Raw genomic sequence first — 57671 nt, forward strand, 5'->3', positions numbered from 1 at the left:
TGTTAATGATGGCTTGGCATACGCTATTGTCACCATCGAACAAGTTGCCCACTGCATTGCTGTTGTTAATCTCGGCCGGACCGCTATTGCTGCCGTTTAAAGGCTTATTAAACCGCAATCTGAAAAGCTGCACCTGGATGTGTTATTTGAGCCTACCGTATTTCGCGCATGGCGCCGCTGAAGCCTATGTCAATCAAATAGAACGGCCTTATGCGCTGCTGGAAGTGTTGTTCAGCCTGCTGCTGTGCTTCGGCGCCGGCCTGTATGTCTACAAAGCGGAAAAAGCCTGAGCACCAGCGGCATGCAAGTCCCGTTACAATTCGAGTTTCAGAACGATCAGACCTTTGCCAGTTTTTTTCCCGGCAATAACGCCGAAATCGTCACGCAGTTGCAGGCCCTGGCAGAGAACGGTCAGGAACAGCAAATTTTTATCTGGGGCGATGCCGGCAGCGGGAAAAGCCACTTGTTGCAGGCCTGTTGCCAGCAAGCCAAACTGGCGGGTAAAGACCCGTTCTATCTGGCTTTTGACATCGACCATTTGCCGGCACCGACCTTGTTGGACGGCCTGGAAGATCTGGAATTGGTCTGTTTCGACAATATGCAAGCGCTGGCCGGCCACCTCGACTGGGAACACGCGCTGTTTGCTTTTTATAATACGCATCGGCAGAACAATCATAAATTGCTGCTGGCTGCCGATTGCCCGCCAAAGTTTTTGGGCTTTGACTTACCCGACCTGAAAACCCGGATGGCTTGGGGGCTGACCTTAAAAATCCAGCCTTTGCGCGATGATCAGTTAATCGAAGCGCTGACTTATAAAGCCCATTTTTTGGGCTTCGACATTCCGCCGGCAGTGGGGCGATTTTTGTTGAATCATTATGTTCACGATTTAGCAGCGCTATGGCTGCTCCTGGAAAAAATCGACCGCGCTACCTTGGCCGCGCAACGCAAATTAACCATTCCGTTTTTAAAGCAGATTCTGGCTGAGGAAACATGAGCACCAAGGTATTGATCGTGGGTGCCGGCGCTATCGGCGGCTTTTACGGTGGCCTGTTGGCTAAGGCTGGCGCGGAAGTCTCAGTGGTGTGCCGCTCCGATTATGATGTCATCAGACAGCATGGGTATCGTATCGAAAGCCATGCTCTGGGCACTTGGCAATTCATGCCTAGCCAGGTATTGCGCGATGCCACCAACTACGATGGTCAAGCCGATTACCTGATTTTATGCAGCAAGGTAACCCCGGACATTGATCGAGTTGCGCTGATTCGCGATGCAGTCGCTCGGCAAACTACCATTGTGCTGATCCAAAACGGTGTCGAGATTGAACAGGAGCTGCAACAAGCTTTCCCGGACAATCTGTTAATCAGCGGCTTGGCATTTATTTGCTGTAACCGGCTGGCTCCCGGCGAGATTAGCCACTTGGCTTACGGCAAGTTGATTTTGGGTAATCTGTCAGATAGCCACGAACCTAAAACATCGCATTTGCGCGATTTGTTCCTACAAGCCGGCATCGAATGCCTGATTAGCGACGATATTGTCGCCAGTCGTTGGCAAAAGTGTGTCTGGAATGCGCCTTTCAATCCGCTGTCAGTACTGTCCGGCGGATTGGCAACTCAGGCGATCTTGCAGAATCAGGAAAATTTTGTGCGCCGCGTTATGCAGGAAGTCTGCAGTATTGCCGCGGCTTGCGACCATCCGCTCCCAGCCGATATTATCGAAAATCACATTGCTCTGACCCGTGATATGCCACCCTATAAAACCAGCATGCTACTGGATTTCGAGCGAGGACAGACCATGGAAACCGAAGCCATTCTCGGCAACGCGGTGCGCGCCGCCCAGCGGCAAGGTTTAGACTGTCCTTGCCTGCAATCGCTTTATGTATTGATGCAGCTCCGGGAGCTGCAAATCCGTTCTAATAGCCTTCTTAGCTAATTCACGCAATTGACATTCTGCTTTTTGTTATTTTTCGGTTAGAATGTGAAGATTTTCATTGACCCTGTCTTTGAAGAAGCCGTGTGAATTTCGCCTCAGACCTTGCAAAGCGAAGACCGGCCGCATACTTCGCTAGACTAGCAGCTATGTGATCCACAACCAACCGTGGCAATGGTGCTGGGGTTTAAAAGTTTTTATGTCCATTTTTAGAGTATAACCATGACTGATCTATCGCTTTACAGAAACATCGGCATCTTCGCTCACGTCGATGCCGGTAAAACCACGACCACCGAGCGGATTTTGAAGCTGACCGGAAAAATCCACAAAATCGGTGAAGTTCACGAAGGCGAATCAACCATGGACTTCATGGCTCAGGAAGCCGAGCGCGGTATCACCATTCAGTCAGCGGCCACTACCTGTTCTTGGGCGGGCAGCACCAAGCAATTTGAACCACACCGCTTCAACATCATCGACACCCCGGGCCACGTTGACTTTACTATCGAAGTTTATCGTTCGTTGAAAGTATTGGACGGCGGCATCGGCGTATTCTGCGGTTCCGGCGGCGTTGAACCGCAATCCGAAACCAACTGGCGCTATGCGAACGACTCCAAAGTTTCTCGTATCATTTACGTCAACAAGCTGGACAGATTGGGCGCGGATTTCTACCGCGTCGTCAAGCAAGTCGAAGACGTACTGGGTGCAAAACCGGTCGTCATGACCCTGCCTATCGGCGAAGAAGACAATTTCGTCGGCGTGGTCGACCTGTTGACCCGCAAAGCCTGGGTCTGGGATAACTCTGGCGATCCAATGAAATACGAAATCAAAGACGTACCTGCCGACATGGTGGAACAAGTCGAAGAATGGCGCGCGAAACTGATCGATTCAGTCGCGGACCAAGACGACGAGATCATGGAAAAATATCTGGAAGGCGAAGAGCCCACCATCGAAGAAATCAAACGCTGCATCCGCAAAGGCACCATCGCGATGGATTTCTTCCCGACCTATTGCGGCTCTTCGTTCAAAAACAAAGGCGTGCAATTGGTACTGGACGGCGTTATCGAATACCTGCCGAATCCTACCGAAGTCAACCCACAACCCGAAACCGACATCGAAGGCGTCCCAACCGGCGAACACGCGATTGTGGATCCAGAACGTCCGTTCCGCGCGCTGGTTTTCAAAATCATGGACGACCGTTTCGGCGCCCTGAACTTCGTCCGTGTTTATTCCGGCAAACTGAAAAAAGGCGACTCGGTATTGAACACCTACACCGGCAAAACCGAACGTGTGGGCCGGATGGTGGAAATGCACGCCAACGACCGTAACGAGATCGAAACCGCACAAGCCGGCGACATCGTAGCCTTGATCGGTTTGAAAAACGTGCAAACCGGTCACACCCTGTGCGATCCCGACAAACCGGCCACATTGGAGCCGATGGTATTCCCGGATCCCGTTATCTCCATTGCGATTGCACCGAAAGACAAAGGCAGTAACGAAAAAATGGGTATTGCTCTGGGCAAAATGGTGCAAGAAGACCCCTCCTTCCGCGTTGAAACCGACCAAGAATCCGGCGAAACCATCATCAAAGGTATGGGTGAGCTGCATCTTGACATTAAAGTCGACATCTTGCGCCGTACCCACGGTGTAGACGTCAACGTGGGTAAACCACAGGTGGCTTACCGCGAAACCATTACCCAACGCATCGAAGACAGCTACACCCACAAAAAACAATCGGGCGGTTCCGGTCAATACGCGAAAATCGATTACGTCATCGAGCCGGGCGAAGCAGGCAGCGGTTTCGTATTCGAATCACAAGTGACCGGCGGTAACGTACCTCGCGAATACTGGCCTGCTGTCGAAAAAGGCTTTAAAGCCAGTATCGACAAAGGTGTGTTGGCAGGCTTCCCTTGCTTGGACTTCAAAGTCATTCTGACCGACGGTGCTTTCCACGCGGTTGACTCCTCATCCATCGCTTTCGAAATCGCAGCCCGTGCCGCTTACCGTCAATCGATCCCAAAAGGTAGTCCGCAATTGCTGGAGCCGATCATGAAAGTGGACGTATTCACACCGGATGCGCATGTCGGTGACGTAATCGGTGACTTGAACCGTCGCCGCGGCATGATCAAATCGCAAGACGCAGGCGTTACCGGCGTGCGTATCAAAGCTGACGTACCTTTGAGCGATATGTTCGGTTACATTGGCGATTTGCGCACCATGACTTCCGGTCGCGGCCAGTTCTCCATGGAGTTCTCGCATTACACCGCTTGCCCACGCAATGTCGCGGAAGAGGTGATCAAGGAAGTTAAGGAACGTAACAAAGACAAATAAGCATGATACGGGCTGATCTTGTCGGCCCTTATTCTGCTTAATATTGCCGATCAGCCACCTGCCGCGTTAAGCGGCAGGTGCATTTTTAACCATAAAGCTTCCGCCATGCACGGCAGCTTGTTCATTTACCTAACCTTGGAAGAACAATATGGCTTTTGTAATCACCGAAAACTGCATCAAATGCAAATTTACCGACTGCGTTGACGTATGCCCCGTCGATTGCTTTCATGAAGGTCCTAATTTTCTGGTTATCGATCCCGACGAATGTATCGATTGCACCCTCTGTGAACCCGAGTGCCCAGCCAACGCCATCCACGCGGAAGACGAACTGCCCGAGGGCCAAGAACACTTCGCAGCGCTGAACGCGGAACTGGCCAAACAATGGCCTATCATTACGGAAGTGAAAGACTCTCTACCAGACGCCGACGAATGGAACGGCAAACCCGGTAAATTTGCGTTATTGGAAAAGTAAGAACTGCCATTGATTAATGAAATACCGAGCCCATGCCCTTCCGGCATGGGCTCAACCCAGCGTTAAAGCACTCGCTAGTCACTAGCACTTAATCCCGCAAGTTAGCGATAGTATTTCGTGGTTACGCACTACGACCCTCGTGTTTTCGCCATTGAAAAGATGTAGTCATTGGATTGCACTTTGCTCGCGTTAGGTTGTTCGCTGCAACCTCTCTGACTTGCTCTCCCGCCAGACCGCCCAGAACCACCCGTGCTTCTGCCGGCTCGCTGCGCGTCACTCTAACTCCACCCGCATTTCCGCGGAACACTGTATTTTTAGGGCTGCTCTTAACATCCCGCCAAGATTACATTATTAGCAGTTAATAATTCACCTCGACACTAGCTACGGCGTCACTTACAGTGGCGGTACTTTTACCACCATTTATGCCCCCTTCCGATCCCATTCTCCATCTGACTGCTTGGTACTTCTCCCGTTAGTTTTATTGGTTTAATGTTGTTTCCCGTCATTCAGGTGCCGAGATCACCGCCATTGACCTCGCTAAATGCGGACCCGAATAACTGCGGGGGTGGTATCGATTGTCAGAGCATTTTCATCCGACCCAAAACCCAGCATGGCGAGAAATCAAGCAAAGCATCCGCAAAACCCCTAAGATCAAAGTATCCACGCTAACTGTTCTAATTCCGTCATGAAAAACCACCACCGATTACTGCTGAGTTTAGTGCTGGGCGCGTGCGCCGGACTGGTCTGCCACGGCTTTGCCAACAGCGAGGCATTGCAAATCTTTAACCGTTACTTGATGGAACCCATCGGCCAAATCTTCCTGCGCTTGATTTTCATGATCGTGGTACCGATGGTGATGAGCGGTTTGATGTTGGGTGTGTATCAACTCAGCAATCATCACGGATTGGCGCGGGTGGCCCAGCGCACTTTGTTTTTTACCCTATTGGCCAGTTCGGCATCGGTGGCGGTGGGGATTTCGCTGGTCAATCTGGCGCAACCGGGCATGGGGCTGGATATTTCGCAGATGTTGGGCGATAGCAGCGGCGTGAATAAAATCCAGCAAAACGTCGCCCAAGCCAAGCCGGTGGTTCAATCTTTGTTGGAGATCATTCCCAAAAATCCGTTCGCCAGTGCCACTCAAGCACTGGAAGGCGAGATGTTGTCGTTGATGTTCTTTTCCTTGGCCTTCGGCGCGGCGCTGGCGGCGACCAATGGTGACAAGCCGTCGCGTTGGGTTGGCTTATTGGAAGAAACCTATGCCGCCTGCTTGTTGGTCGTCGATACCGCGATGAAACTGGCGCCGATTGCCGTGTTTGCGCTGGTGTTTCAATCGACTTTCAAATTCGGGCATCACATATTGTTTTCCTTGGGGTTTTACGTGCTGGTGGTGGTAACCGGTCTGCTGCTACAGCAAGTGGTGGTGTACAGCATGCTACTGCGCTTTTTTACTCTGATCCAGCCGCTGAGTTTTTTTCGGCAATGCCGGGATGTCTATCTCTACGCATTTGCCACAGCGTCGTCGAATGCCACATTGCCGCGCTCGCTGGAACTGGCGGAACACGATTTAAAACTGCGGCCGGAAGTGGCGCGCTTTGTGTTGACGATAGGCTCTACCGCCAACCAGAACGGCACGGCCTTGTTCGAAGGCATTACCGTGCTGTTCCTGGCGCAGGTTTATGGTGTCGATTTATCGCTGGCGCAGCAGGTGCAAGTGGTATTGATGTCTATATTGGCCGGCATTGGCACGGCCGGCGTGCCCGGCGGCTCGCTGCCGCTGATCATGATATTGACCCAGCAGGTCGGCATTCCGGCCGAGGGCATGGGCTTGATTTTGGGCGTGGACCGCTTTCTGGATATGTGCCGTACCACCTTGAACGTGAGCGGCGATTTGGTGATTGCAGCCTTGGTCGACCAACCCGAACCGCAGCGAAACTAACAAACCAACTGTGTCATATCGCCCATAGGATTGGCCATATGCCTTAGTTTTTAGCCCCAATTTAACGACCCCGGCTACCGGAACACCTCATATTGCCGGCATTCCGCCGCCATGGCATGTAGCTTGCTGAAAATTGAATTCTCGCATGAATTCGATTTGGCATGACACAACCACACAACGCCGTCACCAGTCAGGAATTGGCCGATTTTTTTAACGCCAGCCACCCGCAACTGCAAAAATATCTGTATTGGCAGGTCCGCTCGCGGGAAGTGGCAGAGGAGCTGGCGCAGGAAACCTATCTGCGGTTTTTGAAACAAGAGCCCCGGCAAATTCTGGATTTGAATGCGTTCATGTTTACCATTGCCGCCAATCTGGCGCGAGACCATCTGCGCGGTATCAAACGCCAGCAACATCGCGAGATGGTGCCGCTGGATACCGACATAGCCGACTCGAAACCGCACACGGAAGATATCGTTGCCAGACAATATCTGGGAGAACAATTGCAACAAGCCATCGCCAGCTTACCGGACAGAACCAGGGAAATTTTTCTGTTATACCGCGCCGACGAACTGAGCTACAAACAGATCGCCGCGCGACTGGATATTTCCGAACGCACCGTCGAATATCATCTGCGCCAAGCGCTGCTGCTGTGCCGAAGTTTTTTGACCAATACTTGAGCGCTGTTTAAATAGCACTCGGCGCAGCCGCCCCACATTCAAGTATCCCATGCTGAAAATCTACCCGGTCGAACCGGCTCGGGCTTTGCTTTACAATCGCGTTCAACCGAGCTTTTAGCCGCTGACTACCCGGAGTCCCGCCATTAACCCGATCGCATCATCCTCCGCCTCCGACCGCATCTTTACCGAAGCCAATGCCTGGTTTTTTCGGCTGCGCGCGGACGATGTCGGCACCGCCGAGCGAGAACAGTTTGCCGCATGGCTAGCCGCCAGCCCCTTGCATGCCGAGGCCTGGGACACGGTGCAAGCGTTGTTCGCGGATTTGGAAGCCCCCGCCAAGGCCGTTCGCCGGCAAGCCGAAGCGCCCTTAGCCGCCAACTCGGCAACCACCACCAAACGTCCTCGACGCCGGCGAACCGCTAGCATAGCGGCGGCCGTGGCGGCTTGTGTGGGCTTGATCGCCGTACTCCTGCAACCGGCACTCGTGCAAAACCTGCAAAGCGATTATCACACCGCCACCGGCGAACAGCGCCTAGTGACGTTGACCGACGGCTCCCGGCTGCTGTTGAATACCGACAGTGCGGTGGACATCGAAATGACCGCCGCTCAACGCCGGGTTACGCTGCTGCGCGGCGAAGCGTTTTTCGAAGTAACGCGCGCGCCGCAACGGCCGTTTTGGGTGGTGGCCGGCGACGCCCGTGCCCGAGTCACCGGCACCGCGTTCAGCGTCGGCCGCCGTTCGGAAGATGTTGCCGTCACCGTCGCCGAGGGCCGGGTGGAAACCAGCACCGAAAGTCACCCCGAACAGATCACACCCTTGACGCCCGGTGAGTCGGCGCATTATCGAGGCGCCCGGCTCTCCGCCAAGCAAACGGCCGACGTACCGCGCGAATTGGCCTGGCGCCAAGGGCAAATGGTCTTTGTGCAAGCGCCGCTGGCCGAGGTGGTGGCGCAAATCAATCGTTATCGCCCTGGCCGTTTGATCATCACAGACCGGCAGTTGGAGAATCGGCCGATCACGGCGGTGTTTAATATCGGCAAGTTGGACGATGCGGTATCCGCACTGGAGCAAACCTTTGGCATACGGGCCCGGCGTATTGCCGATTATTGGGTGTTGCTGGGATAAAGTTAGAGTGTGTCCGGCCAAAGTCTGGCCGTATGAATAATGGCAAGCACATGAATGTCCTTATCCTGGACACGGTAAACAACAATGAACGGAAAATGCGTAATGATCAGTTCTCGGGTGCCGTCGATACGGCCCGGACGGCCCATGAAAGGATTTGCGAGTAAGCTATTCAGCGTATCGTGAATTTTGGTAATAATTCGTGTTGCAGCATTGCGGTTGTCTTGAGCCACAAAGTCGTATATCTCGCTCAAACCGGTCTTGGCTCGCCGGGTATAGCGGAGTCTCATTTCATTGATGGCAACGAATGTTGTTCAAAAAACGCGGCCATTTCCGCGTCGTCAACGAATTCTCCACGGTCCGCTTGAGCAAGCCCTTCCTTGATTTTATCCAGCATGCCATTTTCCCACGCAATGAAATTGCCGATGGCTTGATTCGCTAGCTCCGTTTCATCTCGATGAGTTTGCTTGGCAAGCGCGCTCAATTGGGCTTTTAGTTCGGGACTTACTTGTAAGGTAACAGGCATGGCGGCTTCTTCCGTTGTTCGAAAAACATCGTGAATACCAGTTTAATGACTCGCGTTTCTTAACACAATAAACACAGCATGGCGTAGAGGTGAAATATTTTTAATTTTGCCTAGGGATATGCGCTAAGCCATCGTCCTTGATGGTTAATGGGCCGAATTGCCCAGCAACCCTGACGACGATTTATCTTGCGGAGATGCAAATGCCTGATCAACGACCTATCGCCACCCGCTTGCCACGGCGCAAATTCAAGACACCTGCGCGACTGCCCGGCGGCCTGTTGCTGCTTTCGCTGGCGGCATCCTCTGCCGCGCAAGCTGCGGAACCGGCCTTGACAGCCCTGGCCGAGCAAGCGGCCGACTACCGGATTCGCTCGCAGACTCTGGACAAGGCCTTGGTGGAGTTTTCGCTGAAATCCGGCATTCAAGTGGTGGCCGACGGCAAATTGACCGCCGGCGCTATTTCTCCTGGCGTATCCGGCCAATATGCGCCGGAGCAGGCTTTACGAAAATTGCTGGCGGGCACCGGCGTGGCGGTGCAATCCAGCCGCAACGGCACGGTGACTTTGGAAAAAGCCGCCGCACCCGAGCCGCAATCTGGCGCCAATACTTTGCCGACGGTGACGGTGGCCGGTAAGGCTGCGTATGACCTCACGGACCCTTATAGCCGCGACTACAATCGGCCCATCGCCAGTACCGCGACCAAAACCGATACCCCCATCATGGAAACGCCGATGTCGATCCAAGTGATTCCGCGCGCGGTGCTGGACGATCAACAAGCAATTTCGGTCGGCGATGCCTTAAAAAACGTCAGCGGCGTGCAATCGGGGGGCTATAGTTTTTACGACAACGCCACGATCCGAGGCTTCGATGCCGGGCAAAGCACCTATCGTAACGGGCTGCGCCAACCTTATATCACCAACCTGGAAACCGCCAATCTGGATCGGGTGGAGGTCCTGAAAGGGCCGGCATCGATCTTATTCGGCCGCATCGAACCCGGCGGTTTGGTCAACCTGGCGACCAAGCGTCCGCTCGACACCCCTTATTATTCCGTACAACAACAATTCGGCTCTTACGACCTCTTCCGCACCACGGTCGATGCGACGGGACCGCTCTTGGCGGACAAATCGCTGTTATATCGGATGAATATCGCATACAAAGACAACGATACCTTTCGGGATTTCGCGCATCAGGAGCATGTGTTTGTCGCGCCTTCGCTAACCTGGCGTCCCAACGACCGTTTCGAAACCAATCTCGACATCGAATATCAGCACGATACCTGGGTGGAAGACGGTAGCGATAGCGGCATTCCGGCTATCGGCAACCGTCCGGCCAATCTCCCGATTAATCGCTATCTGGGCGATGCAGTGTTCAATCGCCAAAACCCGAATACTCAGGATAAGGTGTTGTTGGGTTTCGATTGGTCGTATCAGTTCACCCAAGACTGGAAGCTGAAAAACCGCTTCCAATACATCGACGCTCAGTATCATCAATCGATACTGTGGGCGGATAGCTTGGCTGATGACAATCAAACGCTTTCTCGCGGCCTGTGGCATACACCCATCCACCGGATGACCTACAGCACCAATCTGGATTTGACCGGCAAGTTCGATACCGGATTTGCCCACCACGATGTATTGGCCGGCTTCGATTTAAATCGCTTTAACAGTCAGGACGGCGGCGGATTTTCGGGCTATGCCGATACTTATTCGGACCTGGACATCAATATCAACAACCCGGTGTACGGTGTCGATCTGTCGGCGCTGGCCGGCGCGAAGAACTTTTACTATAAATCCCAAGATAACTGGTACGGCGTCTATTTTCAGGATCAGATCACCTTGTGGGACAAGCTGCATATTCTGGGCGGCGGCCGCCACGACTGGGCGGAAAATGGTAGCGGCGAATCGTCGAATTCGCATGCCGCAATCTCGATGAAAAATACCCGTAGCGAATTTTTCAGCCCGCGGGTCGGAATCCTGTATCAACCCTGGCAATGGCTGGCGCTTTACGGCAATTACGTCGAATCTATCGGCAGCAATAACGGCGGGCTCTCCGCCTCCGGCCAACCGTTCGGACCGCAAACCGCGACACAATTCGAAGGTGGCATCAAAACCGAGTTTTTCGATGGCCGGCTGAGTTCGACGTTGGCTTATTACCATATAACCAAGCAAAATTCGCTGGCCACTGACCCGAATAATCCCCTATACAGTGTCGCCGTCGGCGAAGCCCGCAGCCGCGGCGTGGAACTCGACATAACCGGCAGGGTGACCGATAACCTGAGTCTGATCGGCACTTATGCCTATACCGATACCAAAGTCACCAAGGACAGCGGCACGGTCTACGATGCCGATTTCAATCCCATAGGCACCAATGCCGGCAATACCGGCCACCAACTTGCTTCGGTACCGCGTCATTCCGGAAGCCTGTGGGCAAAATACGATATCGACAGTGGATTTTTGCGAGGTTTGAACTTTGGCACGGGCGTTTATGTTCGCGGTCAGCGGCAAGGTGACAACGCCAATAGCTTTCAATTGCCCGGTTATGCGCGTTGGGATGCCAGCATTAGTTACAGTTTCAAACACGGTGGCACCAAAATCACCCCGCAACTCAATGTCTACAACTTACTCGACAAAACCTATTACGACCATTCCAGCAATCGTCTCAATATTCGCCCCGGCGAACCGTTGACGTTTCTGGGTTCGGTGCGGGTAGAGTTTTGATGCCACACGCCATAGCGGCTCGGGGCTTCCAAACCCCGATCCGAAGATTTTTTAGGCTAGCCCGGTGGGAATTTCGCTGTCTGATACGTCTTATCCGATGATGGTCGGCACTTTGCCGGCTTGAAATGGAGATCCTGGAGCCGCTATGAAAATCCGCCCCTTTTGGGTAGTTGTGCATCGTTACGCCGGGCTGGCGATGACGGTGTTTTTGATCATCGTTGGTTTGACCGGCAGTCTATTGGCGTTTTACAGCGAATTGGAACAGCTGATCAGTCCGCAGTTATTCGCTCCGGCATCCGCTTCGCCGCGCTTGAGTCCGCCGTTGCTGAAAGCCAAGGCCGAACAGTTGGTGCCGCAAGCTAGCGTCGTGGCAATATGGCTGGAGCACGATGCCGCGAATGTTGACCTGGAGCCCCTTAACAATCCTGCTAACGGTAAACCTTATGAACTCGGCTTCACCCAGTTGATCCTTAATCCCTATACCGGCGAAGAACTGGGCCGCCGCACTTGGGGAGCGATTTCCGAAGGCTGGATCAACCTGATGCCCTTCGTCTACAAGTTGCATTATGCCCTGGCGCTGGATGAAATCGGCGGCTGGATTTTAGGCATTACCGCGCTGGTGTGGACGCTGGATTGTTTTGTGGGTTTTTATCTGACGCTGCCGGTTGCAAAACGACACACCTCGCCGGCTGCCCACGGAAAGCCGCGTTCGTTTTGGCAACGCTGGGCGCCGGCCTGGAAAATCAAAGCGCGCGGTTCCCGCTTCCGCATAAACTTTGATTTGCATCGGGCCGGTGGTTTGTGGGTGTGGGCCATGCTGTTGGTGTTCGCCTGGTCCAGCGTTTATATGAATCTGGCAGATACTGTTTACGCGCCGGTCACCCGGGCGGTATTCACCGATTATCACGAACCCTGGATCGATTTTCCTGATCTGGACAAACCCTTGGAGCAGCCAGCAATTGCCTGGTCTGACGCTTACCGGATAGCCGTCGAGCAGATGGGCCAAGCGGCGCGTGAGCAAGGATTTGTGATTCAGTCACCGTCAGGCTTTCGCTACAACCCCGCCAAAGGGTTTTATGTTTATCAGGTGCGCACTAGCCTGGATATACAGGACAAGCACGGCACTACCCGTTTGGTAATCGACGCAGCCACCGGTGCTGAAAAATTGCTGTTACTGCCCCGCGGCCAGTATGCCGGCAACACAGTGACTAACTGGTTGGGGGCCTTGCACATGGCTAACGTGTTCGGAATGCCTTACCGGATTTTTGTGTGCGTATTGGGTTTGACGATAGTGATGCTATCGGTGACGGGCGTAGTGATCTGGCTGAAAAAGCGCCGGGCCAGACTACAAAAAGCGGTGTTGCAGGATTAAGTTTAAGAGACCGATGCCAGCGAGTAAATTATGGTTCTCGCTGACGCCCGCCATCGCATAAGCCTCACCATCGATTAACTGATGCTTGATGTCGGACTCAAGCGCTGAAAATCTTGGAAACGGAGCGTGAGCGAAGTGAAGATTTTTAGTCCCCGATAGCCGTAGCGCCTTGCAGGTTTTCGCAGCGAAGCGGAGAAAACCTGCAAGGCATCGCGACACGGCGTTAAGTCATGCGAGAACCTAAGTTTCGACCCCTTGTTGGGTCGGAACGAGGTGACGCGGACGGATCGGGGCGCCGCAGGCATAAACGGTCGCGTAATTTTTGCCGATTTTTTCCAGCAGGGTGCCCGAAAAAATCTTTCGGCAAAAATAGCGACTCGCCGGTTCGCCCTGAAGATATTCTTCCGGGCTAATTCTGCGTTGGGTTTGCGGTAATGCCATGGCTGAACTCACGAAGAAAGCGGTTTTCAAACGGTGTGATGCAACATCGTCGATAGCCGGCCTAGCAGTCAAGCATCCCGGTGCCCACTGGTAATAACGCACTTGCAGCCATCAGCGTGGCCCTGTATCGTTGCGGGAACCCTAATTCTTGCTTGTTGACTTTACATGTCCGATTCCGCTCCCAACAAATTGATCCTGGTCGACGGCTCGTCGTTTCTGTTTCGCGCTTTTCACGCCGTACCACCGTTGACCAATGCCCAGGGCGAGCCGACTAACGCTGTTTACGGCGTGTCCAATATGCTGCGCAAGCTGATCAATGACTACAACACGCCATATATTACCGTGGTGTTCGACGCGCCAGGCAAGACTTTCAGACATGATTTGTACGATCAATATAAAGCGCATCGGCCACCGATGCCCGACGATTTGCGCGTGCAGATTGCGCCCTTGCACGATTTGATCCGGTCCTTGGGTTTACCGTTGATTATCGAACACGGCGTGGAAGCCGATGACGTGCTGGGCAGTCTGGCGCAAAACGCGGCGCGCCAAGGCTTTGAAGTGATCATTTCCACCGGCGACAAGGACATGGCGCAGCTGGTCAACGAGCAAATCACGCTGGAAAACACCATGACCAACACCCGCATGGATATTCAGGGTGTGCAGGACAAATTCGGCGTAAAGCCGGAGCAAATCATCGATTATCTGGCGCTGATGGGCGATGCGGTGGATAACATTCCCGGCGTGCCGAAAGTCGGTCCGAAAACTGCCGCCAAATGGTTGCAGGAATACGGCACACTGGACAATTTGATCGCCCGCGCCGACGAAATCAAGGGCAAAATCGGCGATAACTTGCGCGAAGCCTTGGGCCAACTGCCCTTGTCCCGCGAACTGACCACCATTAAGTGCGACGTGGCCTTGCATTACAGCCTGGACGATTTGAAGCGCAAGGAGCCGGACATGGCCGCGCTGAAAAATCAGTTGGGCCATTTGGGTTTCAGCAGTTGGCTAAAAACTTTGAATGGCGACGGTTCAACCCCCTCTCCAGCGGGAGAGGGAGGGGTGAGGGGGCAAGCAAAAAACGACTCTTCGGAATCCTCAGTCCAGCTCTCCCACGCTGGAGAGAAGGAGCCGACAGCTGCGTTAGCAAGGGATTACCAAACCATCCTGACCCAAGCCGATTTCAATACTTGGCTGAACAAGCTGCAAAATGCCGATCTATTTGCCTTCGACACCGAAACCACCAGTTTAAATTACAGCGACGCCCAAATTGTCGGCGTGTCGTTTGCAGTAGACGCCGGTCAGGCCGCCTATCTACCCGTGGCGCACGATTATCCCGATGCGCCAGTTCAGCTCGACCGGCAAGCCGTATTGGACGCCTTGAAACCCTTACTCGAAGACCCAAACAAAGCCAAGCTGGGGCAAAACCTGAAATACGACAGCCATGTGTTGGTCAATCACGGCATCGCCTTACGCGGCATCCAACACGACACCATGCTGGAATCGTACGTGTTAAACAGCACCGCGACCAAGCACAATATGGATGATTTGGCTAAGCATTACCTAGGCGTGGACACCATTCATTTTGAAGACGTGGCCGGCAAGGGTGCCAAGCAGATTGGCTTTGCCGAAGTGGCTATCGAACAGGCCAGCGAATACGCCGCCGAGGATGCCGACATCACCCTGCGCCTGCATCAAACCCTGTCCGCGCAATTGCAGCAGCACCCTAGTTTATGGGCGTTGTATAACGAGATTGAAGTGCCGCTGATCGGCGTGTTGGCGCGCATCGAAGAAAACGGCGTGCTGATCGACAGCGCGATGCTGGCCCAGCAAAGCCTGGAGCTGGCAAACCGGATGATAGGCATCGAGCAGCAAGCCCACGATCTGGCCGGCTCGGCGTTTAATCTCGGTTCACCCAAACAAATACAGGAAATCTTGTACGACCGCTTGAACCTGCCGGTCTTGAAGAAAACCCCGAAAGGCCAGCCCTCCACCGACGAATCGGTGTTGCAGGAACTGGCCGTGGATTACGCCTTGCCCAAGCTGATTCTGGATTTTCGCGGCATGAGCAAGCTCAAATCCACTTACACCGACAAATTGCCGCAACAGGTCAACGACCGCACCGGCCGAGTGCATACCTCCTATCATCAGGCCGTGGCAGCAACCGGGCGCTTGTCTTCGTCCGATCCGAATCTGCAAAACATCCCAATTCGTAGTGAAGAAGGCCGTAAGATCCGTCAGGCCTTCATTGCCCCACCCGGCTATAAAATTGTCGCCGCCGACTATTCGCAGATCGAACTGCGCATCATGGCCCATCTATCCGGCGACGCCGGCTTGCTGGCGGCGTTTTCGCAAGGCGTGGATGTGCATAGCGCCACGGCTGCGGAAGTGTTCGAAGTGGAGCTGGATCAGGTTACTCACGATTTACGCCGCTCCGCCAAGGCCATCAATTTCGGTTTGATCTACGGCATGTCGGCGTTTGGTTTGGCGCAGCAATTGGGCTTGTCGCGCAATCAGGCCCAGGCCTATATCGATCTGTACTTCAGTCGTTATCCCGGCGTGAAGCAATACATGGACAACACCCGGGAACTGGCCAAACAGCAAGGTTACGTGGAAACTATCTTCGGCCGGCGTTTGTATTTGCCGGAGATCAACTCCCGCAACGCCGCGATGCGCCAATACGCCGAGCGCACTGCCATCAACGCGCCGATGCAGGGCACCGCAGCCGACATCATCAAGCGGGCAATGCTGGCTTGCGACGCCTGGATAGGCGCGGATAATCCGGATGTGAAAATGATCATGCAAGTACATGACGAATTGGTGTTCGAAGTAGCGGAAGCGCGCTTGGCGGAACATATGGAAACCATCCGCGGCATCATGTCCGGCGCGGCCGAGTTGCATGTACCCTTGCTGGTGGAAGTGGGTAGCGGCGAGAATTGGGACGAAGCGCATTGATGATTGCTGAGGCTATTGGGCCATGAAATTCAAGTTCTGGGGAGTGCGCGGCTCGATTGCCACGCCGGGACCGACCACCGTCAAATACGGCGGTAACACCACCTGTATCGAAGTCACCAGCAGCGCCGGCGATTTAATTATTCTGGATGCCGGCACCGGTATCCACGCGCTGGCGCAGAGCTTGCCCCAACAAGCGTTGACAGCGCATATCCTGATTACCCATACCCATTGGGACCATATTCAAGGCCTACCGTTTTTCCTGCCGATGTTCAAATCCGGCAACATCATCAACATCTACGGAGGACTGGAACCTTTGACGCATCAAGGCATCGAGCGAGCGATGCATGTGCAGTTGCAGCACAGCTATTTTCCGATCAGCGAAGCGCAATTAAAGGCCGAGGTGCGTTATTTCACACTGAAAGCCGGCGCGCCGATTACCGTGGGTAGCGTGCGGGTGACACCGACGGTGCTGAATCACCCTGTTTATAATTTTGGGTACCGCCTGGATGACGCCGATGGCAGCTCCTTGTTTTTCACCGGCGATTACGAGCCGCAGCTCAATCCTTATGAATCCAGTCATCCAGGCTACCCGGCGATGCAGGAGCTGATCGAGCAAAAGCACGAAGAAGTGATTGCGGCCATGGCCGGGGTCGATGCGTTGATTATGGACAGCTCCTACACCGACGCCGAATACGCCAACCGGCATGGTTGGGGCCACGGCACTTATCGTTCGGCGATGAATTTCGCGGCCCAGGCGGGCGCTAAACGCTTATTTTTGACGCACCACGAGCCGACGCGGAGTGATGCTGATTTGGAGGCGATTTTTGCATCGCTGTTGCAGGCTGGTGAGGTTTCGGTTTGTTTGGCTCGGGAGGGGGAGGAGTTTGAGTTGTTGGATGACTCTGGTCAGTCCGAATAAGTTAGGCCTGATTTTGCTGGAGTCCGTGTTTTGTGTCGCTAGCGCGACGGGTTATTTGTAAGTCGGGTCTCGGCCCGACAGCCGAGATACTTTCGCTACGAAAACCATCCCTGGTTTTTGCCCTTCGGGCCAGCCTGACGGCTGTTCAAATTCGCTCCCGGCGAATTTGTGCTTCGCCAAAAGAAAGTATCCAAAGAAAAGGCCACCCGGATGCCGCTTATTCCCTGTGCTCCTCGCTTTTGAACGGGGTCGCCGAAAGGGGCTTCCTGCCCCTTCGGCAACGCGATGTATCCATGCATCGCCCCTACGGGCTGCTCCGTTCAAAAGCTGCGGTGCTCGGCGCGGTATACGGGAGAAAACCGTCCCTTGATTTGGATGTTATTTAGTATTTCCTCGTTCCCACGCGCCGCGTGGGAATGCAGACTAACCGCGCCAGCGGTAACATTAGACCAAGCTATCAAACGAGGTCAAACCCATGGGCCGTAGTCGTTACCGCATTCTCCAATCCCAACACCCACATTTTATAACCTGCACCGTACTGAACTGGATACCGTTATTCACGCGCCCGGCTACCGTGCAAATCGTGCTGGACGCCTTGATTTACCGTCAACAGCAGCACAATTGGCGAATTTACGGCTACGTCATTTTGGAAAATCACTTGCATTTGCTGGTACAAGTTGACGATTTACCCCATCAATTGGCCCACTTCAAATCATACACCGCGCGCCAGCTAATCGATTATTTGCAAGCCGTTAATGCTGAGCGCTTATTGAAACAATTGAACTGGTTTCGCAAGGTGCATAAAACCGACAGGGATTATCAGTTGTGGGAAGAAGGTAGCCATCCGCAGATGATCGATAGTCCCGACGTCTTGCGGCAGAAATTGGACTATATCCACCTGAATCCGGTCAAACGCGGCTATGTCGATTTACCGGAGCATTGGCGTTATTCAAGTGCCCGGAATTATGCGGGGCAGGATGGATTATTGCCTGTTAATCGGGATTGGTTTTAGCTGACCGCAGCGCGGCTGGTTTGCATTCCCACGCGGCGCGTGGGAACGAGATAATAATAATGCGTTAATGCAAGACCTGGCCCCTATTGCGCGTGATAACGGTAATTGATGGAGTTTTATATGATTTTGAATAGTTTGAAAATACAGCGCAATGCCTGTTGGTTATTGCGCCTTGCAGCCTTCTGTTTCACCTTATTGTCATGCCAAAACAGCTTGGCAGAAACTAATCCCGAGCCTGTTTTCGAGTTGACGCATACCTGGGGCGGCGTTCCTACTTCCGTTATCAAAATATATCCCGATGGCAAAGTCCATTTTCACCGCAACAAAACTGATTTTGGTAGTGAATCCGAAGACCGCTATGCACAGATGACAGCAGAGCAGTTGAATGAACTGGTGGATGTATTTTTATCGCTTCCATTTGATGCCTCAAAAAAGCTTGAGCGGGCAAAGGAAAGTGTAAGTGTACCTTGGCGTGTTTTTATCGCCTATAAAGATAAATTCATTAATATTACTATTCAAGACTCTATTTTTTTTCAATTTTTTGAAAAAAAAATGAGTAAATATAGCAATCTAAAACAATTGCTTTGCGGTGAAAACAATCAAGATGAATGTGGCACCAATGTATCCAATATACCCGATGATTTACAGGGCCTTAGAAAATACATGGAACCATGAAGCTTACTTTAAATTTTAACTTACATACAAACAGCGGAAAACTATGACAACGGTAACCGATGACCAAAAAGGCCAACTCATTAAATCCAGCTGGTTTTACCCGATGGAGACTAAAGGATTGACACTTATCTATAGCATCGTAGCCCCGATTAGCGAAGCGTAATCGGGGGGATGTGAGTCTTGCGTACGATTACGCTCCGCTAATCGTACCTACGGGGTATCGTGAAATCGGGATGGTTTTGTTCCCGTATGCCGCGCCGAGCACCGGAGCTTTTGAGCGGAATAGCCCGCAGGGGCGATGCAGGGATGCATCGCGTTGCCGAAGGGGCAGGAAGCCCCTTTCGGCAACCCCGTTCAAAAGCGAGGAGCGGAGGATCAAAGCGGCATCCGGGTGTCTTTTCTTTTGGATACTTTTCTTTGGACAAGCAAAGAAAAGTATCTCGGTTGTCGGTCCAAGAACCGACATTAAATCAAGCCGTCGCGCCAGCGACACAAAAATCCTACCCAGCATCAGACCGATTAACAGCCACCCTCTGATACCCCCTCTTAATCGCCAACGCCAACTCATGCACCGCCATCGCATAGTGCGTGCTCTGGTTGTAGCGGGTAATCGCATAAAAGTTAGGATGTCCCAGCAAGTATTCGTCTTTGCTTTGATGCCTGAGCAACAACAGCCGCAACGGATAATCGCAAGCACATGTGTCAGCCGGTTCCACACCTGCTTTAACCAAGGTATCCAAAGAATAAGCATGGTCCGCGCCGGGTTCCAGGCTGTCGATGCCATGGAAGCTGCCGCGTGTGGCCGAGACGATGGGTTGACCGGCTTGCCAGCCGTGCTGAGCAAAATAATTGGCCACGCTGCCGATCACGTCCTCCGGATTCCACAGGTCGCGGCGGCCGTCGCCGTTAAAGTCCACCGCCCATTGCAAAAAACTGCCGGGCATGAATTGGCCCAGGCCCATTGCGCCGGCGAAGGAGCCGACCGGTTTGCCGGGGTCCAGGCCCTCGCTACGGCTCATCACCAGAAAATTTTCCAGTTCGCTGCGGAAATATTCGCCACGCCGCTGGTAATCAAAACCCAATGTCGTCAGGGCGTCGATGATTCTATGATTACCGACGAAGCTACCAAAGGTGGTTTCCACCGCCATGATGCCCAGGATGTATTCGGCCGGCACGCCGTATTGCTGGCTGGCGCGTTGTAGGGCCGCGTGATGTTGTTGCCAGAAGCTGATGCCGGCGTTGATATGCCGGTCGTCCAGAAATTGCGCGCGGTAGCGGGTCCAGCCGCCTTTGCTGGGTTTACCTTTCATGCCCTGATCGGATTTGGCCAGATAATCCAACGTCCATTGCTTGCGTTTGGCTTGCGAAAACAGGCCTTGCAGATATTCGCGGTTGAAACCGTGCTTCTGCACCATTTGTTCGATGAACTGGTTCAGGGCCGGATAGCCGGCGTAATCGCCGCTAACTGCCGTGGCATGATAAGCGCCGACGCTGGCGAACGGCCGTAAGTCCGGCGTAGCCTGGCGCGACTGGTTGGGCGCGGTTTGTTGGGTGGGTGTGCGGACGCGATTATTGGCTTTATCGCCGGCGGGCGGCTGCGAGGCGCAACCCACCAGAAGTGCAATTAACAGTGCCGAACCGGCGTTTTGTAGCGAGACTTTACTAGTACTAAATGTATACAAACGAGTTATATCCAGGGCTATTTAAAAAGACTGCCTCCCTCGTCGTCGTTTTCGGCCAGGGTCATGCCGGCGGTTTCGAAGTTGACGTTCTCGGCCCCCAGTTTAATCATCAGGCGCACCTCGTTGCGGGAGTCGGCAGCGTGCAAGGCGTCATCGTAACCAATTTTACCCGCCGTATACAGATCGTAAAGCGCTTGGTCGAAAGTCTGCATGCCATGCTCGCGGGAGCTTTTCATCAGTTCTTTTAATTTGTGTACTTCGCCCTTGCGGATCATGTCTGATGCCAGCGGGGTATTCAGCAAAATCTCAATAGCCGGGTAGCGGCCCTTGCCGTCGGCGCGCTGAATCAATTGTTGGGCGACGATACCGCGCAAGTTCAAAGACAAATCCATGAACAGCTGGCTGTGCATTTCTTCCGGAAAAAAATGCAGGATGCGGTCGATGGCCTGGTTGGCGTTATTAGCGTGCAAGGTGCAAACGCACAGGTGGCCGGTTTCCGCGAAGGTGATGGCGTGTTGCATGGTTTCCCGGCTCCTGACCTCACCGATCAGAATCACATCCGGCGCTTGCCGCAGGGTGTTTTTTAAAGCCACTTCGAACGATTCGGTATCCAGGCCCACTTCGCGCTGGGTAATGATGCAGCCCTTGTGCGGATGGATAAACTCGATAGGGTCTTCAATGGAAATGATGTGGCCGCTACTGTTTTCGTTGCGGTGCCGAATCAAGGCCGCCAGCGAGGTGGATTTACCGGTACCGGTGGCACCGACAAACATCACCAGACCGCGCTTGTACATGATCAGTTCTTTCAACACCGGCGGCAGGTGCAATTCCTCGGCGCTGGGGATGGTGGTTTCGATGCGGCGTAACACCATGCCGGCCGAGTCGCGTTGGGTGAAGGCGCTGACCCGGAACCGGCCCAAACTGTGGGCGCTTAAGGCAAACTGGCATTCGTGAGTGTTTTCAAACTCGTCGCGTTGGCGCTGCGACATAATGCTGAGCACCAGCATCATGGTCTGTTCGCTGGTTAAAACGGTTTTGGACACTTCGACGACCTTGCCGTTGACTTTCATCGACGGCGGCCGGCCGGCAGTGATAAACAAGTCGGACGCTTTCTTTTCCACCATCAGGGCCAATAGGGCTTTAAAGTCCATGACGCCTCCTAAAATTAACGGAACATGTCTTTGTTGACAGCTTTAACCATCGCGCCTTTCGCAGTAATTAGGCCTTTATCGACCAACTCCTTCAGATTTTGGTCCAGGGTCTGCATGCCGTCCTTGCGGCCGGTTTGGATCGCGGAATACATCTGCGCTACCTTGGCTTCGCGAATCAGGTTACGGATGGCCGGCGTACCGACCATGATTTCGTGCGCGGCAATCCGGCCGCCGCCGACTTTTTTCAATAGCGTTTGCGAGATAACCGCCTGCAAAGATTCGGACAACATCGCCCGGATCATGTCTTTTTCCGCCGCAGGGAATACGTCGATAATCCGGTCTATGGTTTTGGCGGCCGAGGTGGTATGCAGCGTGCCGAATACCAAGTGACCGGTTTCCGCGGCGGTCAATGCCAGGCGGATGGTTTCCAAATCCCGCATCTCACCCACCAGAATGATGTCCGGGTCTTCCCGTAATGCCGAGCGCAAGGCTTCGTTGAAACCTAAGGTATCGCGATGTACTTCGCGCTGGTTGATCAAGCATTTCTGGCTTTCGTGGACAAACTCGATAGGGTCTTCGACGGTCAGGATATGTGCGTAATCGTTGGTATTAATGTGATTCACCATCGCCGCCAGCGTGGTGGATTTACCGGAACCGGTCGGACCGGTCACCAGAATCAGGCCGCGCGGCTTGGTACACAGTTCCGCGAAAAATTTCGGCGCGTCCAGGTCTTCCAGGGTTAACACCTTGGACGGAATGGTCCGGAATACCGCGCCGGCGCCTCTATCCTGATTGAAGGCGTTGACCCGGAAGCGCGCCACGCCGGGCAGCGCGAACGAGAAGTCGGTTTCCAGAAACTCTTCGTAATCGCGGCGCTGCTTGTCGTTCATGATATCGTAAATCAGCGCGTGGACTTCTTTGTGATTCAAGGACGGGATATTGATGCGGCGGATGTCGCCGTCCACCCGAATCATCGGCGGCAGGCCGGCGGAAAGATGCAAGTCGGAGGCTTTGTTTTTGACGGAAAAGGTCAAGAGTTCGGCGATATCCATGATTTATGTCCCAACAATAAAAGGAATGATCGTCGGCAAGGATAGTACACAATTCAAAACCGGCCGGCTTATTCCTGCATGGCAGCAACCCTTATGCTGGTAAGTGGTGGATCGGCCTAGCGGTGTTGGCTTTTTTCGGCGCAGTGTATACATTGATTGGCATACGGCACCGCAGCCAAGCGTTCCTTTTTTATGGGTTCGCCGCAACTCAGGCAAATGCCGTAGGTACCGGCATCGATGCGGGAAATGGCTTGTTTGATTTTTTCGACTTCATCGCGCGTAGCATTGCCCAAGGCGTCCAATACTTCGTCATTTTCGGTTTCGACGGCCTGCTCGGAAAAGTCCTGGGCCAGCGGTTTGTCGGTGTGTCTGACGTCTTCGGTGATTTTTCCCAGCCTGTCGTCCAGGTCTTCCAGCATATTCAATAGTTGGTCGCGTACATCGGTATAGTCTTTCATGGTACTCTCCGCAGCAGGGCTGCATGGTTTAATAACCGGCTTCTGTCGGCCGGATGTCAATCCCTGGTTTATACAATGAAGCCGATAGCAGGTGCAACCAAGCTGATCTATACTCGAGTCATCGACATTTCTTGTTTTTTGCACAATGGACCTTGCTCTCGATCGCTTACTCGCCGCCGCCAATCAAGTCATTCTCGGTAAACAACCCCAAATTCGTCTGGCGGTGTGCTGCCTGTTGGCCAGGGGGCATTTGCTGATCGAGGACATTCCCGGTGTCGGCAAAACCACCCTCTCCCACACTCTGGCGCGCTTGTTTGGTCTGGAATATCAGCGGATTCAATTCACCAGCGATATTTTACCGGCCGACATCGTCGGTTCGTCGGTATTCGATGCCCATCAACAGCTCTTCAGCTTTCATCCGGGGCCGATTTTCAAACAAATGATCCTGGCCGACGAGATCAATCGAGCCACGCCCAAGGCACAAAGTGCCTTGTTGGAAGCGATGGAAGAACGGCAAGTAACCGTCGAAGGCCGGACTTACCCCTTGCCGCAACCGTTTTTCGTCATCGCTACCCAAAATCCGGCGCATCAGATTGGCACCTTCCCGTTACCGGAATCGCAAGTAGACCGTTTTTTGATGCGTATCGAGTTGGGTTACCCCAGCCGGCAAGCCGAACGGGAATTGCTGAGCGGTCAACCCCGGCATGTATTGATCGAAGAGTTGCCGGTGGCCTTACTGCCCGCGCAATTGGCCGATTTGCAACAGGCGGCGGATCAGGTGCATGTGTCGCCGGCCTTGCTGGATTATCTGCAAGCCATTCTGGCGTTCAGCCGCCAATCCACGGACTTTGCCAGCGGTTTGTCGCCGCGGGCCGGACTGGGTTTGCTGGCCGCCGCCAAGGCATGGGCGCTTATCGACAAGCGCAAGGCCGTGTTGCCTGAAGATCTGCAAGCGGTTTTGCCGGCAGTGGCCGGGCATCGTTTAAACGTGGGCGCCAATGATTCGGCGGCCATCGTCGCGCCCATTCTCAAGCACGTACCGGTACTTTGAGCGAAGCGGCCTTATCCTTAAAGCAGCGCTTTAAACTATCGCGCTTTTTTACCGGCGAGGCGCCGACCGCAGAACCGATTGTGTTGACGCAGCGACGGGTGTTTATTTTACCGACGCGACGCGGCTTGGCTTTTGTGTTGTTGATTCTGTTGCTGGTACTGATCGGCTTTGTCTACAACAATAATCTGGCCTATTTACTTGGGTTTTTACTAGCCAGCATCTTTTTCGTGACCATCCTGCACAGTTTCAAAGCCTTGGCCGGATTAACGATTCAGCCGGCCCGGCAGCACGCGGTGTTTGCCGGCCAGGCCGGGCCGTTTAATTTCCAGATCAGCAATCCGGGCTCGCAGCCGCGCTTTGCTTTGGATTTGGCTTTGCAATCTGAGTTATCCATAAACTTGGCCGCCGAGCAAACCCAAACGGTGACGCTATATCAACCCACCCGGCAACGTGGCTGGCAGTTGCCGGGTACACTGACCCTTTCCAGCACCTACCCCTTGGGTTTATTTCGGGCTTGGGCGCCACTACGTTTCGATAGCCCGCTGCTGGTGTATCCCAAGCCGGCCAGCAAACTACTGCCGTTTCCGGATAGCGACGGCGGTCAAGATAAGCCCGGCCAAAACCGCCGCAGCGGCGACGAGTTTGATGGGGTAAGGGCCTATCAGCGGGGCGACGCGATCAGGCAAATTCATTGGAAAGCCTTCGCCAAAGGCCAGGGAGTGCACAGTAAATATTACGCCGGTGCCAGTTCCAGCGAGTTGTGGCTGGATTATCAACAAGCGCCCGGCCATCATCTGGAAGAGCGCATCAGTCAGTTATGCCGCTGGCTGGTGGATGCCGAACAGGCTGGTTTGCGTTACGGATTGGTGCTACCTGGCTTGCGTCTGCCGCCGGACAGCGGCGTTGCGCATTATCGACAATGTCTGCAAGCCCTGGCGCTGTTTTGAGTATGCCGTTTCTGCCCTCCACGCGCTTGATGTTGTTTATGCTCGGCTCGATAGGGCTGATCACGTTGCCGCATGCCTGGCATATTCCGTCCCTATTGTTCGGCTTTTTCTCGCTTCTGTTGCTGTGGCGTTTGCTCGGCGTGTGGCGGCCGAAGTATTTACCCAACCGGCTTACAGTATTTTTATTGATGTTGGCGGGCATTGGTTTGCTTTACAGCCAGCAACACTCGGTATTCGGTCGCGATGCCGGCACCGGTTTGTTCGTGGTGGCACTGGGTTTGAAGTTGCTGGAAATTCACGGTAAGCGCGATGTGTATGTGATCGTTTATCTGGCTTTCATCGTCGCCGTCACGCAGTTTTTGTACGAAGAAAGCATCTTGATGGCGCTTTATATCCTGCTGGTGTGCGGAGTCTTGCTGGCTACCTTGATTACGCAAAACAGCCAGGCGCCGCAAACTCTGGCGGCCTTAAAAACCTCGGCGGCGATTATTCTGCAAAGCCTGCCGCTGGCTCTGGTGTTGTTTGTGTTGTTTCCGCGTCTGGAAGCGCCGCACTGGAGTTGGCTGGACGATGATACGCATGCCAAAAGCGGCCTGAGTAATACCTTGGAACCCGGCTCGATTGCCGAATTAAGCCTTTCGCCGGAGCTGGTGTTCCGTGTCAAATTCACCGGCGACCTACCGCCGCCCGCTCAGCGTTATTGGCGCGGGCCGGTGTATGCCAATACCGATGGCATCACTTGGCGAGCGCCGCCGGTGTTAGGGCGGGAGAACAATCCGGATCAACCTGTTTTCACGGGCGCGGCTTACGATTACACACTGATGATGGAGCCACAGAAACAGAATTGGGTATTCGCATTGGAGATGCCCAGCCAGTTTGACGGCTTGCGACGCAATGGCCTGTATCAGCTAATTACTAATAAAAACCCCGGCGACCGCGCCGAGTATCGGCTGAGTTCGTCGCCTGCCTATAACACCGGCGGCATCAGTAAATCCGAGCGTCGGGAAAGCTTGCAACTACCCGGCAAACCGTCGGAAAAAATCGTCGAATTGGTGAAGCAGTTGCAAGGCCGGCCAGCAAGCCCCGAGTTGTTTATCGCCAATTTGTTGCAATATTTCCGGCAGGAAAATTTTCATTACACCTTAAGCCCGGAAGCGATGCCGGATAAACCCATCGAGACGTTTTTGTTTGAGCGCCGTGCCGGGTTTTGTAGCCATTACGCCACAGCCTTCGTGTATTTGCTACGGGTGGCGGAGATTCCGGCACGGGTGGTGGGCGGTTATCAAGGTGGGCAGGTCAACGAAGTCGGCGGCTTTCTGGAGATCAGGCAAGCCGACGCCCATGCCTGGGCGGAAGCCTGGTTGGAAGGACGCGGCTGGGTTAGATTCGATCCGACCGCCGCCATCGCCCCGGAACGCATCGAGCGCGGCGTGAATGTAGATTTACAAATTGCCAGCGGCGCGGTGAATTTCAGCCCGGTGCAACTCGACGCCAAGACCTTGTCCTGGCTGCAACGCGGCCGGCAACTGTGGCAAAGCGTCGATTACAACTGGCAACGCTGGGTTATCAACTATGACACGGTTAATCAGAAAGCGTTTTTACAGAGCTTAGGCATCGATAATTTCGTCAAGCTTGGCTATTGGCTGGTGATTAGCGTTGCCGGTATCGGTGGTGTCGTGGCTTGGCGCTTGTTGCGGCCTAACCGGCGCCGCCAAGATCCGGCGTTGCGCTTGTACCGCCAGTTCTGCGCCAAGTTGGCTAAAGCCGGATTAAGCGTTGAAATTGGCGACGGCCCCCAAACCGTCGCCGAGCGCGCCAAAAAACTGCGCCCGGATTTGGCCGAAACGATTGAGCGGATCACCGCGCTTTATATTCGCTTAAGCTACCAAGCCGACAGCGAAGCCGGCGATTTGCAGGTTCTAAAAGGACTAGTCGCGCGCTTTAGGGTTTAAATATACCTTTCCCACCGCAAATTTCGGCATATATGCTTGATAGCCATCAGGGAGCGCTGGCGTGAGGGAAGCAAAAAACGAAATTTGCAGCGCGAATTTATGCGACGGATTAATGTAAATCCGGCACTTCTTCAGCCCCTTTTAGGGCTGGATTCTTGGCCGCGGCCGCAGCTTGTTCCTGTTGTTTTTGTTTGTTGCCTTCGCCGAACATCACCGCGCCGGCCATGAATATGGCGCCGGCAATCGCGATGATAGGCAGGCGACCGGGTTTGTCCATCCACAGCAGTATCCACTTGGGTTTGATCAGGCCGACGACCAATATAATCGCCGCCAAAATCATCACGTTAAAACTGTAGTAGATCAAAGTATTCATGAATCGGAACCCTGTTTCCAGCAAGTTAAAGAGACATACATTATTATTAGCCGCGTGACCGTTGGCAATACACAATTCATTTTCATAATTTAGGAGGCGCTATGGGCGGCTTTGGTTTATTCGCAATAATGTTGTTGGTATTTGCGGTTTTGATGGTGTTCATGAGCGTCAAATCTGTTCCGCAAGGCATGGAATACACCGTCGAACGCTTCGGTAAATATACCGCGACTTTGACGCCTGGCTTGAATATCATCATGCCTATCATCGACCGCATCGGCCGCAAGCTGAATATGATGGAACAGGTGCTGGACGTGCCGTCGCAAGAGGTCATTACCAAAGACAACGCCATGGTGCGGGTGGATGGGGTGATTTTTTACCAGATCATGGATGCCGCCAAAGCGGCGTATGAAGTCAATTTCCTGGACGTGGCAATCATCAACTTGGTGATGACCAATATTCGTACCGTGATGGGTTCCATGGACCTGGACGAACTCTTGTCACGTCGTGATGAAATCAATGCCCGGCTGCTGAACGTGGTCGACGAGGCCACCTCGCCGTGGGGTATTAAAGTCACCCGTATCGAAATCAAAGACATCGCCCCGCCCAAGGACTTGGTCGATTCCATGGCCCGGCAAATGAAAGCTGAGCGGGAAAAACGCGCACAGATTCTGGAAGCCGAAGGCTTGCGGCAAGCGGAAATTCTGAAAGCCGAAGGTTTGAAACAAGGTGCGATTTTGGATGCGGAAGGCCGCAAAGAAGCCGCATTCCGCGACGCCGAAGCCCGCGAACGTCTGGCAGAAGCGGAAGCCCGCGCCACGATGATGGTGTCGGAAGCCATCTCCAAAGGCGATGTGCAGGCCATCAATTACTTCGTCGCGCAAAAATATATCGAGTCTTTAAAAGACGTCGCCTCCGCCAACAACAGCAAACTGATCTTCATGCCGCTGGAAGCCTCCAGCGTCATCGGCGCGCTGGGCGGCATCGGCGAACTGGCTAAAGAAGCCTTAAACAAAAAGGCCTGATTATGGGGGAGCAAGACATCGTATTTTGGTACTGGTGGGTGCTGGCGGTCGGCTTTTTGGCCTTGGAAATCGTCGTCACCGGCTTCTTTTTTCTGTGGTTGGCGGTGTCGGCGTTCATCGTCGGCGCGGTAGTGCTGTTAGTGCCGGCCACGCCGTTCAACGTGCAGTTATTGATGTTTTCCTTACTGGCGGTGTTGTCGGTATTGGGCTGGCGCAAATACGCCCGCACCCGCGCAGTGGATGCCACCGATCATCCTTTATTGAATCAGCGTGGCGCTCAATATATTGGTAGGACTTTTTTTCTGATTGCGCCTATCGAGAATGGTCAGGGTAAGATTAAGGCCGACGACACGGTTTGGAAGGTGCATGGGGAGGATAGTCCGCTGGGGGCTAAGGTGAAAGTGGTGGCGGTGAAGGGGGCGGTGTTTGAGGTGGAGGTTTGTGAGTGAATTTCTTGCTCTGACCAATTACCGCTTATTCCGCAATCAATTTTAGGAGGAAGAAATAGTGTCAACTGATGTCACTGGTCAAGTCACTATCGATCAACATCCCGAATTATCCTACGAGAGCCCAAGTGTTCACTTGTCTCCGACAAGTTTTGCGATCTCTAGGCCCGCAGGAGATACCAGCTCATACGGTGGCATATTTGATTTCTCGATATTCAATGTTAATGTTCTGGAGCGATGGCTCTACGAAGTCCGGAGACAACCAATATTTCGTCTGAGTTGCAAAGGTGATCGCTTGGGGTCAATGGATTGTCTTCGAGGCTATGCCGCAGCAGCCGATACCGACTCAGGACATTCGACCTTTCTTATTTGCTCTATAGATATGGTTTTGAATCTATCAAGGACATCGGTGCATTTTCAGATCGATGGCGAATTTGGTCAATCGCTGCCTTACACCAAGCCGTTGTATAAAGAGCTATCAACCTTTTCCATTGTCTTTACTATCGAAGATGATGAAATGCTTAATGTGTGTCGAGACCGCGGGCAAAGGCTACTTGACTATCGAAATCGGTTCGTTTTTGGTGGTAAAAATGCGGAGCCATCCGGCTAGTTTCGTAGTTCGTAGGGTGGGCACGGTTTTCGTGCCCACGCGGATTTGAAGTATTTCAAAATAATGTGTCGCTGGCTCGACGGCTGGTTTTAATGTCGGTTCGCGGACCGACAACCGCGATACTTTCGCTACGAAAACCGTCCATGGTTTTCGCCCTCCGGGCCAGCCTACCGGCTGTTCAAATTCGCTCCAGGCGAATTTGTGCTCCGCCAAAAGAAAGTATCCTAAGAAAAGGCGGCCCGGATGCCGCTTGCACCCTGCGTTCCTCGCTTTCGCCGGGGGTTGACGAAAGGGGCTTCCTGCCCCTTCGTCAACGCGCCGCATCCATGCGTCGCCCCTACGGGCTAATCCCGCCGAAAGCTCCGGTACTCAGCGCGGCATACGGGAGAAAACCCCGTCCAGTAATTTGAAGCTTGATACGCATTTAGGCTATGGATCCAGCCAAACCATTATTAGTTGGATTTGAGCCAAGTTGTAGTCATTGGCTTATACATTCAAATTGGCCGGAAGCACCAGCCTTTAGAGCATTCCCACATTCGGGTAAGATGAGATCACACATCAAGCAAACTTTCTCGATCTCCAATACTTGAATTTTGCGACTACCTCTCCATCACATCCCGTCTGATTCCTCTCTGAGTAGCTAAAGTGCGCAATTACTCCTATTTCCCGGCTTTGCCTGTATAATCCCCAGCAGAGTTGGCCGAACAGTCGCCGTTTTATGCAAATAAAAGGGAGGAAAGTCCGGGCTCCATAGGGCAGGGTGCCAGGTAATGCCTGGGAGGCGTGAGCCTACGGAAAGTGCCGCAGAAAATATACCGCCTGGTTTTTCGGAACCCGGTAAGGGTGAAATGGTGCGGTAAGAGCGCACCGCGCAACTGGTAACAGGTGTGGCAGGGTAAACCCCACCCGGAGCAAGATCAAATAGAGGAGCATTGGCGTGGCCCGCGCTGCTCCTGGGTAGATTGCTTGAGCGTCAGAGTGATCTGACGCCTAGATGAATGGCTGTTCAAGACAGAACCCGGCTTACAGGCCAACTCTTTCTCTTCTTTTTCTTTTGCAATCCGCAAAATACTCCATGACAGCAAAAACCGACGAATTTTTCCGCAAGGCAGATCAGTTGATTGCCGCCGGCCGCTTCATCGACGGCAAGGGCTGGGTGCCCGCCACCAGCGGTAATTTCTCCGCTAAACTCAGCGACGGCAATATCGCGATTACCGTATCCGGCCGCCATAAAGGCCGCTTGCAAACCGATGACATCATGTTGATCGACAGCAAAGGTCATTCCCTGGACGGCAAGAAACCTTCGGCGGAAACGCTATTGCACACCTCGCTGTACCAACGTTTTCCGGAGGTTCAGGCGGTGCTGCATCCGCATTCGATCAACGCCACGTTAACGGCGCGCTTGTTCAAGCATGAGATCGTGCTGAAAGATTACGAACTGCTCAAGGCGTTTGCCGGCATTAATACCCATGAGACCCGCATTTCCATCCCGATTTTTGCTAACGATCAGGACATTCCCCGGTTGGCCGACAAGGTGGACAATTACCTGGACCATCACACGCACGACGTTTACGGCTATATTATTGCCGGCCACGGTTTTTATACTTGGGGCGCATCGGTAGATGATGCCTTGCGCCACCTGGAAGCCCTGGAATTTTTATTCGACGTTGAAATTCGCCTACATGGAGTAACACGATTATGAGCGCATTAACCCTTTACCCTGCCGATAAACCGCACCAAGGCCATACCTTTCTCGACTTTGCAGCCATCGCCGAGCAGCTGCAAGGCATAGGCGTACAGTTCGAGCGCTGGCAGGCCGATTGCGAATTTTCGCAGACGGATGATGCCGATGCGGTACTAAAGGCCTATCAAAGCTCGATAGACAAACTCAAACAAGAATATGGCTTTCAATCGGTGGACGTCATCAGCCTGAACGCCGATCATCCCAATAAAGATGCCTTGCGGCAGAAGTTTTTAGCCGAGCATACCCACAGCGATTTTGAAGTACGCTTCTTCGTGGAAGGCAAAGGGCTGTTTTATCTGCACGTCGGCGATCAAGTTTATGCCGTGTTGTGCGAGCAAGGCGATCTGATCAGCGTGCCGGCCAATACCACGCATTGGTTCGATATGGGGGAAAATCCGGCGTTTAAATGCATACGCTTGTTCACCACCGAAGACGGTTGGGTAGCGGAGTTTACCGGCAATCCGATTGCAGAAAGTTTTCCGACGCTGGACCAATACGTCGCCAGCTTATGATCAAGGCTATCGTTACCGACATTGAGGGAACCACATCGTCATTGTCGTTCGTCAAAGATGTGTTGTTTCCGTACGCCCGCGCCCGCTTGCCGGATTTTGTGAGCCGCCATCAAGAGCAAGCCGAGATCAAGCTATTATTGGCCGATGCCAACCAGTTAGCCGGCGGTGCACTCGATGACGATGCACTGATTGCGCAGTTCATCCACTGGATAGATACCGACCAAAAAATTACGCCGTTAAAATCCTTGCAAGGCTTGATCTGGCAGGAAGGCTATCGCAACGGCGATTTCACCGGCCATGTCTATGAAGACGCTGTGCGCAACTTGAGAAACTGGTTTGGCCTGGGCTACAAGCTTTATGTCTATTCCTCCGGCTCGGTGCAGGCGCAAAAGCTGTTGTTCGGGTACAGTGACTTCGGCGATCTTACCCCTTTATTTTCCGGTTATTTCGATACACACATCGGTGGCAAGAAAGAGGCAACATCGTATGAGCGAATTGCCGCCGAGCTTGGCTTGCCGGCAGAACAAATCCTGTTCTTGTCGGATATAAAAGACGAATTAGACGCCGCGCGCCAGGCCGGCTTCGCCACTTGCTGGCTGGTGCGCGACCAGAATCCCGACTCAGGCACTGAACATGTGCAAGTCAGCGATTTTGACGGCATTCATCTGTAAACCCGGCACTGCTTACCTATGAAAATAGCAATCCTGTCGCGCGACGCGACGCTGTATTCCAGCGTCCGGCTGCTGGAAGCCGCCGCCACTCGCGGTCATGAGGCCAGGGTATTGGACCCGACTCACTGTTATATGAACATCACCTCCATGAAGCCGTCCATTCATTACATGGGTGAAAATCTGGTGGGTTACGACGCGGTCATTCCCCGCATCGGTGCGTCTATCACCTTTTACGGCACGGCGGTGCTTAGGCAATTCGAGGTGATGAACACCTTCGTTCTCAACAATTCCGCATCGATCAGCCGCTCCCGCGACAAACTGGCGTCCAGCCAGTTGCTGGCTCGCAAGGGTATCGATTTGCCCATTACCGCGTTTGCCCATAATCCGGACAATATCGAAGATCTAATCGCCGAAGTCGGCGGCGCGCCGCTGGTAATCAAACTGGTGGAAGGTTCGCAAGGCATAGGCGTCGTGCTGGCCGAAACCCATAACGCCGCGCATAGTGTGATTCAGGCGTTCATGGGTCTAAACGCCAACATCATGGTGCAGGAGTTCATTCAGGAAGCCGCGGGTAGTGATATTCGCTGCTTTGTTATCGGCGACAAGGTAGTGGCGGCAATGAAACGCCAGGGCCGTGAAGGCGAGTTTCGCTCCAATCTGCATCGTGGCGGCACGGCCACGCTGGTCCGATTGACCCCGCAGGAGCGCTCGGCGGCAGTGCGCGCCGCGAAAATCATGGGTCTCAATGTCTGCGGCGTCGATTTGCTGCGTTCCAAACGCGGACCGCTGGTGATGGAAGTCAATTCCTCGCCTGGTTTGGAAGGCATAGAAAAAACCAGCGACAAGGATATTGCCGGCTTGATGATTGAATATATTGAAAAGAATGCCGGGAAAAATAAATCCGGGTAATCGGTAACCCGGATTTAGTCAATAGAATCTTTAAAGCGTTGGTGGGGGATCGCGGGTGGGCCGAGAAACCCAGCCGATATGGATTATTTTTCCAATGTCACGAATGCCAACTTGGAAATCCCGGCATGCTGTACTGTCGCCATCACTTCCGCCACTTTGCCGTAATTCACGCCTTGATCGGCATAAATGTGAATGATTAGCTCGGGGTTGCCGGCCAATTCGTTCCTCAGCGTGGTATCCAACGCCGCTAAATCGGCCACGGCGTTTTTATTCAGGGTTACGGCACCTTGCGCGTCGATACCCAGTTGCATAGGCTGCTTTTCCAAATCCGGCGTCGTGGAGGCCGTTTTCGGCAAAGCCACGTTGACCGATTGGGTCAACAACGGTGCGGTGACCAACAAGATAATCACCAACACCAACATCACATCTACCAGCGGCGTAACATTAATCTCGCTAACCGGCCCATCGTCGTCTGAGTTTGTTTTAAATCCCATGTAATTAATCCTTGTTTTTACTGGTATTGATGTTTGAGTCGCCGAAGGCGATATGCAGAAAACCCTCGACGAAATTTTCCAGCGAAGCCCGATGGTGCTTGGCGCGACGCTGGAAGAAATTATAGGCCAACACTGCTGGTACGGCTACGGCGATACCGATAGCCGTAGCAATTAATGCATCGCCGATTGGCCCGGCCACTACGTCCAAACTGGCCGAACCGCTGGCGCTGATGTCGTGCATGGCGTGCATGATGCCAAGCACGGTACCGAACAGGCCGACGAACGGCGCGGTGCTACCGATACTGGCCAGCATGGTCAAGCCACTTTCCATTCGGCGTTGTTCGTCCTGAGTCTGTTTACGTAAGGTTTGTTCCAGCAAGTCTTGTGGAGAGCCACGAAACTTAAGGCTGGTGCAGGTTTCCGGATGAGTCATTTCCGCCAACCAGGCAAAGCCGCAGGCTGCAACCCGGGCTTTGGGGCCGCGTGCAGTTTCTGGAGGCAGTTGCTCTGCGGCCTTTAAATCCGTAGCGTCCCAAAAAGCATTGTTGTACTGTTTGTTATAGTAATTGTTCTTGGCAAACTGCCAGATTTTGAAAAAAATCAACGTCCACGTTATCAACGAAAACACTAGCAATGTGTAAAGGGTAGCGTCGATAACCGCTTCCGGGGCTATATGGTAGGGCATTAATCTCTCCGATTTTTATTCACGCAAAGTAAAAATTATTGGCACAATCACCGAACTGGCCACCGGCGTCTCGCCGCGTTTGGCCGGAATGAATTTCCATTTTTTCACGGCTTCCACCGCCGATTCGTCTAGCATCTCGTGGCCGCTGCTGTGCTCGACCGCCACCGAATCGCTTAAACCCTCCGGCGAGACTTGCACCCGTAACATCACCTTGCCCTGCCATCCGCGGCTTTTCGCAATCATCGGATATTCCGGCTTGGGGTTGTGGGCGTAGTTTGCCCGAAAATTGGCTTCGGTAAACTGCTCGGCGTTGGTTGCGGTCGTGTTGGTCGTCGTAGTCGTTACCGGCGCACTGCTCGCTGTATTGCTTACCGGTGTCGGCGGCGGCTCGGAAACCGGCTCAACCGGCGCATACTCAGGCGCCTTTTGCACGATAGGCGGCGCTTTTTTGGGAACCGGCTTGGGCTGCGGCTTTTTCGGCGGCGGCTCTTTTTTGGGCGGCGGCGGGGCGGGAGGCGGCGGGGCGGCGGCGGGCTTAGGTGCTGACATCGCAATCATCGATACTTCCATCATCAAAGGTTGCGCCGGCGTGACTTTTTCCTCGGGTTTCAGCAATTGCTGCAAACCCCAAACATGCAGCAACGCGACTAATAGCGTTAACAGCCTCAGCATGCTGGCGGGCCGTTCCTCTCCCAATAGCGTCCGCCAAAATGAGCCGGAACCGCTTGCCACTGCCGGCAGATAACCGCCGAACGACGCTAACTCTTTATTTTGCAAAGCATCCTCGTGGTTTTTAAATAAATACATATAAACTGTTGAATACAAAATTAAGCGCGATTCGAATTTAGCCGGGCATTGTAAATTAATACGTCTTAGCGCGACAGCCATCCTTACAGGAAACAACACTATCTAACCATTCCTTACTAAGACGTTTCAGCCGTCAAAATCCCCACTGGCTGATGACGGTTTCGGGCTAAATTACAATCTGTGGCATAATTTCCACTCCCGTCTTGTATTTCCGATTGATTCCATATGTCCGTAAAACAATCCGATCATCCCCAGGGTCAAGTCAACACACTGGCTTTAAGCGCGATAGGCGTGGTGTTTGGGGACATCGGCACCAGTCCTTTGTATGCGGTAAAAGAGGTTTTTCACGGCGGCTTGCCGACCGATGCCACCCATGTGCTCGGGGTGCTGTCCTTGATTTTTTGGGCTATCACCTTGGTGGTCACCACCAAATACGCAATTTTTATCATGCGCGCCGACAACAAGGGCGAAGGCGGCATCATGGCCTTGATGGCGCTGGCCTTGCAGGGGTCCAAAGATAATCCGGAACGCAAAGCGTTCATCGTCACCATCGGCCTGCTTGGTGCATCGTTGTTTTATGGCGACAGCATGATTACCCCGGCCATTTCGGTACTCAGCGCCGTGGAAGGTTTGCAAATCGTGGCGCCGCGTCTGGAACATTACGTTTTGCCAATCACCATCATCGTGCTCAGCGTGCTGTTTTTTATCCAGACCAAAGGCACCGGCAAAGTCGGCAGAATGTTTGCGCCCATCATGTGTTTCTGGTTTGCCACGCTGGGTCTTTTGGGGGGCATCAGTATTGTCCAGCATCCGGATGTATTGATGGCGGTCAACCCCTATTACGCGGTCAGTTTATTAATTGAATTGGGCTGGAAAGGCTTTTTAATCATGGGCGCGGTGGTGTTGGCGATAACCGGCGCCGAAGCCCTATATGCCGATATGGGACATTTCGGCTTAAAACCAATTCGGCGCGCCTGGTTCTATTTCGTATTTCCGGCCTTGCTGCTTAATTACTTTGGCCAAGGCGCATTGTTGATCGGCAATCCCAAGGCCGTTGAAAATCCGTTTTATCTAATGGCACCGCATTGGGCCCTGTATCCGCTACTGATCCTGGCGACACTGTCCACCGTGATTGCCTCGCAAGCCGTCATTTCCGGGGCGTTTTCTGTAACCCGGCAAGCCATACAACTCGGTTACTGTCCAAGGATGAATGTTCGCCACACCTCCGGCGACGAAATGGGCCAAGTCTATTTGCCTGCCGTCAACTGGCTGCTAATGGTCTCGGTGTTTATTTTAGTTTTGAGTTTCAGATCGTCGTCCGCATTGGCATCGGCATACGGCATTGCCGTAACCGGCACGATGATTGTCGATACCATCCTGGCCTTTATCGTCATCCAGGCCCTATGGCAATGGAACAAGGCCACCAGCATTGCTTTTCTGTCGACCTTTCTGATTATCGACCTGCTGTTTCTGTCTTCCAACAGCCTGAAAATCCCGCACGGCGGCTGGTTGCCGCTGGTGGTGGGTACGGTATTTTTCTTGATTATGACCACCTGGATCAAAGGCAAGGAATTGTTAGCCCGGTACCTGGACGAAAAACGGGTATTGTTCGAGGACTTGGACGAACGTTTGAAAGACCGGCCCCTGGTTACGGTACCCGGCACGGCAATCTATATGGCCCGCAGCGTACACGGTGTGCCGCAGGTTTTACTGCATAACCTGGAGCACAACCACGTGATGCACGAAAAACTCATCGTGCTGACCATCGTGACCCGCGAGGAACCTTACGTGGATGAAGCGCATAGGGTAAAAATCCGCATGTTCGGCGATAGCGGTGGCTTTTATCGGGTGAAATTGTATTTCGGATTTCAGGAGGAACAGGACGTGCGCCGCGCCCTGCAACTTTGCTGCCACGAAGGCTTGGATATCGATCAAAAATCCGTCTCGTTTTTTATCGGTAGCGAGAAACTGTCGTTCCGCCGCAAAAGCCCGATGCCGAAATGGCGGCGCTCCTTGTTCAGTTTCTTAACGCATAATTCCAGTAGCGCGATAGAGTATTTCAAAATCCCCGTCGAACGTGTGATCGAGCTGGGAATCCGCATCGAATTGTAGAAATCCAATGACCGCCTAGGCGCGCTTAGTCTCCGCGTCTGCCGAAACGGCCGCCCCAGCCGCCGCGCTGATGGTCGCCGTCACTGTCCCTGCGCCCGAAACCGCGTTCCTGCCGCTCCGGCATCGATTGTTGTTGGAGGGATCTTTGTTCGGCATGCCGTTCACGATCAAAGTCCCGACGCCCCAAGTCCCGCCCCTGCCAACCGCCAACACGATGATCGAAATGCGGCATTGGTTGATGCCAGTCATGATGATCGCCGTGATGATGCTCCGGGCGATAACTCGGCTGCACATAATAGCGGCCGTAAGTAATACTGGTGCTCGGGCTGGCATAACTACGCCCGTAGCTTTGGTAATAGCCGGGCGACGAGTAAGCACTGCCATAACCATAGTCACGCTGATAATAGCCGGTCGCGCAACCCGATAGGGTTAATACGGCGATGGTAAGAATGCTGACTTGTATGGTTTTCATGACTGCCTCTTGGCTGGTTGGCCCTCTAATGTAAAGTTAGGCTTAGCATATCCGAGGCAGACTTAATCGATGCTTAACCTGAGGCGCCGACCAAAAAATGTTCCGGCTCGGCAATCACCGGATTGCTTAGCGCGCCGATGCCTTCTATCTCGATACGCACAGTTTGCCCCGGCTTCAGATAACCGCGCGGTTTCATTTTTACTCCCACCCCGGCCGGTGTACCGGTACTGATCACATCGCCCGGCTCCAACGTCATCACTTGCGTCAGATAAGCAATCAACTCGTAACAATTAAAAATCATGTCGCCGGTATTACCATTTTGCCGCAACTCGTCGCCCACCCAGGTTTTTAAACTGAGATTATGCGGATCGGCGATTTCGTCGGCCGTCACCAGCCATGGCCCCAGTGGACCATGAGTATCGAAGGATTTGCCCAAGGTCCAGGTAGGCGTGCGTTGCTGCCAATCGCGCACCGTCACATCGTTGCAAATGGTGTAGCCGGCGATGACTTCATGCGCTTGCTCGACAGGCACCTGTTTGCAGCGCTTGCCAATCACAAACGCCAACTCGCCCTCGTAATCAACCTTGTCCGACACCGGCGGCAGATGAATCGCCTCGCCATCGGCGATGACGCAGGTACTTTGCTTGGTAAAAAAGGTTGGATATTCCGGTTTTTCCATTCCGGTTTCACCGATGTGATCGGCGTAATTCAAACCAACGCCCAACAGCTTGCCGGGACGCGGAATCGGCGCCAACAAACGCACGTCGCTGAGAGCGATGCGTTCGCCGTCGGCAGCAATCTGCTTTTGCAGCGCTAGTTTCGCCGACTCTCCAGCCGCCAGAAAATCGAGCATATTGCCGGGCAAATCCGCGCCGGCCGGGACGATTTGCGCGCCAACCAGTGCGCCTATATGTACTTGACCATTGTATTTATAGCTCAGTAGTTTCATACCGAATCAACTCTTCATCCAAACAAAATCCGCATTGTATCGCAGTGCCGGTGTCGCCCAGCAAAACCCGCGAACTGGACGTCTTATTTCTAAGCACTGTCCAGTTATTGGACGCTCATTCTTTAAAAAGCGCCGGCCCAGAGCTATAGACAATACCATCTAAGGCATTGTTAATAAAAGGCTTAATCAAATAACGCAATACTGGCACACGTGTTGCACTCTGACCACCGAGGCTGGCGTCAGTCCAGACCAATCAGCGCTTTAAGGCAACGGAAAGTCACCGCTTAGCTGAATGACGACAGCCTCGCCATTCTTATAACACCACAACGAGGATTCAATATGGCTATAAGTACCGCCACAAAAGCCGCAACCGATGCGTTGGCCGCCAATCCGGCGCCCGTCAGTGTGGGTGCACAGGAAGTTCACCGCTGGATGCAGAGCTTTACCTGGGATTTTGATAAAAATCGCACCAAGTATTCGACCAAATACAAAATGGCCAACGATACCAAGGAGCAATTCAAGCTGATCGCGAAAGAATATGCCCGCATGGAATCGGTGAAGGACGAGCGTCAATTCGGCAGCTTGCAAGACGTGTTGACGCGGGTGGATGCGGCTAACCGCGTGCATCCGAAATGGAATGAATCGATGAAGATCATCTCCAACTTCCTGGAAGTGGGCGAATACAACGCCATTGCCGCCACCGGCATGCTGTGGGATTCCGCGACCGCACCCGAGCAAAAAAACGGTTACTTGGGCCAAGTGCTGGACGAAATTCGCCACACCAACCAATGTGCTTACATCAACTATTACTTTGCCAAACAAGGCCAGGATGCGGCCGGCCATAACGATGCCCGCCGCACTCGAGCGATTGGTCCGCTGTGGAAAGGCATGAAACGGGTATTCTCGGACGGCTTTATTTCCGGCGACGCGGTGGAATGCTCCATCAATCTGCAATTGGTCGGCGAAGCCTGCTTTACCAATCCATTGATCGTGGCCGTAACCGAATGGGCGTCCGCCAACGGCGACGAGATGACGCCGACTGTGTTCTTGTCCATCGAAACCGACGAGCTGCGCCACATGGCTAACGGTTATCAAACCGTGGTATCCATCGCCAACGACGAAGCCGCTTCGAAATATCTGAATACCGATTTGAACAACGCCTTCTGGACCCAACAAAAATACTTCACACCGGTATTGGGCATGATGTTCGAGTACGGCAGTCATTTCAAAGTCGAGCCATGGGTGAAAACCTGGAACCGCTGGGTGTACGAAGATTGGGGCGGTATCTGGATCGGCCGTTTGGGCAAATACGGCGTCGAATCGCCACGCAGCTTGCGCGATGCCAAAAAAGACGCTTACTGGGCGCATCACGACTTGTTCCTGATCGCTTATGCCTTGTGGCCCACCGGCTTCTTCCGTTTGAGCCTGCCAACACAGGAAGAGGCTGAGTGGTACGAAGCCAACTACCCAGGCTGGTACGACATGTACGGTAAAGTCTACGACGAATGGCGCGCGCGCGGTTGCGAAGATCCAAGCAGCGGCTTCCTGCCCATCCAATGGTTCATCGAAAACAACCATCCGATCTATATCGACCGGGTTTCGCAAGTGCCTTTCTGCCCTAGTTACTGCAAAGGCGAAAGCACCTTGCGGGTACTGGAATACAACGGCAAAAAACATTCCTTCAGCGACCAATGGGGCGAAAGAATGTGGCTGTCCGAGCCTGAGCGTTATGAGTGCCAAAACATCTTCGAACAATACGAAGGCCGCGAATTGTCGGAAGTGATTGCCGAAGGTTTTGGTCTACGCAGCGACGGTAAAACCCTGATCAGCCAGCCACACACCAATAAAGACGGCAAGCTGTGGACGCTGGATGACATCAAAAAGATTAATTGCGTGTTTTCCGATCCGTTGAAAGCCCTGTAATCGTTTCAATTCTTTAAGGAAATAGCTTATGTCTATAGAAGTAAATGGCGGCAGACGCGGCCTGACCGACCCGGAAATCGCCGCAGTGATCATGGCCGCAGTGCCGGACAAGCCTCTGGAAACCCAGCGCAAAATGAATTACTTCATGAAGCCGCGCGGTAAGCGGATCAATGAATATGAAGTGTTGTGTTGCTATAGCCAGCCCACACCGGACTGGATTCCCGGCGGTTTGGACTGGGGCGATTGGACCCAAAAATTCCACGGCGGCCGCCCATCCTGGAGTAACGAGTCCACCGAAATGCGCAGCTCGGATTGGCTGGCGCACCGCGACCCGGCCTTTCGTTGGCATGCGCTGTATGTCAAGGATAAAGCCGAAGAATGGCGTTATACCGACCGTTTCCTTAAAGCCTATTCCGCCGACGGCCACGTAAGGTCGATCGATCCGGTCTGGCGCGATGAGGTTTTGGGCGATTATCTCGGCGCTTTCGGCTTTTACGAATACGGCTTGTTCAATGCGCATTCCTCGGTGGTGCGCGATTGCCTGGGCGACACCTTGCGGATGAGCAGCGCGATGATCGGTCTGGACAAGGTCGACAACGCGCAAATGATTCAAGCGGAACGTACCTTTTTGTCTAAATTGGTGCCGGGTTTCCCCGAGTCCACCGACATTCCTAAACAGGAATGGACAAAAGGCACTATTTTCAAAGGCGCTAGAGAGTTGGTGCAAGACATTTGGCAAGCTACTTATGACTGGAACGAAATCTTGTTCTCCGGCCATATGATTTGCGACCCCATCTTCGGGCAATTTGTACGCAGAGAGTTCTTTATGCGGTTGTCGTCTTATTACGGCGATAACTTGACCCCGTTCTTTATCAATCAAATGCAGTTGTATTTCTCGCAAACCAAAGGCATCACCACCGACATGTTCCATACCTGTCTGGGGGCCGACGTGGAATTCGGCGATTACAACAACCGGTTGATGCGGGCTTGGGCCAATAAGTGGCTGCCCAGAACCGTCGATGCACTGAAGGATTTCATGGCGATTTACGCCACCATTCCGGAAATCAAAGGCGTCAGCGACAAAGCCGCCATCGAAGCGGCGCTGGTTAGGGTGTTTGCCGATTGGAAACGCGATTTTGCCGATCCGATCAACTTTAAAGTCGATACCAATGCCCTCGTCAAAACCGTGTTAAGCGGACTCAAATAAGGAAAACTCATGTCGAAAAGTTCAAATGCTTACAACGCAGGCATTATGCAAAAAACCGGCAAAGCCTTTGCCGATGAATACTTTGCCGAAGATAACCAGGTCGTGCACGAAAGCCACGAAGTGGTGCTGGTTCTGAAAAAATCCGATGAACTCAACACCGTGGTGGAAGAAATTCTGCAAGGTTCGCACAAGGCGGACAACCCCACGCTGGTGGTGGAAGACCGCGCCGGTTTCTGGTGGCTGAAAGCGACCGGCAAAATCGAGATCGACTGCGTCGAAGTTTCGGAATTACTGGGCAAGCACTACAGTGTTTACGACCTGTTGGTGGATGTGTCGTCCACCATCGGCCGTGCTTATACCCTGGGCGAGACCTTCACCATCACTTCCGAGTTAATGGGTCTTGACGTCAAACTGAAAGACTTGGCTGCGGCGTAGGAGAACACCATGGCAAATATTCATGACAACCCCACCCGTAATGCCTGGATGGCCAAAATTGCCACGTTGGATACCCTGGCAAAGGCGCACGCCTTCATTACCGACTTCCGCGCCAAGCACATGAGTCCGTTCAAAACCGATTGGTCACTGGAATTGGATGGTCTGTGGATTGAGTTGAAAATAGAAGAGAAGCTGGCGCTGTTGAAACATAAGGAATTCAATGACACTCAACTGCTCAACAACTGCACCTGCGGCGCCAATGCCCAGCAAGTGGCGAATGAAGTGATTGCCAAAATGGAGGCATGCACGGACATGTACGAAGCAGAGCGCATTCACATCAACTTCAGACTGGCCTGCAAACCGCCTGTGATGCCGGTCAATGTGTTTCTGGACACCGACCGCCAGTTGGGGACCAAGTTGATGGAACTGCGCAACACCGACTACTACGCCTTGCCGTTAGAGGCATTGCGTCAGAAACGCGGCGTGAAAGTGGTCACCTTGCAGTAATCGTTCGGCAGGATGCGCCGCACTTGCGCGTGGCGCATCCTTTATAGCCAACAAACCGATAGCGGACAAAACCTACTCGTCGCTTACATCGCCGTGAGCGAGAGGGCGTTTGTGTGCGCTTCGATCTCAACGAACCATTTCATAGAATCAGTATTATGGATTTTTTCTCAAATTTTAAGTCGGCGGTTGCGCCCGCTTTTCCCAGTGAAGCCGACAAACTCACCACGCTATACGACACCGCGCCTTACGCTGCTTTCTGCGAAGATCTCGAGTTCATGTGGCGCTGGACCATCTACCGCGACCAAAAATTGGTGCAGGAAGGTTGCTCGCTAACCCTGGACGCATCGCGGCGTGCGGTTGAGCACGTATTGGCTTTTTTCAGCGTGTCGGCCAAAAACCAATGCCTGGGAGAATGACATGAGCGCCCATCAAATTAAAATCATTACGCAAGACGGGGAATCCGTTTGCTTTGATTGTTACGAAGACGAGGATGTCATCACGGCAGCGGTGCGGCAGGATATATATTTGATGTCTTCTTGCCGGGAAGGCGGTTGCGCGACTTGCAAAGGATTTTGCGCGGAAGGCGATTACGTTTTGGGCAAATGCAGTTCGCAGGCTTTGCCCTACGAAGAAGAAGAGGCCGGCGAAGTGTTGTTATGCCGTTGCTACCCCGTGAGCGATTTGGAAGTCGAAGTACCTTATACCTACGACCGGATTTCATTCTCACCGGAAGGTTTGACGTTTGTAGCGGAAGTCATTGAGCTAACGCCAATTTCCATCAACGTGGTGAAACTGCTGCTGCGGCGCACGGGCGACGATCAAACCATCAAGTTCGACTCCGGGCAGTTTTTTGATTTGGAAATTCCCGGCACCACCATCACCCGTTCATACTCCCCCGCCAACACGTCCAATAAAACCGGCGATCTGGAGTTTTTGATTCGCATCGTCGATGGCGGCAAATTTTCAGAATATTTAAAAAACGACGCCAAGTTGGGTCAGAAATTAAACGTCAAAGGCCCGTCCGGCGTTTTCGGTTTGAAGGAAAACGGTTTTACCCCGCGCTATTTTGTGGCCGGCGGCACCGGACTGGCGCCGATATTATCGATGGTGCGGCGGATGCACGAATGGGAAGAACCGCAAAAGTGCATCATCTATTTTGGGGTAAACACCGAAGCCGAAATTTTCCATCTGGATGAACTGAATCAACTGGCCGCACAAATGCCGACGCTGGAGCTGAGAAACTGCGTCTGGAAATGTTCGGACGACTGGCATTGCGAAAAAGGCAGTGTGGTCGACATCCTGCGCCGCGATTTGCAGGATACCGGCGCCAAGCCGGATTTATATCTGTGCGGGCCGCCGGGCATGGTCGACGCCACCTTTGCGGTGTGCGCCGAAATGGGCATCCCTAAGGAACGTATCTACCTTGAAAAATTCCTGCCTAGCGGTTCGCCTTAACGCCACGGGCAAACAGGGTGCTGCGCTGCCGTTTCCCTGCGCAGCCACCCTGTTTGCCGATCCAAATCAGCCTTTTTTCCTATCGAAAAATCGCGCAACCACGCTGAGGCGACTATGAAAGCCGACGATGTAGAGTTTCTGGTTGGTATGGCGGTGCAACTAGACGAAACGATCAGAAAACTGGTGATAGATGAGCAGGAGATTTTTGAAAAATTGGGCGATGCCAGAGTTCAGGAATTAAAGGCATTCTGGAATCAGGAATTCACGGATGAAGAAGAGCAGGACTTTAAACGCAGCCTGGATTACTGGGACAAAATCCTGATTCGTACTTGGGCCAATGCGCAACGTGCTCGTCAAACCCGCGCCCAGGTAGGGCAAACCTTGATGAAATTAAATTCGCACCTCTAACCGATGGGAACACCCTAGAAATGAGTAAACACGTTATTTACAACCCGGAAGCTCGCCAACGTCTGCTGCAAGGCATCAATGCGGTAGCACGCGCGGCGAGCGTTACGCTGGGTAGCGCCGGCCCTGCCGTGATGATTCAACACCGAACCGACGGCATCATGCCCGTCTTTACCCGAGATGGCGTTACTGTTGCCAATGCCATCATCATGGAAGACCGGATTGCCGATTTGGGTGCCCGCATGTTGCGGGACGTCGCCGGCGCGGTGTCTCGCGAAGTGGGCGACGGTACCACCACGGCGATTGTGCTGGCGCAAAGCCTGGCGGAGGAAGCGCTGAAAAGCGTCGCGGCCGGTTTTCATCCCCTGCAATTGCAAAAAGGCATGGAGTTGGCGCTGATCTTGGTGGAGCAGCATTTGCAAAAAACCGCTGTCACCGACAGCGCGGCAGACTGGGTCGAAAAGATTACGCGGGTCGCCAGTAAAGGCGAAGCCGGTGTCGGCAAGCTCCTGAAACAGGCCCTGGCCGAGCTTGGCGAAACCGGCACCTTGACCTTTCAACTGGGTAATGGCCGCGAAGACCAACTGGAGATTGTGGAAGGTATCCATTACGAACAAGGCTTTTTGTCGCCCTATTTCATCACCGATAAAACCCGCGCCGAAGCGGTTTTGGAGCAGCCCTACATTCTGTTGTACGACCGGGAAATCAGCGACTTCATGGATCTGGTACCCCTGCTGGAAGACGTCGCGGCGGAAGGCCGCCCACTTTTGGTCATCGCCGAAGCGGTCGCCGAGAAAGCGTTAACGGGCTTGTTGCTGAATCATGTGCGCGGCATTTTCAAAATGGTAGCGGTCAAGCCGCCCGGCTTTGGTGACAAACGCATCAACAGGCTGAGCGATTTGGCCTTGTTGACCGGCGGCAGCGCTATTTTGCAGGAGCAGGCCATGCGGCTGGAAGACGTTACGCTGGCGCAATTGGGTCAGGCGCAGCGCGTGGTCATCTCGGAAGGCAATACGACGATCGTCGGCGCCACGGGTGCGCGCGAACCCGTGAACGCACGCATAGAGGCCTTAAGGCGCGAGTTGGCACTGGTTCGCGCCCGTAAACCCGGCGAAGGTTCCGCCACCGGCAATTTACACGAAGCCGAAGAGCTGGAAGAGCGCATCGCTATCCTGTCCGGCAAAACCGGCAGCTTCCAGGTCGGCGGTATCTCCGACGTGGAAATCAAGGAGCGGCTGGTGCGCATCGAAAATGCCTATTTGTCCGCCAAGGCTGCGCTGCAAGAAGGCGTGTTACCCGGCGGCGGCGTGGGTTTGTGGCGTTGCACCACGGTGCTGGACGAAGTGATTGCCGAAAATGCCGAGCAGCAGCAAGGCATCGCCATCGTCAAGCAGGCACTGGGCGCGCCGCTCCGGCAATTATTGAACAATGGCGGCCTGAACAACGAAGACGTGCTGATGCGCTTAGCTACCCAGGCTGACCCGGCATTTGCCGTGGATATGCAGTATTTGAACTACGGGCATTTTCTGGACATTGGGATTATCGATCCGGTCAAAGTGCTGCGTACCGCCTTGCGCAATGCAGTGAGCGTGGTGGCTACTTTGATCAGTAGCGAGACGGTCATCATGAACGTGCCGGACTTGTCCATCATGGCCGGCTATTCGCCGGAATGGGCTGCCGCCACCCGTGAAGATCCCCGTATGTAATTGTTATTCCTACCTCAACCTCCTCTCTCCGAAAGCTAGAGCTATCCATTATTCTGCAATGGAGTAAGGCAATGTGACGTTATGTCGCATTGCCTCTTTTTTTGATTTTGTTATTTTGGACAACATCGCCGTAAAAAGCAGCTAAACCTCTGTTTTTTATATTTTTGTTTTGTGCCGATACTAAATTGGCGCACCAAAATACAAGAGGAAAAATGGATATTGCCTTGCACTTGCCCCACAACGTTAAAATCATCAAAGAAGCCTGCGAGTTCAAAACCTCACTAGCGTTTGAAGTTGACCGCCCGATACAGGCCTGGCGCTGGATGGCACAGAGCCGTTGCGTGCCCGATCACACGGACTGGGTACGCCCGGAAGTCTCGGAATCCTGGCGCCGCTGTCTGGAAGAATACCAATTGCCATTGGGCAATTACGCGCGCTGGGATCATTGGCGTTTCACCACCGATCCAGAGCCGCGCATCAACCGTGCCGCTCACGATATTGCCGAAATGCTGCGGCATTTGGGGCATCAGTTCGACGTGTTTTTGAAAGAAGCCGGCGTCATGCTGGTATTGACCGATGCCGACGGACACCTGTTACAAGTCTTGGGCGAAAATCCGTTTGCCAGCCCTTTCATGCTGAGTTTGTACGAAAAGCACAGCCGCTGGAGCGAAGCGGTGTTGGGCAATAACGGCATCGGCACCGCCGCGCAACTGAAAAAACCGATTGCTTTTCAGGGCATGGAGCATTTTGTCAGCCTGTTACACCCATTCACCACGGTCGGTTACCCCTTGTTGGATGAGGACGATAACGTCCAAGCCGTGATCGGCTTGATCAGCGATAGACAGGAAAGCATGAACTCCTTGTTCGCATTCTTGCATTTGTTGTGCGTACTCCTAAATACCAATCTGCCCTTAACCCGGAGTCCGGTTGCGCAAGCGCGGGTATTGGAAAAAATCCCCTTCAAACCCGCCAAAAGGCCGCCCAGCCAATACGAATCGGCAATGTCGGAACAATTAACCGCCTTGGTAGAGAAGGCGGTGAAGCTGCAACACCATAAGATTCCCATGCTGATTACCGGCGAATCGGGCGTGGGCAAGGATCATTTCGTCAATCTCCTGAAACACGCCGGACCGCGGAAAAATCAGCCTTTGATCGCGATCAACTGCGCATCGATTCCGCATGACTTAATCGAAAGCGAACTGTTCGGTTACGAAGCGGGCAGTTTTACCGGCGCTCGGAGTGCCGGCAAGCCGGGGAAGTTTCTGTTAGCCGACAAAGGTATTCTGTTTCTGGACGAAATCGGCGATATGAGCCTGGATTTGCAATCGACTTTGCTGCGAGTGCTGGAAACCTCGGAATTTACGCCAGTCGGTGGTAGCAAACCGATCAAGGTGGATGTGCAAATAGTCGCCGCCACCAACGTACCCTTGTTGGAAGCCGTCGAAGCCGGCCGCTTCCGCCGCGATTTGTATTACCGTTTGAACGGCGCGCAAATTCATTTGCCGCCCTTGCGCGAGCGCGACGACAAGCTGGGCATCATTCACCACATCTTGCAGCGCGAACTGGCTAATCTGCCCAATCCGCAGGCAATCAGTATTTGCCCCAGCGTCATTGCCTTGATCGAGCAACACCCGTGGCCGGGCAATATTCGCCAGTTGATCAACGTCATCAGAGCAACGCTATACACCGCTGGCGACACACTGATTACCCGCGAGGATTTGCCGCTGGATTTTGTCGAAGAACTGGGTAAGGTGCTGCCGGGGAACGGCAATAACGCTTCGGACAACACGCTAACTTATCCAATATCGGCGGCTGCGGGCCGTACCATGACCCTGGAAGACTGGGAGTTACACGGCATTAAAGCCAGCCTGCGGGAATGCGCGGGCAATATTTCCTTGGCGGCGAAAAACTTAGGCATAACTCGCACCACGCTGTACCGGAAAATCGAGCGCTTCGGGCTGGATAAAATCGACTGGCGGGAACATTCTAAGGCCGGGTAAGAAGCACACTGATTCGAGAGGCGCGTAAGTGACAGTTTTCGGTCGTATTTTTGCCTTTCAGCTACCGCATTGATTCCCCGTTGCTTGACCCGTTTTAGCCGTTAGTTAATTGGCTAATATGTTTTTTGGTTAGTTTTCAGAGCTGTTACCCATGATTTTTTCTCTGTTTGTTGGGCTGGCTGAAGCGCTGATAATAATAGACCTGGCGTAGATTCAGTCACAAAAATACCCGTTAGTGGGTAACCTCACTCTTGAAATTAGTTTTTGCGACTAAGCTAAGTTGACAAAACGTAGAAGGGGTGTTGGTGAGTTCTACTTTTTAAACATTTTATTAGAAAAAGCAAAGTAATATTGCATTAGGAGCTTTTGTGCGGATTGTCCCAAAACAATTGTTTTTCTTGATCATTCAAATAGTCTCATCAACCGCGTTTGCATATCCGGCTGAATATGTTGATGAATCTAGCGCCCATAATGCCTGCATAGCAACTGGAAATAATATTGGTTGGAATATTTCTGAATGTAAGTTGTACGGCGGCTGGTCTTCTGGCCCGTCTTGTGCAACCGGGCGAGTCGCTGCTTGGCTATATTGGCACTATGCCTATCCCGCATATTCCATACCGCATACATTTTGCGCTTATGGTTTTAAACCAAACTGTACTATTGCAAATCAAACTCTTGATGCATCGGGTACACAATGCATTGTTACTTGCCCTACCGGCCAAACCCTAGACCCTGCCACCAACCAATGCTACACCGCTTATAGCGTCCCACCCAAAACCATAGGCAAACCCCAAATCTGCGTTGGCAACCCTTGTAACCCAGCAACCGGCAACAAATACCAAGCCGAAACCGATTTTGATAGCGATGTCATTGACCTGGGTTTCACCCGCCATTACAACAGCGGTGCTTTCAACGTAAATAGTCCACTAGGCTACGGCTGGAGCCACCAACTAGCGCCCAGCCTGGAAATTCTAACCGGCAAGATTTTTATCCATCAGGCGGATGGCCGCGCCGAATGGTTTGTTTTGAGCAACGGCCTTTGGCAAGGCGATGCCGATAGTCAGTTAAGACTGACGCAAGACGCTAGCGGCTACACCCTAACCAATCAACTGGGTGCGGTGGAACGCTACAATACCGCCGGTCGCATTGTGTCTCGCACCGAAGCCAATGGTCGCGCCACTACATACAGCTATGACGGCAGCCAACGCTTGGCTACGGTCACCGGTCCCTTCGGCCACAGCCTGCAACTGGCTTACGACAGCGCCAACCGAATCGGCAGCGTCACCTACCCAGACGGCCTGAGTAGCCAATATCAATACGATAGCGCCGGCAATCTCAGCAAAGTGATCTATCAGGATGGCAGCTTCAAACTTTACCATTACGAAAACACCTCCCTCCCGCATGCCCTGACCGGCATCACCGACGAGAACGGCGACCGTTATGCGACTTGGGCTTACGACAGCCAAGGCCGCGCCAATTTATCCAAACATGCCGGCGACGTTGAACAAGTAGCGCTGAGCTATAACAATGACAATAGCACCGATGTCGTCGATAGCTTCAATGCCAGCCGGCATTACACGTTTCAGACTATCTTAAACGTTCAGAAACTAACCGCTATTAGCCAGCCCGCCGGAGCCGGTAGTGTTGCGGCAACCCACACCCAAAGTTACGACGCCAACGGCAACCTTGCCAGCCGCACCGACTTCAACGGCAACCTCAGCTGTTATGCCTACGACCTGAGCCGCAACCTGGAAACCGTCCGGGTGGAAGGCCTGGCGCCCAGTTCGAGTTGCCCGGCCAACCTCAGTGCTTACACGCCGGCGCCGAACAGCATCGAACGCAAACTTAGTACCCTGTGGCACGCCAACTACCACCTGCCCACCCAAATCGACGAGGCCGGCCGGCGCACCGCCTTCAATTACGACGCGGGCGGCAACCTGCTGAGTAAAACCGTCACCGATACCGCGACCCAGCAAAGCCGCACATGGGCCTACACCTACAACATCCTCGGCCAAGTGCTAAGCGCAAATGGCCCGCGTACCGATGTTAACGACATCACCACCTATAGCTACTACGCCGACAATACTGCCAACCACAAACCCGGCGACCTGTGGAAAATCACCAATGCCCTGAACCACACCACCACCTTTACCGCCTATGATGCCAACGGCCGCCTGCTGAGCCTGACCGATCCTAACGGCTTGGTGATCGGCTTTGCTTACGACGCTCGCGGCCGCCTGACCCAAAAAACCGTCGACGGCAACACCACCGCCTACACCTACGACAAAGCTGGCAACCTGACTCAAACTACCTCGGCAGTCGGTGTCACCCATACGTTTACCTACGACGCCGCTCACCGTCTGACCGACATCACCGACGCCCTGGGTGGCAAGATTCATTACACGCTGGACGCTATGGGCAACCGCGTACAAGAAGACATCAAAGACGCTCAGGGCAACGTCGTCAAAACCCAGCGCCGCGTCTACGATGCCCTAAATCGCCTGGCCCAAGACATCGGCGCCTACAACCAGACCACACGCTACGAATACGACGCCAACGGCAACCTGACCCAGGTCACGGACGCTAACGGCCATGCCACCCAGCACCAATACGACAGCCTGGACCGGCTGATCCGCAGCACCGATGCTCTCGCCGGCTTGACCGACTATCGCTACGACAGTCAAGACCGCCTCACCCAAGTCACCGATGCCAACAACCACGACACCGTCTACAGCTACAACGGCCTCGGCGACCTGATGCAACTGGACAGTCCCAATACCGGGATTACTCAATACGGCTACGACAGTGCCGGTAACCGGATCGGTAAAACGGATGCGGCCAATGTGTCGGTAACATATACCTACGATGCGCTGAATCGGATTAAAAGTGGCGATGGCGGCGCGCAGTTTTATTACGACGAAAACGGCAACCTGGGCAAGCTGTCGCGCGCCTTGCGTTCGGGCTACAGCGGTAACCGGACTCTCAAGTACGACCGGGCAGGACGGTTGACTTCCATCACCGCCAAGGGTTTACCGCATACCTACGATAACTTTATTTACTATGCCTACGACGCCGATGGCAAGGTAGAAAAAATATCGCATTCGGGATACCGTGAAGTTCTTTATGGCTTTGATGCGGCCGGCCAAATCGAGTCGGTATCGCTGCACGACTGGGATGATGGTACCGTTAGCTGGGTCTACGACATAACAACACCGCTAGCAACTCACATCACCCATCTGCCGTTCGGCCCGGTCAAATCGCTCACCTACGGCAATGGCAAACAGATCAGCCGTCGCTACGACTTAGACTACCGGGAAACCGGGCGCACCGTGCCGGGCGTCATGGCCGCCACCTATGGCTATGACTTGAACGGTAACCTCGACAGTGTGGCCGACGAATTAAGCCCCTCGGGGCGTCATCGAAATTTCGGTTACGACCCGCTGGACCGGCTGTCCAGCGCCACCGGCGTGAACACCCATGCGTTTAGCTATGACGATGTAGGCAACCGTCTGAGCAGCGAGCGGAATGGCGCACAGACCTCGTATACCTACGACCTCGGCAGCCAGAAACTACTGGCGCTCACGGGCGCGCAGCAGGCCAGCTACCAGTACGACGCGAACGGCGACGCGAGCCAGAAAGGCAGCCGGCATTTTTACCAGGCCACCGACCATTTGGTGACGGCCATCAAGGATGAGGTGGGCGGAAGCCTAGTCTCGGTTCAGGCTAATAAGTACGACGCCTTCGGCTATCGCAGCATGAAACTGACGAACAGCGGTAACGTCGCGTTTGATTATGACGTGCTGAGCGGAACGCTGCTGGATGAAACCAAGTGGGGAAGGACGGCCTTCTCGCACAGCTACGTTTACCTGGAAGGCGAGCCACTGGCGCGGATCAACTATGACGTGGACTCGGATCCAAACCAGACACCCTGGCCTATCCATTATTACCACAACGACCGGTTGGGCACGCCCCAAAAGACCACGGACCGCACGGGCAACATCAGTTGGGCGGCAGATTTCGATCCGTTCGGCAAGGCCACGCCGACCACGGCCTTCATCACCCAGAACCTGCGTTTCCCCGGTCAATACTACGATGAAGAAACCGGTCTGCATTACAATATCGCCCGTTTCTACGATCCTAACCTCGGGCGCTACCTGCAATCCGATCCGATTGGGTTGGCGGGGGGCATTAATACCTACACCTATGTTTTAAATAACCCGCTGAATCTGGTTGACCCAACCGGTGAGAATCCAAGAATAGTATTAGCCGCACTTGAATGCATAACACACCCATCTGCATGTGTTAATGGGGCTAAGGCCGTTGTTGAGGCTGCAGTTAAAGCCTGTCCCAACCCCTTTGGCAAGAAAGGTGGTCTTGCACACCAATCAAAGGTTGCAGAAAAAGCTAATGATATAGAATCACGCGGCCTTAAAGCACAACAAGAATATAAAGTTGAAACTCCAGATGGGGATAAAAGCTATCGCTATGTCGATCTCGTTGCTAGGGATGCTGAAAACAATGTGACGGAAATGTATCAGGTAGGTAAAGAAACTGTAAGGGGGAACCCTGTGTCGCGTGAAATTACTGCTTTAGATGATATTGAAGCGGCAACGGGAACCAGACCATCATTTATTCCCTATAACAAATAAAGACCATGGGCAAACAAGTTAATTATTTTTTAATGCCAAATGACATAGTTTTGCTTGAAGATAAGCTGCAAAATATTGAGCCTTTGGTCGTAATCCGTAATCGATCTAATACATCAGTACCTGAAAAACTAGATAGCCTCAATTTCGTTGAAGATGGGCGACAATGGCTTAGTTTTTATATTCTTCGACTTGACGACTTTGAGTATGTTCACATGAAATATGTGGCTGCTCAAGGTTATTGGACAGTCGATGAATTGCGATCACCTGTAATTGAATTTGATGGATGTTTTTTTAATGGGGATGTTCTTCGCCGAGGACGAATTTATTTCAATGAAAAGTATTATGGTGAAAACGGCGAATTGATTGAAAAACCTGAACAATTTAGAAAATGGGCTAATAAAATTTTAGCTACAACTAAACGAAGTTTGATTAAATATGGGATGTCCTATATTGGGGAAGCCGCTAAAAATTGGTCAGATTCTTCAGGTGCGGCTTTGTCAAAGGCTGGAAACGAAATAGTCCGTAAGGCGCAATAACGTGCGCTGATCTATAGGATGCTGCCGACAGGCGCATCGTTCGCGACCGTTGCGCCTTGCATGGCTCGGCACAAACTGCAGATTCAAAACCGAAGTGCAATACCCGAAATGCGCATGGATTCGCCAAACTCTTTATTCACCGCCAATGTTTTAACCTTGCCGACAGGGCTATCAGCTGCCGAAGGCCCTTGATCAGCTGCTGCCGCGTCTTGTCCCAAACGCTGATGCCTTTCCTGCTCCAGCGCCTCAATGTCACGCTGTAACAACTCCATTTTTATCAGCCCGATAGATAGAGGTGCAAAATATAAGGCTGTCAACGTGCAGCCAGTTTAATTTTGGACGTCCAAGCAGTTTACAATTTCGCAGTAGGCTCAGTTTTCAGCCGCGCGGGTCGCTGCTGGGCGCGTTGTGCGTTACAATCGCGAGTCGCACAACCGGTTGCTTCAAGAGAATAATAATGACACCCGCCGAATTTACCGCATACGCCCAACAAGGCTACAACCGCATCCCGATCTGCCGCGAAGTGCTGGCCGATCTGGACACGCCGCTCAGTGCTTACTTAAAGCTGGCCGACGGCCCTTATTCCTATTTGTTTGAGTCCGTACACGGCGGCGAGCAGTGGGGACGGTATTCGATCATCGGCTTGCCTTGCAAAACCCGTATCAAAATCAGCGGCCACCGCATCACGGTCGAAAAAGACGGCCACGACAACCAGACTTTCGAGCACGCTCAACCGCTGGAATGGATAGAAGAATTTCGGCAAAACTATAAGGTACCGGACGTGCCGGGATTGCCGCGCTTCAACGGCGGCCTGGTCGGTTATTTCGGTTATGAAACGATAGGTTACATAGAGCCGCGTTTAAAGCCCAGCGGCAAGCCGGACCCTATCGGCGCGCCAGATATTTTGTTGATGGTGTCGCAAGATTTGCTGATATTCGACAACCTGTCCGGCAAAATGCTGTTGCTGACCCATGCCGATCCGGCACAAGCCCAAGCTTACGAAAACGCCAAGGCCAGACTCGACGAACTGGTGGTGAAGCTGCGTGAATTGCAAGCCAATCCGCAAGCGCATCCGGCCGTTAAGCACGTGCACGAACACGATTTTGTCTCCGGTTTTACCCAACAAGGCTACGAAGACGCGGTGTTAAAAGCCAAACAATACATCACCGACGGCGACTGCATGCAGGTGGTGTTGTCGCAACGTATGTCGATTCCGTTTGAAGCCGCGCCGCTGGATTTGTATCGGGCTTTGCGGTGCTTGAATCCGTCGCCGTATATGTTTTTCATGAACCTGGACGATCTATATGTAGTGGGCTCGTCGCCGGAAATTCTGGTGCGCCTGGAAGACAACGAAGTTACTGTCAGGCCGATTGCCGGCACCCGCCGTCGCGGTGAAACCCACGAGCAGGATCTGGAACTGGAAAAGGAACTGCTGGCCGATCCGAAAGAAATTGCCGAGCATTTGATGCTAATCGACCTGGGCCGCAACGATACCGGCCGGGTAGCGAAAATTGGTAGCGTCAAACTCACCGACAAGATGATCGTCGAGCGCTACTCGCACGTCATGCACATCGTTTCCAACGTCACCGGCGAATTGCAGGACGGCAAGAATGCCTTCGACGTATTGGCAGCTACCTTCCCGGCCGGCACCGTCAGCGGCGCGCCGAAGATCCGGGCCATGGAAATCATTGACGAGCTGGAGCCGGTCAAGCGCGGTATTTATTCCGGCGCGGTGGGCTACATCTCCTGGTCCGGCAATCTGGATACGGCCATCGCCATTCGCACGGCGGTGATTAAAGATCAAACCTTACACATTCAAGCCGGCGCCGGCATCGTTTACGATTCCGTGCCGCGCAACGAATGGGATGAAACAATGAACAAAGGCCGCGCGGTGTTTCGCGCCGTCAGCATGGCCGAAGCCGGCCTCCTGAGCAGCGCGGCTCAATCTAAAGGAGCACAAACATGAGCGGCGTCAGATTGGTGATGGTCGACAATTACGATTCGTTCACCTACAACCTGGTGCAATATTTCGGCGAACTGGGTGCCGACGTGGTGGTGGTACGCAACGACGAAGTGACGGTGGAAGACATTGAGGGCCTGCGCCCGGACAAAATCGTCATTTCCCCCGGCCCCTGCACACCCAAAGAAGCCGGCATTTCCGTGGAAACCATCCACCGCTACGCCGGCAAATATCCGATTCTGGGCGTCTGTTTGGGCCACCAAAGTATCGGCTACGCCTTCGGCGGCAACATCATCCACGCCAAGCAAATCATGCACGGCAAAGTATCGCCGGTGTATCACAAAGACTTGGGCGTGTTCAAAGGCTTGAGCAACCCGTTCACCGCCACCCGCTACCATTCGCTGGTGATCGAGCAATCGACTATGCCCGATTGCCTGGAAGTGACCGCCTGGACCCAGGACGAGGCCGGCAACATCGACGAAATCATGGGCGTACGCCATAAAACGCTAGATATTGAAGGCGTGCAATTCCACCCGGAGTCGATCCTGACCGAGCATGGGCATGACATGTTGCGGAATTTTTTGGCGCGATGAGTAGGACAGCTAATTCGTAACCTAGGTCCTCAACATTAAATCAAGGTAATTTACGGCCGCCACTATCTCGATTTATTACAACAGTACGATGTTTCATGCTAAACAAAGTTACAAATTTTTGGTACTAAAACTAAATGCTCTACGATAACCCAGCAGCACGACTTAAAGCCATCTTAGAGTTCGGAATGATGGTGCCGCGAAATAAGCAGTGTAGATTGGCTTGGGAAGAGATACTTGGAGCTCAGCCCGGAGATACTGCAGACCTCTTTGCTAAACTAGGTAAGGCCATGGAATTGCCTAAAAGGACCATCCTTTTAGTTCAAACTCATTTTCCCCACCAATTAAGCAACGCTGGTTTGTGGCATGACCCTATTGAATCAGCTTTCATTAATCAGCAACTCGGAGGGCAATGGACAACCTTTATTGAACATATAAATCCATACTGTATACCTCAAGTTGGACTAATTTCCGACCTTATTCATTCCAAGGTATCGGCGAAGTTTGCTAGGGACGAAGATATTTCTAACATTCTTGATGGCCTGAAAGCATTAATTGATTTAATAGACCAAAGCACTATCTCTGAGCAACTTAAAAATTACTTAGCTCAGGAGTTGGGTGTGCTGGTACAAAGCGTTCGTGACTACAAAATCTCTGGCGCAACACCTATTCTCAGGCAAGCCGAGTCTATGGTTGGGCATACACTATTGGATCCGGAATACTCAAGCTTCCTGACCAATCATGAGCTTGGTCAAAGGCTTCTTGATAATCTAAATGCTATGGCAGCGATACTTACGGTAGCCATGTCACTACCTCAGCTGGCTCAGGGCTTTATCGCCCTTCTGCCAAAATAGACTCTGAATTATTTAAATTCTGAAACCATACAGTAAAAAATTACTTCAATTTTCGCATGCAACCGAAGTCATAAAACGCAAAGGTTCCTTGACTCAAATTTATTCATCAGTGCTGCGTAGTTTTGGAGAGCGATAGAACTCAGCAAGGAGACTAAAAGTGGGGCTAACTTACGCAACGTTGCAACTAACCAACCTCTTCAACCGCAAACAAGTCGAGATCAACGCCCTGGTCGATACTGGCGCAACTTTCATGTGCGTAACCGAAGAAA

54 protein-coding genes and 1 other RNA gene (2 of these 55 cut by a window edge) are annotated in these 57671 nt (G+C 53.1%); 41 read left to right on the forward strand and 14 right to left on the reverse strand.

What is annotated here, in order from left to right:
• The 8 genes from JWZ98_RS21365 to JWZ98_RS21400 all read left to right on the forward strand — a co-directional run.
• Positions 1 to 290, forward strand: the 3' portion of a protein-coding gene (locus JWZ98_RS21365) for a DUF2069 domain-containing protein (RefSeq protein ID WP_205451775.1). 55 nt of this gene lie to the left of the window's left edge; only the last 290 of its 345 coding nucleotides appear in the window; its start codon lies off the left edge, out of view; its stop codon occupies positions 288 to 290.
• Positions 291 to 301: 11 nt separating this feature from the next.
• A complete protein-coding gene (hda, locus tag JWZ98_RS21370) occupies positions 302 to 994 on the forward strand; it encodes a DnaA regulatory inactivator Hda (RefSeq protein WP_205451777.1) in 693 nt (230 codons plus the stop codon).
• A complete protein-coding gene (locus JWZ98_RS21375) occupies positions 991 to 1929 on the forward strand; it encodes a 2-dehydropantoate 2-reductase (RefSeq protein ID WP_205451786.1) in 939 nt (312 codons plus the stop codon). The genes hda and JWZ98_RS21375 overlap by 4 nt, the downstream gene beginning before the upstream one ends.
• Positions 1930 to 2148: 219 nt before the next feature.
• Positions 2149 to 4254, forward strand: coding sequence for an elongation factor G (gene fusA / locus JWZ98_RS21380; protein ID WP_205451788.1), 2106 nt, complete (start codon positions 2149 to 2151; stop codon positions 4252 to 4254).
• Positions 4255 to 4402: 148 nt separating this feature from the next.
• A complete protein-coding gene (gene fdxA / locus JWZ98_RS21385; protein ID WP_033158287.1) occupies positions 4403 to 4726 on the forward strand; it encodes a ferredoxin FdxA in 324 nt (107 codons plus the stop codon).
• A 685-nt stretch (positions 4727 to 5411) separates the two neighbouring features.
• Entirely contained in the window at positions 5412 to 6662 is a 1251-nt protein-coding gene (locus JWZ98_RS21390; RefSeq protein WP_205451790.1) for a dicarboxylate/amino acid:cation symporter, read from the forward strand.
• Between the two features lie 161 nt (positions 6663 to 6823).
• Positions 6824 to 7339, forward strand: a complete 516-nt coding sequence (locus JWZ98_RS21395) for an RNA polymerase sigma factor (RefSeq protein ID WP_205451792.1) — start codon at positions 6824 to 6826, stop codon at positions 7337 to 7339.
• Positions 7340 to 7517: 178 nt separating this feature from the next.
• On the forward strand, positions 7518 to 8465 hold the full coding sequence (locus tag JWZ98_RS21400) for a FecR family protein (protein ID WP_275899223.1): 948 nt from the start codon (positions 7518 to 7520) through the stop codon (positions 8463 to 8465).
• A gap of 2 nt (positions 8466 to 8467) precedes the next feature.
• Here JWZ98_RS21400 and JWZ98_RS21405 read toward each other — a convergent pair whose 3' ends face one another.
• Both JWZ98_RS21405 and JWZ98_RS21410 read right to left on the reverse strand, forming a co-directional pair.
• Entirely contained in the window at positions 8468 to 8752 is a 285-nt protein-coding gene (locus JWZ98_RS21405; protein WP_205451794.1) for a type II toxin-antitoxin system RelE/ParE family toxin, read from the reverse strand.
• Positions 8749 to 8988, reverse strand: coding sequence for a hypothetical protein (locus tag JWZ98_RS21410; RefSeq protein ID WP_205451796.1), 240 nt, complete (start codon positions 8986 to 8988; stop codon positions 8749 to 8751). The genes JWZ98_RS21405 and JWZ98_RS21410 overlap by 4 nt, the downstream gene beginning before the upstream one ends.
• Before the next feature lie 200 nt (positions 8989 to 9188).
• Between JWZ98_RS21410 and JWZ98_RS21415 the strand changes: the two genes are divergently transcribed.
• A complete protein-coding gene (locus JWZ98_RS21415; protein ID WP_205451814.1) occupies positions 9189 to 11705 on the forward strand; it encodes a TonB-dependent receptor in 2517 nt (838 codons plus the stop codon).
• 145 nt (positions 11706 to 11850) lie between these two features.
• Positions 11851 to 13077: a PepSY-associated TM helix domain-containing protein gene (locus tag JWZ98_RS21420; protein ID WP_205451816.1), complete on the forward strand. Its 1227-nt coding sequence runs from the start codon at positions 11851 to 11853 to the stop codon at positions 13075 to 13077.
• Positions 13078 to 13317: 240 nt separating this feature from the next.
• Here JWZ98_RS21420 and JWZ98_RS21425 read toward each other — a convergent pair whose 3' ends face one another.
• Positions 13318 to 13548, reverse strand: a complete 231-nt coding sequence (locus JWZ98_RS21425) for a hypothetical protein (RefSeq protein WP_205451818.1) — start codon at positions 13546 to 13548, stop codon at positions 13318 to 13320.
• 135 nt (positions 13549 to 13683) lie between these two features.
• Here JWZ98_RS21425 and polA point away from each other — a divergent pair, with 135 nt between their 5' ends.
• The 4 genes from polA (at position 13684) to JWZ98_RS21445 (ending at position 19076) form a co-directional block, all read left to right on the forward strand.
• Positions 13684 to 16470: a DNA polymerase I gene (polA, locus tag JWZ98_RS21430; RefSeq protein ID WP_205451820.1), complete on the forward strand. Its 2787-nt coding sequence runs from the start codon at positions 13684 to 13686 to the stop codon at positions 16468 to 16470.
• Positions 16471 to 16492: 22 nt separating this feature from the next.
• Positions 16493 to 17389 (forward strand): MBL fold metallo-hydrolase, encoded by an 897-nt coding sequence (locus tag JWZ98_RS21435; protein ID WP_205451821.1) that lies wholly within the window; start codon positions 16493 to 16495, stop codon positions 17387 to 17389.
• 475 nt (positions 17390 to 17864) lie between these two features.
• The gene (locus JWZ98_RS21440) at positions 17865 to 18401 is read left to right on the forward strand and encodes a transposase (protein WP_205451823.1); all 537 of its coding nucleotides are present in this window, start codon (positions 17865 to 17867) and stop codon (positions 18399 to 18401) included.
• A gap of 120 nt (positions 18402 to 18521) precedes the next feature.
• Positions 18522 to 19076, forward strand: coding sequence for a hypothetical protein (locus JWZ98_RS21445; protein WP_129871319.1), 555 nt, complete (start codon positions 18522 to 18524; stop codon positions 19074 to 19076).
• Positions 19077 to 19576: 500 nt separating this feature from the next.
• Here the strand turns inward: JWZ98_RS21445 and mltB are convergent, their stop codons facing one another.
• The 4 genes from mltB to JWZ98_RS21465 form a co-directional block, all read right to left on the reverse strand.
• A complete protein-coding gene (mltB, locus tag JWZ98_RS21450; RefSeq protein ID WP_205451825.1) occupies positions 19577 to 20758 on the reverse strand; it encodes a lytic murein transglycosylase B in 1182 nt (393 codons plus the stop codon).
• A 17-nt stretch (positions 20759 to 20775) separates the two neighbouring features.
• Positions 20776 to 21909, reverse strand: coding sequence for a PilT/PilU family type 4a pilus ATPase (locus tag JWZ98_RS21455; protein ID WP_171696916.1), 1134 nt, complete (start codon positions 21907 to 21909; stop codon positions 20776 to 20778).
• 14 nt (positions 21910 to 21923) lie between these two features.
• A complete protein-coding gene (locus tag JWZ98_RS21460) occupies positions 21924 to 22961 on the reverse strand; it encodes a type IV pilus twitching motility protein PilT (protein ID WP_101053853.1) in 1038 nt (345 codons plus the stop codon).
• A 116-nt stretch (positions 22962 to 23077) separates the two neighbouring features.
• Positions 23078 to 23419, reverse strand: coding sequence for a TraR/DksA family transcriptional regulator (locus JWZ98_RS21465; RefSeq protein WP_033158299.1), 342 nt, complete (start codon positions 23417 to 23419; stop codon positions 23078 to 23080).
• A gap of 145 nt (positions 23420 to 23564) precedes the next feature.
• On the opposite strand from JWZ98_RS21465, the gene JWZ98_RS21470 reads away from it, so the two are divergent.
• The 3 genes from JWZ98_RS21470 to JWZ98_RS21480 are packed head-to-tail and all read left to right on the forward strand — an operon-like array spanning position 23565 to position 27369.
• A complete protein-coding gene (locus JWZ98_RS21470) occupies positions 23565 to 24470 on the forward strand; it encodes an AAA family ATPase (protein ID WP_205451826.1) in 906 nt (301 codons plus the stop codon).
• Positions 24467 to 25417: a DUF58 domain-containing protein gene (locus JWZ98_RS21475; protein WP_205451828.1), complete on the forward strand. Its 951-nt coding sequence runs from the start codon at positions 24467 to 24469 to the stop codon at positions 25415 to 25417. Before JWZ98_RS21470 ends, JWZ98_RS21475 begins: the two co-directional genes overlap by 4 nt.
• Positions 25390 to 27369 (forward strand): DUF3488 and DUF4129 domain-containing transglutaminase family protein, encoded by a 1980-nt coding sequence (locus tag JWZ98_RS21480; RefSeq protein ID WP_240348129.1) that lies wholly within the window; start codon positions 25390 to 25392, stop codon positions 27367 to 27369. Before JWZ98_RS21475 ends, JWZ98_RS21480 begins: the two co-directional genes overlap by 28 nt.
• 109 nt (positions 27370 to 27478) lie before the next feature.
• On the opposite strand, the gene JWZ98_RS21485 is transcribed toward JWZ98_RS21480, so the two are convergent.
• Entirely contained in the window at positions 27479 to 27742 is a 264-nt protein-coding gene (locus JWZ98_RS21485) for a hypothetical protein (protein WP_033158303.1), read from the reverse strand.
• 101 nt (positions 27743 to 27843) lie between these two features.
• Between JWZ98_RS21485 and JWZ98_RS21490 the strand changes: the two genes are divergently transcribed.
• The 8 genes from JWZ98_RS21490 (at position 27844) to rimK (ending at position 33656) form a co-directional block, all read left to right on the forward strand.
• Complete coding sequence (locus JWZ98_RS21490; RefSeq protein WP_033158304.1) at positions 27844 to 28764, forward strand: SPFH domain-containing protein; 921 nt, start codon at positions 27844 to 27846, stop codon at positions 28762 to 28764.
• A 2-nt stretch (positions 28765 to 28766) separates the two neighbouring features.
• Positions 28767 to 29213 (forward strand): NfeD family protein, encoded by a 447-nt coding sequence (locus JWZ98_RS21495; RefSeq protein ID WP_033158305.1) that lies wholly within the window; start codon positions 28767 to 28769, stop codon positions 29211 to 29213.
• Between the two features lie 58 nt (positions 29214 to 29271).
• A complete protein-coding gene (locus tag JWZ98_RS21500; protein ID WP_129871318.1) occupies positions 29272 to 29820 on the forward strand; it encodes a hypothetical protein in 549 nt (182 codons plus the stop codon).
• Positions 29821 to 30512: 692 nt separating this feature from the next.
• Positions 30513 to 30862: RNase P RNA component class A (gene rnpB / locus JWZ98_RS21505), an RNA gene on the forward strand.
• 33 nt (positions 30863 to 30895) lie between these two features.
• Positions 30896 to 31522 carry a methylthioribulose 1-phosphate dehydratase gene (locus JWZ98_RS21510; protein ID WP_033157485.1) on the forward strand — a complete coding sequence of 209 codons (627 nt, stop codon included), beginning with the start codon at positions 30896 to 30898 and terminating at the stop codon, positions 31520 to 31522.
• The gene (locus JWZ98_RS21515) at positions 31519 to 32076 is read left to right on the forward strand and encodes a cupin domain-containing protein (RefSeq protein WP_205451830.1); all 558 of its coding nucleotides are present in this window, start codon (positions 31519 to 31521) and stop codon (positions 32074 to 32076) included. The genes JWZ98_RS21510 and JWZ98_RS21515 overlap by 4 nt, the downstream gene beginning before the upstream one ends.
• Positions 32073 to 32747 carry an acireductone synthase gene (mtnC, locus tag JWZ98_RS21520; protein WP_205451832.1) on the forward strand — a complete coding sequence of 225 codons (675 nt, stop codon included), beginning with the start codon at positions 32073 to 32075 and terminating at the stop codon, positions 32745 to 32747. Before JWZ98_RS21515 ends, mtnC begins: the two co-directional genes overlap by 4 nt.
• Positions 32748 to 32765: 18 nt before the next feature.
• A complete protein-coding gene (gene rimK, locus JWZ98_RS21525; RefSeq protein ID WP_205451834.1) occupies positions 32766 to 33656 on the forward strand; it encodes a 30S ribosomal protein S6--L-glutamate ligase in 891 nt (296 codons plus the stop codon).
• Positions 33657 to 33739: 83 nt separating this feature from the next.
• Here the strand turns inward: rimK and JWZ98_RS21530 are convergent, their stop codons facing one another.
• Genes JWZ98_RS21530 through JWZ98_RS21540 form a run of 3 tightly spaced genes read right to left on the reverse strand, consistent with a single transcriptional unit; the run spans position 33740 to position 35642 of the window.
• Positions 33740 to 34150, reverse strand: coding sequence for a biopolymer transporter ExbD (locus tag JWZ98_RS21530; RefSeq protein ID WP_033157489.1), 411 nt, complete (start codon positions 34148 to 34150; stop codon positions 33740 to 33742).
• Positions 34151 to 34154: 4 nt separating this feature from the next.
• Positions 34155 to 34835: a MotA/TolQ/ExbB proton channel family protein gene (locus JWZ98_RS21535; protein WP_101053835.1), complete on the reverse strand. Its 681-nt coding sequence runs from the start codon at positions 34833 to 34835 to the stop codon at positions 34155 to 34157.
• A 15-nt stretch (positions 34836 to 34850) separates the two neighbouring features.
• The gene (locus tag JWZ98_RS21540) at positions 34851 to 35642 is read right to left on the reverse strand and encodes an energy transducer TonB (RefSeq protein ID WP_225892962.1); all 792 of its coding nucleotides are present in this window, start codon (positions 35640 to 35642) and stop codon (positions 34851 to 34853) included.
• A gap of 225 nt (positions 35643 to 35867) precedes the next feature.
• On the opposite strand from JWZ98_RS21540, the gene JWZ98_RS21545 reads away from it, so the two are divergent.
• On the forward strand, positions 35868 to 37754 hold the full coding sequence (locus tag JWZ98_RS21545; protein WP_205451841.1) for a potassium transporter Kup: 1887 nt from the start codon (positions 35868 to 35870) through the stop codon (positions 37752 to 37754).
• A gap of 25 nt (positions 37755 to 37779) precedes the next feature.
• Here JWZ98_RS21545 and JWZ98_RS21550 read toward each other — a convergent pair whose 3' ends face one another.
• Positions 37780 to 38226 (reverse strand): hypothetical protein, encoded by a 447-nt coding sequence (locus tag JWZ98_RS21550; protein WP_171696929.1) that lies wholly within the window; start codon positions 38224 to 38226, stop codon positions 37780 to 37782.
• A 73-nt stretch (positions 38227 to 38299) separates the two neighbouring features.
• Positions 38300 to 39175 carry a fumarylacetoacetate hydrolase family protein gene (locus tag JWZ98_RS21555; protein ID WP_205451843.1) on the reverse strand — a complete coding sequence of 292 codons (876 nt, stop codon included), beginning with the start codon at positions 39173 to 39175 and terminating at the stop codon, positions 38300 to 38302.
• A 339-nt stretch (positions 39176 to 39514) separates the two neighbouring features.
• Between JWZ98_RS21555 and mmoX the strand changes: the two genes are divergently transcribed.
• The 11 genes from mmoX to JWZ98_RS21610 all read left to right on the forward strand — a co-directional run bounded on the left by mmoX (position 39515) and on the right by JWZ98_RS21610 (position 53998).
• The gene (gene mmoX / locus JWZ98_RS21560; RefSeq protein WP_205451845.1) at positions 39515 to 41098 is read left to right on the forward strand and encodes an aromatic/alkene monooxygenase hydroxylase subunit alpha; all 1584 of its coding nucleotides are present in this window, start codon (positions 39515 to 39517) and stop codon (positions 41096 to 41098) included.
• Positions 41099 to 41126: 28 nt separating this feature from the next.
• Positions 41127 to 42305 carry an aromatic/alkene monooxygenase hydroxylase subunit beta gene (mmoY, locus tag JWZ98_RS21565; protein WP_205451847.1) on the forward strand — a complete coding sequence of 393 codons (1179 nt, stop codon included), beginning with the start codon at positions 41127 to 41129 and terminating at the stop codon, positions 42303 to 42305.
• 9 nt (positions 42306 to 42314) lie between these two features.
• Positions 42315 to 42740 (forward strand): methane monooxygenase regulator MmoB, encoded by a 426-nt coding sequence (gene mmoB, locus JWZ98_RS21570; RefSeq protein ID WP_033157497.1) that lies wholly within the window; start codon positions 42315 to 42317, stop codon positions 42738 to 42740.
• Between the two features lie 9 nt (positions 42741 to 42749).
• Positions 42750 to 43247: an aromatic/alkene monooxygenase hydroxylase subunit gamma gene (mmoZ, locus tag JWZ98_RS21575; RefSeq protein ID WP_033157498.1), complete on the forward strand. Its 498-nt coding sequence runs from the start codon at positions 42750 to 42752 to the stop codon at positions 43245 to 43247.
• Between the two features lie 155 nt (positions 43248 to 43402).
• Entirely contained in the window at positions 43403 to 43663 is a 261-nt protein-coding gene (gene mmoD / locus JWZ98_RS21580; protein WP_051670140.1) for a soluble methane monooxygenase-binding protein MmoD, read from the forward strand.
• 1 nt (position 43664) lies between these two features.
• Positions 43665 to 44702: an aromatic/alkene monooxygenase hydroxylase FAD-binding subunit MmoC gene (gene mmoC, locus JWZ98_RS21585; RefSeq protein WP_171696933.1), complete on the forward strand. Its 1038-nt coding sequence runs from the start codon at positions 43665 to 43667 to the stop codon at positions 44700 to 44702.
• A gap of 114 nt (positions 44703 to 44816) precedes the next feature.
• On the forward strand, positions 44817 to 45110 hold the full coding sequence (locus JWZ98_RS21590; RefSeq protein ID WP_205451850.1) for a hypothetical protein: 294 nt from the start codon (positions 44817 to 44819) through the stop codon (positions 45108 to 45110).
• Positions 45111 to 45130: 20 nt separating this feature from the next.
• Positions 45131 to 46813 carry a chaperonin GroEL gene (gene groEL / locus JWZ98_RS21595; RefSeq protein WP_205451852.1) on the forward strand — a complete coding sequence of 561 codons (1683 nt, stop codon included), beginning with the start codon at positions 45131 to 45133 and terminating at the stop codon, positions 46811 to 46813.
• Between the two features lie 212 nt (positions 46814 to 47025).
• Entirely contained in the window at positions 47026 to 48813 is a 1788-nt protein-coding gene (locus tag JWZ98_RS21600) for a sigma 54-interacting transcriptional regulator (protein WP_205451853.1), read from the forward strand.
• Between the two features lie 524 nt (positions 48814 to 49337).
• Positions 49338 to 53462 carry an RHS repeat-associated core domain-containing protein gene (locus JWZ98_RS21605; protein WP_205451854.1) on the forward strand — a complete coding sequence of 1375 codons (4125 nt, stop codon included), beginning with the start codon at positions 49338 to 49340 and terminating at the stop codon, positions 53460 to 53462.
• A 5-nt stretch (positions 53463 to 53467) separates the two neighbouring features.
• Positions 53468 to 53998 carry a hypothetical protein gene (locus tag JWZ98_RS21610; protein ID WP_033157504.1) on the forward strand — a complete coding sequence of 177 codons (531 nt, stop codon included), beginning with the start codon at positions 53468 to 53470 and terminating at the stop codon, positions 53996 to 53998.
• 83 nt (positions 53999 to 54081) lie between these two features.
• Here JWZ98_RS21610 and JWZ98_RS21615 read toward each other — a convergent pair whose 3' ends face one another.
• The gene (locus tag JWZ98_RS21615) at positions 54082 to 54315 is read right to left on the reverse strand and encodes a hypothetical protein (protein WP_133120707.1); all 234 of its coding nucleotides are present in this window, start codon (positions 54313 to 54315) and stop codon (positions 54082 to 54084) included.
• A gap of 140 nt (positions 54316 to 54455) precedes the next feature.
• Between JWZ98_RS21615 and trpE the strand changes: the two genes are divergently transcribed.
• The 4 genes from trpE to JWZ98_RS21635 all read left to right on the forward strand — a co-directional run.
• Positions 54456 to 55964: an anthranilate synthase component I gene (gene trpE, locus JWZ98_RS21620; RefSeq protein ID WP_205451857.1), complete on the forward strand. Its 1509-nt coding sequence runs from the start codon at positions 54456 to 54458 to the stop codon at positions 55962 to 55964.
• Entirely contained in the window at positions 55961 to 56551 is a 591-nt protein-coding gene (locus JWZ98_RS21625) for an aminodeoxychorismate/anthranilate synthase component II (protein WP_101053805.1), read from the forward strand. Before trpE ends, JWZ98_RS21625 begins: the two co-directional genes overlap by 4 nt.
• Positions 56552 to 56685: 134 nt before the next feature.
• Complete coding sequence (locus JWZ98_RS21630; protein WP_205451860.1) at positions 56686 to 57402, forward strand: hypothetical protein; 717 nt, start codon at positions 56686 to 56688, stop codon at positions 57400 to 57402.
• A 157-nt stretch (positions 57403 to 57559) separates the two neighbouring features.
• Positions 57560 to 57671, forward strand: the 5' portion of a protein-coding gene (locus JWZ98_RS21635; protein ID WP_205451863.1) for a clan AA aspartic protease. 269 nt of this gene lie beyond the right edge of the window; only the first 112 of its 381 coding nucleotides appear in the window; its start codon is at positions 57560 to 57562; its stop codon lies off the right edge, out of view.

This window comes from Methylomonas sp. EFPC1 (assembly GCF_016925515.1).
Classification (GTDB): Bacteria; Pseudomonadota; Gammaproteobacteria; order Methylococcales; family Methylomonadaceae; genus Methylomonas; species Methylomonas defluvii.

Coding starts and splice junctions, on each gene's coding strand:
- hda (WP_205451777.1), top strand. CDS start 302: ATGCAAGTCCCGTTACAATTCGAGTTTCAGAACGATCAGACCTTTGCC.
- JWZ98_RS21375 (WP_205451786.1), top strand. CDS start 991: ATGAGCACCAAGGTATTGATCGTGGGTGCCGGCGCTATCGGCGGCTTT.
- fusA (WP_205451788.1), top strand. CDS start 2,149: ATGACTGATCTATCGCTTTACAGAAACATCGGCATCTTCGCTCACGTC.
- fdxA (WP_033158287.1), top strand. CDS start 4,403: ATGGCTTTTGTAATCACCGAAAACTGCATCAAATGCAAATTTACCGAC.
- JWZ98_RS21390 (WP_205451790.1), top strand. CDS start 5,412: ATGAAAAACCACCACCGATTACTGCTGAGTTTAGTGCTGGGCGCGTGC.
- JWZ98_RS21395 (WP_205451792.1), top strand. CDS start 6,824: ATGACACAACCACACAACGCCGTCACCAGTCAGGAATTGGCCGATTTT.
- JWZ98_RS21405 (WP_205451794.1), bottom strand. CDS start 8,752: ATGAGACTCCGCTATACCCGGCGAGCCAAGACCGGTTTGAGCGAGATA.
- JWZ98_RS21410 (WP_205451796.1), bottom strand. CDS start 8,988: ATGCCTGTTACCTTACAAGTAAGTCCCGAACTAAAAGCCCAATTGAGC.
- JWZ98_RS21415 (WP_205451814.1), top strand. CDS start 9,189: ATGCCTGATCAACGACCTATCGCCACCCGCTTGCCACGGCGCAAATTC.
- JWZ98_RS21420 (WP_205451816.1), top strand. CDS start 11,851: ATGAAAATCCGCCCCTTTTGGGTAGTTGTGCATCGTTACGCCGGGCTG.
- polA (WP_205451820.1), top strand. CDS start 13,684: ATGTCCGATTCCGCTCCCAACAAATTGATCCTGGTCGACGGCTCGTCG.
- JWZ98_RS21435 (WP_205451821.1), top strand. CDS start 16,493: ATGAAATTCAAGTTCTGGGGAGTGCGCGGCTCGATTGCCACGCCGGGA.
- JWZ98_RS21440 (WP_205451823.1), top strand. CDS start 17,865: ATGGGCCGTAGTCGTTACCGCATTCTCCAATCCCAACACCCACATTTT.
- JWZ98_RS21445 (WP_129871319.1), top strand. CDS start 18,522: ATGATTTTGAATAGTTTGAAAATACAGCGCAATGCCTGTTGGTTATTG.
- JWZ98_RS21455 (WP_171696916.1), bottom strand. CDS start 21,909: ATGGACTTTAAAGCCCTATTGGCCCTGATGGTGGAAAAGAAAGCGTCC.
- JWZ98_RS21460 (WP_101053853.1), bottom strand. CDS start 22,961: ATGGATATCGCCGAACTCTTGACCTTTTCCGTCAAAAACAAAGCCTCC.
- JWZ98_RS21465 (WP_033158299.1), bottom strand. CDS start 23,419: ATGAAAGACTATACCGATGTACGCGACCAACTATTGAATATGCTGGAA.
- JWZ98_RS21470 (WP_205451826.1), top strand. CDS start 23,565: ATGGACCTTGCTCTCGATCGCTTACTCGCCGCCGCCAATCAAGTCATT.
- JWZ98_RS21480 (WP_240348129.1), top strand. CDS start 25,390: ATGTCTGCAAGCCCTGGCGCTGTTTTGAGTATGCCGTTTCTGCCCTCC.
- JWZ98_RS21485 (WP_033158303.1), bottom strand. CDS start 27,742: ATGAATACTTTGATCTACTACAGTTTTAACGTGATGATTTTGGCGGCG.
- JWZ98_RS21490 (WP_033158304.1), top strand. CDS start 27,844: ATGGGCGGCTTTGGTTTATTCGCAATAATGTTGTTGGTATTTGCGGTT.
- JWZ98_RS21495 (WP_033158305.1), top strand. CDS start 28,767: ATGGGGGAGCAAGACATCGTATTTTGGTACTGGTGGGTGCTGGCGGTC.
- JWZ98_RS21510 (WP_033157485.1), top strand. CDS start 30,896: ATGACAGCAAAAACCGACGAATTTTTCCGCAAGGCAGATCAGTTGATT.
- JWZ98_RS21515 (WP_205451830.1), top strand. CDS start 31,519: ATGAGCGCATTAACCCTTTACCCTGCCGATAAACCGCACCAAGGCCAT.
- mtnC (WP_205451832.1), top strand. CDS start 32,073: ATGATCAAGGCTATCGTTACCGACATTGAGGGAACCACATCGTCATTG.
- rimK (WP_205451834.1), top strand. CDS start 32,766: ATGAAAATAGCAATCCTGTCGCGCGACGCGACGCTGTATTCCAGCGTC.
- JWZ98_RS21530 (WP_033157489.1), bottom strand. CDS start 34,150: ATGGGATTTAAAACAAACTCAGACGACGATGGGCCGGTTAGCGAGATT.
- JWZ98_RS21535 (WP_101053835.1), bottom strand. CDS start 34,835: ATGCCCTACCATATAGCCCCGGAAGCGGTTATCGACGCTACCCTTTAC.
- JWZ98_RS21540 (WP_225892962.1), bottom strand. CDS start 35,642: ATGTATTTATTTAAAAACCACGAGGATGCTTTGCAAAATAAAGAGTTA.
- JWZ98_RS21545 (WP_205451841.1), top strand. CDS start 35,868: ATGTCCGTAAAACAATCCGATCATCCCCAGGGTCAAGTCAACACACTG.
- JWZ98_RS21550 (WP_171696929.1), bottom strand. CDS start 38,226: ATGAAAACCATACAAGTCAGCATTCTTACCATCGCCGTATTAACCCTA.
- JWZ98_RS21555 (WP_205451843.1), bottom strand. CDS start 39,175: ATGAAACTACTGAGCTATAAATACAATGGTCAAGTACATATAGGCGCA.
- mmoX (WP_205451845.1), top strand. CDS start 39,515: ATGGCTATAAGTACCGCCACAAAAGCCGCAACCGATGCGTTGGCCGCC.
- mmoY (WP_205451847.1), top strand. CDS start 41,127: ATGTCTATAGAAGTAAATGGCGGCAGACGCGGCCTGACCGACCCGGAA.
- mmoB (WP_033157497.1), top strand. CDS start 42,315: ATGTCGAAAAGTTCAAATGCTTACAACGCAGGCATTATGCAAAAAACC.
- mmoZ (WP_033157498.1), top strand. CDS start 42,750: ATGGCAAATATTCATGACAACCCCACCCGTAATGCCTGGATGGCCAAA.
- mmoD (WP_051670140.1), top strand. CDS start 43,403: ATGGATTTTTTCTCAAATTTTAAGTCGGCGGTTGCGCCCGCTTTTCCC.
- mmoC (WP_171696933.1), top strand. CDS start 43,665: ATGAGCGCCCATCAAATTAAAATCATTACGCAAGACGGGGAATCCGTT.
- JWZ98_RS21590 (WP_205451850.1), top strand. CDS start 44,817: ATGAAAGCCGACGATGTAGAGTTTCTGGTTGGTATGGCGGTGCAACTA.
- groEL (WP_205451852.1), top strand. CDS start 45,131: ATGAGTAAACACGTTATTTACAACCCGGAAGCTCGCCAACGTCTGCTG.
- JWZ98_RS21600 (WP_205451853.1), top strand. CDS start 47,026: ATGGATATTGCCTTGCACTTGCCCCACAACGTTAAAATCATCAAAGAA.
- JWZ98_RS21610 (WP_033157504.1), top strand. CDS start 53,468: ATGGGCAAACAAGTTAATTATTTTTTAATGCCAAATGACATAGTTTTG.
- trpE (WP_205451857.1), top strand. CDS start 54,456: ATGACACCCGCCGAATTTACCGCATACGCCCAACAAGGCTACAACCGC.
- JWZ98_RS21625 (WP_101053805.1), top strand. CDS start 55,961: ATGAGCGGCGTCAGATTGGTGATGGTCGACAATTACGATTCGTTCACC.
- JWZ98_RS21630 (WP_205451860.1), top strand. CDS start 56,686: ATGCTCTACGATAACCCAGCAGCACGACTTAAAGCCATCTTAGAGTTC.